The organism is Paraburkholderia xenovorans (genome assembly GCF_046030735.1).
GTDB lineage: Bacteria > Pseudomonadota > Gammaproteobacteria > Burkholderiales > Burkholderiaceae > Paraburkholderia > Paraburkholderia xenovorans_A.
The window spans coordinates 1-57,671 of the sequence record NZ_JAQQBV010000040.1; the positions used below are offsets into that span (position 1 = coordinate 1).

General features: G+C 63.0%; 49 protein-coding genes and 1 pseudogene. 19 read left to right on the plus strand and 31 right to left on the minus strand.

Annotated elements, in window-relative coordinates; all coding sequences use genetic code 11:
- The first annotated feature begins 196 nt into the window (after positions 1-196).
- The 5 genes from PQQ51_RS29010 to PQQ51_RS29030 all read left to right on the plus strand — a co-directional run bounded on the left by PQQ51_RS29010 (position 197) and on the right by PQQ51_RS29030 (position 3,969).
- Entirely contained in the window at positions 197-1,156 is a 960-nt protein-coding gene (locus PQQ51_RS29010) for a hydrogen peroxide-inducible genes activator (protein WP_408500634.1), read from the plus strand.
- A gap of 217 nt (positions 1,157-1,373) precedes the next feature.
- Positions 1,374-1,514: a hypothetical protein gene (locus PQQ51_RS29015; RefSeq protein WP_408500635.1), complete on the plus strand. Its 141-nt coding sequence runs from the start codon at positions 1,374-1,376 to the stop codon at positions 1,512-1,514.
- A 103-nt stretch (positions 1,515-1,617) separates the two neighbouring features.
- Complete coding sequence (locus tag PQQ51_RS29020; protein ID WP_408500636.1) at positions 1,618-3,072, plus strand: catalase; 1,455 nt, start codon at positions 1,618-1,620, stop codon at positions 3,070-3,072.
- 90 nt (positions 3,073-3,162) lie between these two features.
- The gene (locus PQQ51_RS29025) at positions 3,163-3,324 is read left to right on the plus strand and encodes a hypothetical protein (RefSeq protein ID WP_408500637.1); all 162 of its coding nucleotides are present in this window, start codon (positions 3,163-3,165) and stop codon (positions 3,322-3,324) included.
- A gap of 156 nt (positions 3,325-3,480) precedes the next feature.
- Positions 3,481-3,969 carry a Dps family protein gene (locus PQQ51_RS29030; protein WP_408500638.1) on the plus strand — a complete coding sequence of 163 codons (489 nt, stop codon included), beginning with the start codon at positions 3,481-3,483 and terminating at the stop codon, positions 3,967-3,969.
- Positions 3,970-4,120: 151 nt separating this feature from the next.
- On the opposite strand, the gene PQQ51_RS29035 is transcribed toward PQQ51_RS29030, so the two are convergent.
- From PQQ51_RS29035 to PQQ51_RS29045, 3 genes are read right to left on the minus strand one after another with little or no spacing between them, the layout of a single operon-like run.
- Complete coding sequence (locus PQQ51_RS29035; RefSeq protein ID WP_408500639.1) at positions 4,121-4,411, minus strand: hypothetical protein; 291 nt, start codon at positions 4,409-4,411, stop codon at positions 4,121-4,123.
- 10 nt (positions 4,412-4,421) lie between these two features.
- Entirely contained in the window at positions 4,422-4,904 is a 483-nt protein-coding gene (locus PQQ51_RS29040) for a DUF2778 domain-containing protein (protein ID WP_408500640.1), read from the minus strand.
- 13 nt (positions 4,905-4,917) lie between these two features.
- Positions 4,918-5,391 (minus strand): Hcp family type VI secretion system effector, encoded by a 474-nt coding sequence (locus tag PQQ51_RS29045; RefSeq protein WP_408500641.1) that lies wholly within the window; start codon positions 5,389-5,391, stop codon positions 4,918-4,920.
- 247 nt (positions 5,392-5,638) lie between these two features.
- On the opposite strand from PQQ51_RS29045, the gene ubiA reads away from it, so the two are divergent.
- Positions 5,639-6,502, plus strand: a complete 864-nt coding sequence (gene ubiA, locus PQQ51_RS29050) for a 4-hydroxybenzoate octaprenyltransferase (protein WP_408500642.1) — start codon at positions 5,639-5,641, stop codon at positions 6,500-6,502.
- 39 nt (positions 6,503-6,541) lie between these two features.
- Here ubiA and proC read toward each other — a convergent pair whose 3' ends face one another.
- The 6 genes from proC to PQQ51_RS29080 all read right to left on the minus strand — a co-directional run bounded on the left by proC (position 6,542) and on the right by PQQ51_RS29080 (position 13,606).
- Positions 6,542-7,357, minus strand: coding sequence for a pyrroline-5-carboxylate reductase (proC, locus tag PQQ51_RS29055; RefSeq protein ID WP_408500643.1), 816 nt, complete (start codon positions 7,355-7,357; stop codon positions 6,542-6,544).
- A 48-nt stretch (positions 7,358-7,405) separates the two neighbouring features.
- A complete protein-coding gene (locus PQQ51_RS29060) occupies positions 7,406-8,104 on the minus strand; it encodes a YggS family pyridoxal phosphate-dependent enzyme (protein ID WP_408500644.1) in 699 nt (232 codons plus the stop codon).
- 39 nt (positions 8,105-8,143) lie between these two features.
- A complete protein-coding gene (gene glcF, locus PQQ51_RS29065; protein ID WP_408500645.1) occupies positions 8,144-9,370 on the minus strand; it encodes a glycolate oxidase subunit GlcF in 1,227 nt (408 codons plus the stop codon).
- A gap of 7 nt (positions 9,371-9,377) precedes the next feature.
- Entirely contained in the window at positions 9,378-10,466 is a 1,089-nt protein-coding gene (gene glcE, locus PQQ51_RS29070; protein ID WP_408500646.1) for a glycolate oxidase subunit GlcE, read from the minus strand.
- A 183-nt stretch (positions 10,467-10,649) separates the two neighbouring features.
- Complete coding sequence (locus PQQ51_RS29075; RefSeq protein WP_408500647.1) at positions 10,650-12,143, minus strand: FAD-linked oxidase C-terminal domain-containing protein; 1,494 nt, start codon at positions 12,141-12,143, stop codon at positions 10,650-10,652.
- Positions 12,144-12,190: 47 nt separating this feature from the next.
- Entirely contained in the window at positions 12,191-13,606 is a 1,416-nt protein-coding gene (locus PQQ51_RS29080) for an FAD-linked oxidase C-terminal domain-containing protein (protein WP_408500648.1), read from the minus strand.
- A gap of 234 nt (positions 13,607-13,840) precedes the next feature.
- Between PQQ51_RS29080 and PQQ51_RS29085 the strand changes: the two genes are divergently transcribed.
- Together PQQ51_RS29085 and hmpA are read left to right on the plus strand one after the other, a co-directional pair.
- Complete coding sequence (locus PQQ51_RS29085; protein WP_408500649.1) at positions 13,841-14,395, plus strand: cob(I)yrinic acid a,c-diamide adenosyltransferase; 555 nt, start codon at positions 13,841-13,843, stop codon at positions 14,393-14,395.
- Between the two features lie 109 nt (positions 14,396-14,504).
- Positions 14,505-15,710, plus strand: coding sequence for an NO-inducible flavohemoprotein (gene hmpA, locus PQQ51_RS29090; RefSeq protein WP_408500650.1), 1,206 nt, complete (start codon positions 14,505-14,507; stop codon positions 15,708-15,710).
- Between the two features lie 77 nt (positions 15,711-15,787).
- Here hmpA and PQQ51_RS29095 read toward each other — a convergent pair whose 3' ends face one another.
- The 7 genes from PQQ51_RS29095 to PQQ51_RS29125 form a co-directional block, all read right to left on the minus strand.
- Positions 15,788-16,120, minus strand: coding sequence for a helix-turn-helix domain-containing protein (locus PQQ51_RS29095; protein WP_408500651.1), 333 nt, complete (start codon positions 16,118-16,120; stop codon positions 15,788-15,790).
- Positions 16,121-16,123: 3 nt separating this feature from the next.
- The gene (locus tag PQQ51_RS29100; RefSeq protein WP_408500652.1) at positions 16,124-16,462 is read right to left on the minus strand and encodes a type II toxin-antitoxin system RelE/ParE family toxin; all 339 of its coding nucleotides are present in this window, start codon (positions 16,460-16,462) and stop codon (positions 16,124-16,126) included.
- Positions 16,463-16,663: 201 nt separating this feature from the next.
- A complete protein-coding gene (gene aroG, locus PQQ51_RS29105) occupies positions 16,664-17,737 on the minus strand; it encodes a 3-deoxy-7-phosphoheptulonate synthase AroG (RefSeq protein WP_408500653.1) in 1,074 nt (357 codons plus the stop codon).
- 56 nt (positions 17,738-17,793) lie between these two features.
- A complete protein-coding gene (locus PQQ51_RS29110; protein ID WP_408500654.1) occupies positions 17,794-18,102 on the minus strand; it encodes a hypothetical protein in 309 nt (102 codons plus the stop codon).
- Between the two features lie 43 nt (positions 18,103-18,145).
- Positions 18,146-19,612, minus strand: coding sequence for a metalloprotease TldD (tldD, locus tag PQQ51_RS29115; protein ID WP_408500655.1), 1,467 nt, complete (start codon positions 19,610-19,612; stop codon positions 18,146-18,148).
- Between the two features lie 97 nt (positions 19,613-19,709).
- Positions 19,710-20,573: a carbon-nitrogen hydrolase family protein gene (locus PQQ51_RS29120; protein WP_408500656.1), complete on the minus strand. Its 864-nt coding sequence runs from the start codon at positions 20,571-20,573 to the stop codon at positions 19,710-19,712.
- Between the two features lie 71 nt (positions 20,574-20,644).
- Entirely contained in the window at positions 20,645-24,838 is a 4,194-nt protein-coding gene (locus PQQ51_RS29125; RefSeq protein WP_459252352.1) for a YhdP family phospholipid transporter, read from the minus strand.
- 156 nt (positions 24,839-24,994) lie between these two features.
- Here PQQ51_RS29125 and glnE point away from each other — a divergent pair, with 156 nt between their 5' ends.
- Entirely contained in the window at positions 24,995-27,832 is a 2,838-nt protein-coding gene (gene glnE, locus PQQ51_RS29135; protein WP_408500693.1) for a bifunctional [glutamate--ammonia ligase]-adenylyl-L-tyrosine phosphorylase/[glutamate--ammonia-ligase] adenylyltransferase, read from the plus strand.
- Between the two features lie 197 nt (positions 27,833-28,029).
- On the opposite strand, the gene recN is transcribed toward glnE, so the two are convergent.
- Both recN and PQQ51_RS29145 read right to left on the minus strand, forming a co-directional pair.
- Positions 28,030-29,700: a DNA repair protein RecN gene (gene recN / locus PQQ51_RS29140; protein WP_408500657.1), complete on the minus strand. Its 1,671-nt coding sequence runs from the start codon at positions 29,698-29,700 to the stop codon at positions 28,030-28,032.
- A gap of 82 nt (positions 29,701-29,782) precedes the next feature.
- Positions 29,783-30,685: an NAD kinase gene (locus tag PQQ51_RS29145; protein WP_408500658.1), complete on the minus strand. Its 903-nt coding sequence runs from the start codon at positions 30,683-30,685 to the stop codon at positions 29,783-29,785.
- Between the two features lie 204 nt (positions 30,686-30,889).
- On the opposite strand from PQQ51_RS29145, the gene hrcA reads away from it, so the two are divergent.
- The 8 genes and pseudogenes from hrcA (at position 30,890) to pabB (ending at position 40,591) form a co-directional block, all read left to right on the plus strand.
- Positions 30,890-31,909 carry a heat-inducible transcriptional repressor HrcA gene (hrcA, locus tag PQQ51_RS29150; RefSeq protein WP_408500659.1) on the plus strand — a complete coding sequence of 340 codons (1,020 nt, stop codon included), beginning with the start codon at positions 30,890-30,892 and terminating at the stop codon, positions 31,907-31,909.
- 150 nt (positions 31,910-32,059) lie between these two features.
- Positions 32,060-33,130 carry a ferrochelatase gene (hemH, locus tag PQQ51_RS29155; protein ID WP_408500660.1) on the plus strand — a complete coding sequence of 357 codons (1,071 nt, stop codon included), beginning with the start codon at positions 32,060-32,062 and terminating at the stop codon, positions 33,128-33,130.
- 8 nt (positions 33,131-33,138) lie between these two features.
- Positions 33,139-33,546, plus strand: a complete 408-nt coding sequence (gene hslR / locus PQQ51_RS29160; protein WP_408500661.1) for an Hsp15 family ribosome-associated heat shock protein — start codon at positions 33,139-33,141, stop codon at positions 33,544-33,546.
- 516 nt (positions 33,547-34,062) lie between these two features.
- Positions 34,063-34,659 carry a nucleotide exchange factor GrpE gene (gene grpE, locus PQQ51_RS29165; RefSeq protein ID WP_408500662.1) on the plus strand — a complete coding sequence of 199 codons (597 nt, stop codon included), beginning with the start codon at positions 34,063-34,065 and terminating at the stop codon, positions 34,657-34,659.
- Positions 34,660-34,749: 90 nt separating this feature from the next.
- A pseudogene (locus PQQ51_RS29170) lies at positions 34,750-35,138 on the plus strand (thioredoxin family protein).
- 152 nt (positions 35,139-35,290) lie between these two features.
- Positions 35,291-37,243 (plus strand): molecular chaperone DnaK, encoded by a 1,953-nt coding sequence (gene dnaK, locus PQQ51_RS29175; protein WP_408500663.1) that lies wholly within the window; start codon positions 35,291-35,293, stop codon positions 37,241-37,243.
- A 268-nt stretch (positions 37,244-37,511) separates the two neighbouring features.
- Positions 37,512-38,657 carry a molecular chaperone DnaJ gene (gene dnaJ, locus PQQ51_RS29180; protein ID WP_408500664.1) on the plus strand — a complete coding sequence of 382 codons (1,146 nt, stop codon included), beginning with the start codon at positions 37,512-37,514 and terminating at the stop codon, positions 38,655-38,657.
- A 26-nt stretch (positions 38,658-38,683) separates the two neighbouring features.
- Positions 38,684-40,591, plus strand: coding sequence for an aminodeoxychorismate synthase component I (gene pabB, locus PQQ51_RS29185; protein ID WP_408500665.1), 1,908 nt, complete (start codon positions 38,684-38,686; stop codon positions 40,589-40,591).
- Positions 40,592-40,660: 69 nt separating this feature from the next.
- Here the strand turns inward: pabB and panB are convergent, their stop codons facing one another.
- Genes panB through PQQ51_RS29220 form a run of 7 tightly spaced genes read right to left on the minus strand, consistent with a single transcriptional unit; the run spans position 40,661 to position 46,945 of the window.
- Positions 40,661-41,476 (minus strand): 3-methyl-2-oxobutanoate hydroxymethyltransferase, encoded by an 816-nt coding sequence (panB, locus tag PQQ51_RS29190; protein ID WP_408500666.1) that lies wholly within the window; start codon positions 41,474-41,476, stop codon positions 40,661-40,663.
- Between the two features lie 37 nt (positions 41,477-41,513).
- The gene (locus PQQ51_RS29195) at positions 41,514-42,194 is read right to left on the minus strand and encodes a deoxynucleoside kinase (RefSeq protein WP_408500667.1); all 681 of its coding nucleotides are present in this window, start codon (positions 42,192-42,194) and stop codon (positions 41,514-41,516) included.
- Positions 42,191-42,739, minus strand: a complete 549-nt coding sequence (folK, locus tag PQQ51_RS29200; protein WP_408500668.1) for a 2-amino-4-hydroxy-6-hydroxymethyldihydropteridine diphosphokinase — start codon at positions 42,737-42,739, stop codon at positions 42,191-42,193. The genes PQQ51_RS29195 and folK overlap by 4 nt, the downstream gene beginning before the upstream one ends.
- Positions 42,740-42,785: 46 nt before the next feature.
- Complete coding sequence (gene pcnB, locus PQQ51_RS29205; protein WP_408500669.1) at positions 42,786-44,375, minus strand: polynucleotide adenylyltransferase PcnB; 1,590 nt, start codon at positions 44,373-44,375, stop codon at positions 42,786-42,788.
- Positions 44,372-45,058 carry a histidinol-phosphatase gene (locus PQQ51_RS29210; protein WP_408500670.1) on the minus strand — a complete coding sequence of 229 codons (687 nt, stop codon included), beginning with the start codon at positions 45,056-45,058 and terminating at the stop codon, positions 44,372-44,374. The genes pcnB and PQQ51_RS29210 overlap by 4 nt, the downstream gene beginning before the upstream one ends.
- Entirely contained in the window at positions 45,051-45,824 is a 774-nt protein-coding gene (gene hda, locus PQQ51_RS29215) for a DnaA regulatory inactivator Hda (protein WP_408500671.1), read from the minus strand. Before hda ends, PQQ51_RS29210 begins: the two co-directional genes overlap by 8 nt.
- 44 nt (positions 45,825-45,868) lie before the next feature.
- On the minus strand, positions 45,869-46,945 hold the full coding sequence (locus PQQ51_RS29220; RefSeq protein WP_408500672.1) for an AI-2E family transporter: 1,077 nt from the start codon (positions 46,943-46,945) through the stop codon (positions 45,869-45,871).
- A gap of 206 nt (positions 46,946-47,151) precedes the next feature.
- Between PQQ51_RS29220 and purM the strand changes: the two genes are divergently transcribed.
- Positions 47,152-48,219 (plus strand): phosphoribosylformylglycinamidine cyclo-ligase, encoded by a 1,068-nt coding sequence (purM, locus tag PQQ51_RS29225; protein WP_408500673.1) that lies wholly within the window; start codon positions 47,152-47,154, stop codon positions 48,217-48,219.
- Between the two features lie 70 nt (positions 48,220-48,289).
- On the opposite strand, the gene miaA is transcribed toward purM, so the two are convergent.
- Positions 48,290-49,237 (minus strand): tRNA (adenosine(37)-N6)-dimethylallyltransferase MiaA, encoded by a 948-nt coding sequence (miaA, locus tag PQQ51_RS29230; RefSeq protein ID WP_408500674.1) that lies wholly within the window; start codon positions 49,235-49,237, stop codon positions 48,290-48,292.
- Between the two features lie 43 nt (positions 49,238-49,280).
- A complete protein-coding gene (mutL, locus tag PQQ51_RS29235) occupies positions 49,281-51,356 on the minus strand; it encodes a DNA mismatch repair endonuclease MutL (RefSeq protein WP_408500675.1) in 2,076 nt (691 codons plus the stop codon).
- A gap of 194 nt (positions 51,357-51,550) precedes the next feature.
- Between mutL and PQQ51_RS29240 the strand changes: the two genes are divergently transcribed.
- Positions 51,551-52,225, plus strand: coding sequence for a DedA family protein (locus tag PQQ51_RS29240; RefSeq protein ID WP_408500676.1), 675 nt, complete (start codon positions 51,551-51,553; stop codon positions 52,223-52,225).
- Positions 52,226-52,354: 129 nt separating this feature from the next.
- Here the strand turns inward: PQQ51_RS29240 and PQQ51_RS29245 are convergent, their stop codons facing one another.
- The 4 genes from PQQ51_RS29245 to PQQ51_RS29260 form a co-directional block, all read right to left on the minus strand.
- A complete protein-coding gene (locus PQQ51_RS29245; protein WP_408500677.1) occupies positions 52,355-53,167 on the minus strand; it encodes a mechanosensitive ion channel family protein in 813 nt (270 codons plus the stop codon).
- Between the two features lie 255 nt (positions 53,168-53,422).
- Positions 53,423-54,109: a Fe2+-dependent dioxygenase gene (locus PQQ51_RS29250; RefSeq protein WP_408500678.1), complete on the minus strand. Its 687-nt coding sequence runs from the start codon at positions 54,107-54,109 to the stop codon at positions 53,423-53,425.
- 137 nt (positions 54,110-54,246) lie between these two features.
- Entirely contained in the window at positions 54,247-56,568 is a 2,322-nt protein-coding gene (locus PQQ51_RS29255; protein ID WP_408500679.1) for a catecholate siderophore receptor Fiu, read from the minus strand.
- A 485-nt stretch (positions 56,569-57,053) separates the two neighbouring features.
- Positions 57,054-57,437, minus strand: a complete 384-nt coding sequence (locus PQQ51_RS29260) for a hypothetical protein (protein ID WP_408500680.1) — start codon at positions 57,435-57,437, stop codon at positions 57,054-57,056.
- Between the last annotated feature and the right edge of the window lie 234 nt (positions 57,438-57,671).

Consider the following 57,671-nt stretch of genomic DNA (forward strand, 5'->3'; position numbering starts at 1 on the left):
GCCGCGGCAAAGAAAGTAAGTGCCGCCCCGCACAGGGGCAACCCTGGCGAACCAAAAAGAAATGAAAACGACCGGCGCCGCAGGCAAACCAAAAAAACCAAAAACCAGCCCCCGGCAAGGCCCAACAGGTTGGCGAACCGACCCTATAGGTGTATAACTAGAACCTATCGAATTCACCGCACTGATTGGTCCCCCAATGACGCTCACCGAATTGAAATACATCGTCGCCGTCGCCCGCGAGCGGCATTTCGGCCGGGCAGCCGAGGCTTGTTTCGTCAGCCAGCCGACACTATCGGTGGCCATCAAGAAGCTCGAAGACGAACTCAACGTGCAGATCTTCGAACGCGGCACCAGCGAAGTCAGCGTCACCCCGATCGGCGAACAGATCGTCACGCAAGCCCAGCGCGTGCTCGAACAAACACTCGCCATCAAGGAAATTGCCAAACAGGGCAAAGACCCGCTAGTCGGACCGCTGCGCCTCGGCGTCATCTACACGATCGGGCCGTATCTATTGCCCACTCTCGTCAAGCAGATGATCAAGCGCGTCCCCCAGATGCCGCTGATGCTGCAGGAAAATTACACGATCAAGCTGATCGAACTGCTCAAACAAGGCGAAATCGACGTCGCCATCATGGCGCTGCCGTTCCCGGAAACCGGTCTGATGCAGCGACCCCTCTACGACGAGCCGTTCGTCGTCGCGCTGCCGTCAGGTCACGCGTGGGAAAACCGCCCGAAAATCGACGCCGAAGATCTCAAGCAGGAAACCATGCTGCTGCTCGGCAGCGGCCACTGCTTCCGCGATCACGTGCTCGGTGTATGCCCGGAACTGATGCGCTTCTCGCAAAACGCGGACGGCATCCAGAAAACCTTCGAAGGGTCGTCGCTCGAAACGATTCGCCATATGGTGGCAAGCGGCGTCGGAATCACCGTGATGCCGCGCATGTCGGTGCATGAAGTCAAACCGCATGCGGGCGGCATCGATTCAGGTCTGCTCAGCTATGTCGCTTTCGACGAACCCGTGCCGGACCGCCGCGTCGTACTCGCATGGCGCAAAAGCTTCACGCGGATGCCCGCGATCGAAGCAGTCAGCGACGCCATCAATGCCTGCGATCTGCCCGGCGTGAAGAAGCTCGATCTGCCCGTCGCGGTCAACTGAGCGACACGCAGATTAAAACCGCTCCGCCGCTTCCCCACGCGGCGGACGGCGACCCTGTCGCGGCATTGCGTCGATCAAGACGCCCACGCGGGCCGCCAGATGAAACGATAGCCGTTGCCCCTATTGAATAGATATAATTAATCAAACACGATTTATCGATAGCATTGTTATAGTTCCTCCATGGATCGCCCGATCCCATCAAGACCCGGAGGAAATCATGACGCAACCCAAGTCTCAGCCCGCCCGCGCCACAGCCGCTGAATCTGCCCGCGTTGTAACCGGAAATGTCAGTGCGTCGATCCGGAGCATGCGCACGGTGGCGATGTCACTGCTGGTCGATCGGGCCTTGTCGGCGTAAATCGCGCATAGGCCGCACGTCAATCGCAATTCGCCCGCTTCAAAAGCGCGCTGCGCCTCTCCCCACAATTCGTTTCCTATAACAGCCATCCAGGAGCTACGCAATGTCCGAACAGAAACTCACCAATGCGGCCGGCGCGCCCGTCGCCGACAATCAGAATTCAATGACCGCCGGCGCACGCGGTCCGGTCGTTCTGCAAGACGTCTGGCTGCTCGAAAAACTCGCTCACTTCGATCGTGAAGTGATTCCCGAGCGCCGCGTTCACGCGAAGGGTTCGGGCGCATTCGGCAAGCTGAAGGTCACGCACGACATCTCGCGCTACACGAAGGCGAAAGTGTTCGCCCAGGTCGGCAAGGAAACGCCGCTGTTCATGCGCTTTTCGACGGTGGCGGGCGAACGCGGCGCCGCCGATGCGGAACGCGACGTGCGCGGCTTCTCGATCAAGTTCTACACGGAAGAGGGCAACTGGGACGTGGTCGGCAACAACACGCCGGTGTTCTTCATCCGCGATCCGTTGAAGTTCCCCGACTTCATCCACACGCAAAAGCGCGATCCGTACACCAACATGCGCAGCAATGTCGCCGCGTGGGATTTCTGGGCGCGTCATCCGGAGTCGCTGCATCAGGTCACGATTCTGATGAGCGATCGCGGCATTCCGCAGAACTACCGTCAGATGCACGGCTTCGGCTCGCACACGTATTCGTTCATCAACGCGAACAACGAGCGTTTCTGGGTGAAGTTCCATTTCAAGTCGCTGCAAGGCATCGAGAACTTCACGGATGCGCAGGCCGCGCAAGTCGTCGCGCAAAATCGTGAGAGCGCGCAACACGATCTGCTGACGAACATCGACACAGGCAATTTCCCGAAATGGCGCTTCGCGATTCAGGTGATGCCGGAAGCCGAAGCAGCGCACTACCGCTTCAATCCGTTCGACATCACGAAGGTGTGGTCGCAGAAGGATTACCCGCTGATCGACGTCGGCACGATCGAGTTGAATCGCAACGCGCAGAATTATTTCGCGGACGTGGAGCAGGCGGCGTTCACGCCGGCTAACGTCGTGCCGGGTATCGGTTTTTCGCCGGACCGGCTGTTGCAAGGACGCCTGTTCTCGTACGGCGACACGCAGCGTTATCGCCTCGGCATCAATCACCATCAGATTCCGGTGAATGCGCCGCGTGTGCCGAGCCCGCACGCGTTCCATCGCGACGGCGCAATGCGTACGGACGGCAATCTCGGCGGCAACGTGAACTACGAGCCGAACCGTTTCGGCGACTTCGCGCAGGACGCCAACGCGTCCGAGCCGCCGCTCGCGGCGGGCGTGGTCGATCGTTACGATCATCGCGCGGACGACGATTACTACACGCAGCCGGGCATGCTGTTCTCGCTGTTCGACGACGCGCAGAAGAAGCGTCTGTTCGGCAACATCGCGCGTCACATCAATGGCGTGCCGCAGGACATCGTCGCGCGTCAGATCGAGCATTTCCGTCGCGCGGATCCGGCTTACGCGGAAGGTGTGATCGCCGCGATCGCCGAGCTTGCGGAAGGCAACGGCAAGTAAGCAATCGGCAAGCAAGCAGTCGAAGTGATGCGGCAAAGCGGGGCGCAACGGCGCCCCGCCGGTTTTGATACGAATCAGGGAAGCACGACCATGATCCAGATGATGATGTCCACCCTCGGCGGCTCGGCTGCCGCACGCGCCAGCCAACAGCAGCATGCATTGATGTTGCGCAAGATCGTCGGCCTTGCGATCGTCACGAGCGGATTCGCGGTGATCGTCGCACAGGTGCTGCAACACGCGTTCAGCGGCTGATTTCATGCGCGCTTCGGCGTGCGTCGCTTGGCCGCGCGCCGCACGAATGCGGCAGCGTTCTAAGATAAACTGTCGGGCGTTCTCATGGTTCAGGTTTGCCCGCGTGCAAGCCGTGAATCTGCCGACCGGTTCGTATCACTCTTCAAAGGAGTCATCATGGCCAAGAAAGAAGCCGTCCAGCACGTCAACATCGGAATCAACGACAAGGACCGCAAGAAGATTGCCGAAGGTCTGTCGCGTCTACTCGCCGACACCTACACGCTGTACCTGAAGACCCACAACTTCCACTGGAACGTCACGGGTCCGATGTTCAACACGCTGCATCTGATGTTCGAGACGCAGTACAACGAGCTGGCGCTCGCGGTCGATTCGATCGCCGAACGTATCCGCGCGCTGGGTGTGCATGCGCCGGGTAGCTATAAGGATTTCGCGAAGCTGTCGTCGATTCCGGAAGCGGACGGCGTGCCGGCCGCGGAAGAAATGATCCGCCAACTGGTGGAAGGTCAGGAAGCCGTAGTGCGCACCGCGCGCGCGATTTTCCCGTCGACGGAAGCCGCCAACGACGAGCCGACCGCCGACCTGCTGACGCAACGCATGCAAACGCATGAAAAAACTGCGTGGATGTTGAGGTCGATGCTGGCTTGAGTATTGAGTAGCGCGTTTAGCGACTCTTCTGTCGTGATGAACCGCACCCCGGAAGTTGGACATATGTTCAACTTCCGGGGTGTTTTTTATTGCGCGTAATGATCTTGCTGCCGCGCATGGAAGTCCGGGATTAGGCCGTTGTCCATTGTTCTCACTTGCTACTGATTTTCTTCGCCCTATAGCGGTGTAGGACGAGGTAGCAGAGGAAAAGAACTAAGCCCACAAATAGCGTAGCGACTAGCCAATAAAGCACCAGCGCAAGCGTTCCTATGTCTTCTGGGTTGTCCAGATATTCTGTCCCGGTTACGACCAGGCAGAGTCGAATAAATACCTCCACAAAAATCGGCATATTGAATGGCAGTGCATCGATGACATATGTCAGTTGCCATCCTCCGATTGCCGACGCCACGCACCAGCTAATGTAGAGCAGTGCGCGTTTCATGAATGACACTTCATTTGACCTCAACGGTTCCATAAGCTCTCAACGTAGAGCCCGGGACGGGCAGCATCTGTCCTCGAGAGCGGATGAATTTTTGAAGACGATCGAATTCATAAGGGGCGACGACCGTAATACAACCGTGGCTTAATCCCAAAGGGCCTTTGGGATGCAACCTGAAATTACCGCGCTTGATGCCGTTGATATTGGTTGTATCGCCTGTGGCCGGATTCCAGAGCATGAACCATGTATGTCTGTCGGTCGAGCCGTAGCCATGCGCATCCCACCAGTCGTACAGGAAACCCAAATAACCGCCCGATCGCCGATCTACGAGGTAATACGTCCCTTGTGGAAGCGGTCCAATGTTTTTTATGGCCGTATCGTCGGGATTGTCGCGGCCATGATCGGTTCCAGAAAATGCCTCTACTGGCACGGTTCCTTCGCATGTGAGAGTAGAGGTGGTCTGCCTATTGAGAACAAAAGTGCATTTGACGGGCATTCGATTTGCCCCGTCAATTTGTCGTGTTGTTCTTGATGTACAGCGTAGCGGTGATCGCGCCGCCACTTCCTCCGAGCCGGTTCTGTACGAAGTATTCGTGCTTCATTGTTGCAAACGAAAGGTGTACCTCTTCGTGACAAGTCTTGCCGCCGCCGACAGGCTCAACCTGAGTAACGACTACGTCGTACATCGTAATCTTCAGATACTCGAACGGCAATCCACCCGCCTTTCGCGCGGTCAATTTCACCTGGTCGATATGCTTGCCCATGAAGCAGTATTTGGCGAGATTCGGGCTGGCGCGGTCTAGCTCGTGAGTGAATTGCAAATCGGAAACCGTTGCCTTACCCGCGCCGCCGCCGGAACCCGACATCATGGTTGATTGCTGAGACACTTTCCAACGCCATCCGATCACATCAATGTCGTTCAGGTGAGCAGCATCTTGGGATTCACCGTCGATACCGTTGATTCTGATGAAAACATCGGCCATTCCAACTCCTGCTTATTGGTTTTCCACCGTCCCAAAACGGACAGAGAGAGAGCGTCACCGCCCGACACATACCTTGCGCAATAGAGTCAGATACGAGTATCAGAGTCGTCCGAAAATCTGAGTGGCGCGGAGAGGACACACGCATGTCCCATCGCCACTTCCCCCCAGCCCCTGCCACCGCGAAAGCTCCCCTCCCACCGCTTCCCGTAAAATAACGGCACTGCCTGCACTCGACCCCTTGCCGCCCATGTTCGCCCGCCTTCCCCTGTATCTGCGCCTCGTGCGCATGGACAAGCCGATCGGCAGCCTGCTGCTGCTATGGCCGACGCTCAACGCGCTGTGGATCGCCTCCGACGGGCACCCGTCGTGGCCGCTGCTGGTGATCTTCACGGTGGGTACGGTGCTGATGCGCTCGGCGGGCTGCGCGATCAACGATTACGCGGATCGCGATTTCGACCGCTACGTGAAGCGCACGGAGAACCGTCCGATCACGTCGGGCAAGATCAAGGCATGGGAAGCGGTGGCGCTCGCGGCGGGTCTCGCGTTGCTGGCGTTTCTTCTGATCTGGCCGCTGAATACGCTGACCAAGGAGTTGTCCGTGGCGGCGTTGTTCGTCGCCGGTTCATATCCGTTCACCAAGCGCTTCTTCGCGATTCCGCAGGCGTATCTGGGCATCGCGTTCGGCTTCGGCATTCCAATGGCGTTCGCCGCGATTCAGGACCACGTGCCGATGCTCGCGTGGGTCATGCTGCTCGCGAACGTGTTCTGGTCGGTTGCGTACGACACCGAATACGCGATGGTCGATCGCGACGACGACATCAAGATCGGCATCCGCACGTCGGCGCTGACCTTCGGCCGCTTCGACGTGCTCGCGATCATGCTGTGCTATGCGGCGACGCTCGGGATTTACGCCGGCATCGGCGTGATGCTCGGCTTCGGCGTGCTGTACTGGCTGGGTTGGGCCGCGGCGGTGGGCTGCGCGATCTATCACTACACGCTGATTCGCCATCGCGAGCGGAGGGCGTGCTTCGCCGCGTTCCGTCATAACAACTGGCTGGGCGGCGCGTTGTTCGTCGGCATTGCCGCACATTATGCGGCGGCTTCGTTTTAATGCTTCGCGTTGCTTCGAGGCCGCGTCCGCCAACGGCACTTACAGCTTGCCGAACTCGTCGCCCATTTCTCTTGCGCGCGCATCGGCGGCAAGCGCGCCGCGCACGATCGCATCCTTGATCCCGCTCGAGTCGAACGAAGCCAGAGCCGCCGCCGTCGTGCCGCCCTTCGACGTCACGCGTTCGCGCAACACGCTCGGCGGCTCGTCCGAATTCGCGGCCAGTTGTGCCGCGCCGGTGAAGGTCGCGACAGCCAATGCACGGCCTTGCGCTTCGTCCATCCCGAGTTGACGCGCGGCTTCCTGCAACGCTTCGATGAAATAGAACACGTAGGCCGGCCCGCTGCCTGAGATCGCGGTGACGGCGTCGATCTTCGCTTCGTCGTCGAACCAGACGGTTTCGCCGACCGCGCCCAGCACTTGCGACGCGAGCGCGCGACCCGCTTCGTCGACGCTGCCGGTGGCCACCAGACCCGTCACGCCCATGCCGATCAGCGCCGGCGTATTCGGCATCACGCGCACGATCCGTGCGTGGCCGTCGAGCCAGCGCGACAGGTCGTCCATGCGAATCCCCGCGACGATACTGACCGCCAGTTGCGACGCGCCCAGATGCGGCGCAAGCGTCTCGGCGACGCTCTTCAGGATCTGCGGCTTGACCGCCAGCACGACGGCGTCGTACGACGCGAGCGCGGCGTCGGCGGCGGCGCCCGTCCTGATGCCGAATTGCTGTTCATTGCGCTGGCGCGCGTCTTCGTTCGGATCGATCGCGTACAGATCCGCCGGCGCGACGCCGCGTTTGATGAGACCGCCGATCAGTGCGGCGGCCATGTTGCCACCGCCGATAAAAGCAATTTTCATGATGTTCCGGGAGAGGTTGCGTGGCAGGCCCGAAGCGGGCCGAGCCGGTCAGTTGGAGTAATCTCGCGCGCCGAAAATAGCCGTGCCGACACGTACGATCGTCGCGCCTTCCAGCACCGCGGCTTCGAGATCGCTCGACATGCCCATCGACAGCGTATCGAGTTCGAGCCCGTCGTCGATCAGGCGCTCGAACAGTTCGCGCAGTTGCCGGTGCGGCACGCGCTGTTCGTCGATGCCGCCGGCCGGTTCGGGAATCGCCATCAGGCCGCGCAGATTCAGTTTCGGCAGCGCGGCGATCTGCTGGGCGACCTCGACGGCTTCGGCAACGCTCACGCCGCTTTTCGACGCCTCGCCGCTGATGTTCACCTGCAGACATACGTTCAGCGGCGGCAGATCGTCAGGACGCTGTTCGGACAGACGCTGCGCGATCTTCAGGCGGTCGACCGAATGCACCCAGTCGAAACGCTCGGCGACCGGGCGCGTCTTGTTCGATTGCAAAGGTCCGATGAAATGCCATTCGATCGACGCGCGCAGATCGGCCAGCGCGTCGACTTTGGTGATCGCTTCCTGCACGTAGTTTTCACCGAACGCACGTTGTCCGACGGCGTATGCGGCGCGCACGTCTTCGGCGGGGAAGGTCTTGGAGACCGCGAGCAGATGGATCGAGCGCGTGTCGCGTCCGGCGACGTGCGCGGCGAGGGCGATGCGCTGCTGCACCGCTTCGAGGTTGTGAATCAGATCGGGCATGGCACGGAACCGGTAGTCCAGTGAGGGCGATGGACTGGATTATACGGACAGCATGTGCTCGACCAGTTCGATCCAGTGCGCGACCGGCGTGGACGTGCCGCTTTGCAGATGCGCAATGCAACCGACGTTCGCCGACACGATCACCTGCGGCTCCTGCTCCTGCAAGCGGCTCAACTTCTGATCCCGCAGCGCGTACGAGAGTTTCGGCTGCGTGAGCGAGTAGGTGCCGGCCGAACCGCAGCACAAATGATTGTCCGCGGGCAGACGCACTTCGATGCCGAGCGCGGCCAACAGATGTTCGACCTTGCCGCGCACCTGCTGCCCATGCTGCAGCGTGCACGGCGGATGAAACGCCACGGTGTGGATCGAGCGGCGCCGCGTGCGGGCCGCCAGCGCTTCTTCGAATTCCGGCAGGATCTCGGAGATGTCGCGCGTCAATTCGACGACTCTGCTTGCTTTCTCCGCATACGCGGGATCGTGGCGCAACAGGTGCGCATATTCCTTCACCGTCGCGCCGCAACCGGACGCGTTCATCACGATCGCCTCGACGCCCTGTTCGATGTACGGCCACCATGCGTCGATGTTGGTGCGCAGGTCGTCGAGCGCGTCGTCGTTGTAGCCGAGATGCAGGCGGATCGCGCCGCAGCAGCCGGCCTCGGGCGCGATCAGCGTTTCGACGCCGAGCGCGTCGAGCACGCGAGCGGTCGCGATATTCACGTTCGGCATCATCGACGGTTGCACGCATCCCGCGAGCATCAGCATCTTGCGCGGATGTTTCGCGACCGGCCATTCGAGCGGACGCTGCCGCGCGGGCACCTTGTCGCGCAGCTTCTTCGGCAGCAGCGCGCGGACGTGCTGGCCGAGCCGCATGGTCGGCGTGAAGAGCGCGCTGTTCGGCACGAAGCTCGCGAGCAGCCGGCGCACCAGCCGTTGACCGAGCGGCCGCGTGACTTTTTCCTCGGTGATCTTGCGGCCGATCTCGACCAGCCGCCCATATTGGACGCCGGACGGGCACGTGCTTTCGCAGTTGCGGCACGTCAGGCAGCGGTCCAGATGCACTTGCGTGCTGCGCGTGACGGTGGCGCCTTCCACCATCTGCTTGATCAGATAGATGCGGCCGCGCGGCCCGTCGAGTTCGTCGCCGAGAATCTGGTAGGTCGGGCAGGTGGCCGTGCAGAAACCGCAGTGCACGCAATTGCGCAGGATGGCGTCGGCTTCGTCGCCGTCCGGCGTGTTGCGAATGAAGTCCGCGAGGTTGGTTTGCATCGCGCGCTCAGAAGTCGGGGTAGAGACGGCCGCGATTGAAAATGCGGGCTGGATCGAAGGCGGTTTTCAGGCCGCGATGGATTTTCATCAACGGCGTGGGCAGCGGCGTGAAGACACCGGCGCTGCGGTCATAGCCGTGGCCTGCACGAAAGATCGTCGCGTGGCCGCCGGCCTGCTTCGCGCTGATGCGCACGGTTTGCGCGTCGGTGTCGGTGATCCACCAGCGCTGGCCGCCGCCCCATTCCATCAATTGCGCGCCCGGCAGTTGCAGCGGTTCAGTGATCGACGGCAACGCGAGGCGCCAGAGCGCGGCCTTCGGTTCGATCGCCGCAAAAAATGGATCGGTCTGCTCGCGCAAGCCGGCCCAGAAGCGCTCCGCTTCCACCGCGTCGACCACTTCGCCGCCGAGTCCGATGCGCGCCGATTTGACCGCGGCTTCCGCGCCGGCGAGCCGCACCGCGAGCGTGCCGTGCCGCCATGCGCTTGCTGTGATCGGCAGCGGCCGGCCGCCCCATTCATTGAGCTTGCGGACCGCGTCGGTGCCGTTCATGTCGAATTTGAGCGTGGCTTCGGCTTGCGGAAGCGGCAAGACCTTGACGGACAGTTCGAGGATCAGCCCGAGCGTGCCGAGCGAGCCGGCCAGCAGACGCGATACGTCATAACCGGCGACGTTCTTCACCACCTGGCCGCCAAAATGCAGCTTCTGGCCGTGGCCGTTCATGATCGCCGCGCCGAGTACGAAGTCGCGCGCGGCGCCGGCGGCAGGGCGTCGCGGACCGGCAATGCCGGCGGCGATGCAGCCGCCAAAGGTGGCCTGCGGGCCGAAATGCGGGGGCTCGAATGCGAGCATCTGATGATGGTCGGCGAGCACGGCCTCGATCTCCAGCAAGGGCGTGCCCGCGCGCGCGGTGATCACGAGCTCGGCCGGATCGTAAGCGATGATGCCGCGATAAGCGCGCGTGTCGAGGATTTCACCTTCCAGTGTCTGACCGTACCAGTCTTTGGTGCCGCCGCCACGGACGCGCAACGTGCGCCCTTCGGCGCTGGCCGAACGTACGCGTTCGGACCAAACCGCGACGATGTCGTCCTCTTCCATGGTGTCCTGCGTCGTTATGTTTCGTTGTGTCGCGGTTGATTGTACCGGGCGGCGGCGCGCTGACAACCCGGAGCGGACCCGCATCGTGAGGGCGAGAGACGCCGCGCGGGCACGCTATGCGCGGCATATCGATGCGCGCCGGATCGAAGCCGGCCGCACATGAAGCACGGCCGCACGCCTGTGCTAGAAGCGCGGCAGATCCGGGTGCGGCAACAAGCCGCCGCGCACGTGCATCTTGCCGTACTCGGCGCAGCGCGCTCGCGTGGGGATGCCTTTGTCGGGGTTCAGCAGCCCCGGAGGATCGAACGCGCGCTTGACCGCGTGAAACGCGTCGCGCTCTTCCGGCGAAAACTGCACGCACATCGAGTTGATCTTCTCGATGCCGACACCGTGTTCGCCCGTCACCGTGCCGCCCAGTTCGACGCACGTCTCGAGGATGTCGCTACCGAACGCCTCGGCGCGGTGCCACTCGTCCAGATCGTTGCCGTTGAACAGGATCAGCGGATGCATGTTGCCGTCGCCGGCGTGGAATACGTTGATGCAGCGCAGTCCGTATTTCTTCTCCATGGTTTCGATGCGCGCGAGAAGCGGTCCGATGCTGCGGCGCGGTACGGTGCCGTCCATGCAGTAGTAGTCGGGCGAAATGCGGCCGGCGGCCGGAAACGCGTTCTTGCGTCCCGACCAGAAGCGCAGGCGCTCGCTTTCCGAACGCGAAATCTGGATGCGCGTGGCGCCCTGTTCGCGCAATACCGCGGTCATGCGGACGATTTCGTCGGCGACTTCTTCCGGCGTGCCGTCCGACTCGCATAGCAGGATCGCCGCGGCGTCGAGGTCGTAGCCGGCGTTGACGAATTCCTCGACGGCGCGCGTGGCGGGCTTGTCCATCATCTCCAGACCGGCCGGAATGATGCCCGCCGCGATGATGCCGGCGACCGCGTCGCCGCCTTTCACGACGTCGTCGAAACTGGCCATGATGACCTGCGCCATTTGCGGCTTCGGAATCAGCTTGACGGTGACCTCGGTGACGATCGCGAACATTCCTTCGCTGCCGATCAGCACCGCGAGCAGGTCGAGGCCGGGCGCGTCCGGCGCGAGCGAACCGAACTCGACGATTTCGCCTTCCATGGTGACCGCACGCACGCGTAATACGTTGTGCACAGTGAGGCCGTATTTGAGGCAGTGCACGCCGCCCGAATTCTCCGACACGTTGCCGCCGATCGTGCAGGCAATCTGCGACGAAGGATCGGGCGCGTAGTACAGCCCGTACGGCGCGGCCGCTTCGGAAATCGACAGATTGCGCACGCCGGGCTGTACGGTCGCGGTGCGCGCGTAGGAATCGACTTCGACGATCTTCCTGAAGCGCGCGAGCGACACCACCACGCCATGGCGAATCGGCATCGCGCCGCCCGACAGACCGGTGCCCGCGCCGCGCGGCACGATCGGCACGTCGAGCCGATGGCAGATCTGCACGATCCGCTGCACCTGCGATTCCGTCTCCGGCAGCGCGACCGCGAGCGGCAGACGCCGATAGGCGGCAAGGCCGTCGCACTCGTACGCGACCGTGTCTTCTTCGCGATACAGCAGGCAGTGCGTGGGCAGCACCGCCATCAGCGCCTGCACGACTTCGCGCTGGCGCTGGGCGAGTACTTCGGCCGTCAGTTCAGCGGGGGCGTTCATGTGACTTGTCTCCTCGTACCTCATACGCTGCGCGCTGTGGGCGACCTTCACGCCGCCCAGGAAAAGATCTTCCCGGGGTTCATCAGATTGTGCGGATCGAGCGAGTGTTTGATCGCGCGCATCGTGTCGATCGCGACGTCGCCATGCTCTTCCAGCAGGAACGCCATCTTGTGCAGCCCCACGCCGTGCTCGCCGGTGCAGGTGCCGTCCATGCGCAGTGCGCGTTGCACGATGCGATGATTCAGCCGCTCGGCTTCGACGAGTTCTTCAGGCTTGTTCGGGTCGATCAGGATTGCGACGTGGAAATTGCCGTCGCCCACATGGCCGACGATCGGGCAGGGCAGCGGCGACGCGTTCAGGTCCTGCTCGGTTTCCTCGACGCATTCCGCGAGACGCGAGATCGGCACGCAGACGTCGGTCGTGACCGCGCGGCAACCGGGCTTGAGCTGCAGCATCGCGAAATAGGCGTTGTGACGCGCGTTCCACAGGCGGCTGCGGTCTTCCGGACGGGTTGCCCACTCGAAGCCTTCGCCCGCGTTCTGCGCGGCGATGTCTTGCACCAGTTCCGCCTGCTCCTTGACACCGGCTTCGGTGCCGTGAAATTCGAAGAACAGCGTGGGCGCCTCGCGCAGGCTCAGATTCGAATGACGGTTGATCGAGCGGATCGCCAGCGAGTCGACGAATTCCACGCGCGCGATCGGCACGCCGATCTGGATCGTTTCGATGACCGCGCGCACCGCGTCGCCCATCGACGGAAACGTGCAGACGGCCGCGGACACCGCTTCGGGCTGCGGATAGAGCCGCACCGTGATTTCGGTAATCACGCCGAGCGTGCCTTCCGAACCGACGAACAGGCGCGTGAGGTCGTAACCCGCCGACGATTTGCGTGCCCGCGTGCCGGTTTTGATCACGCGACCGTCGGCGAGCACGACCGTCAGCCCGAGCACGTTTTCGCGCATCGTGCCGTAGCGCACGGCGTTGGTGCCCGACGCACGCGTTGCCGACATGCCGCCGATGCTCGCGTCCGCGCCCGGGTCGATCGGGAAAAACAGCCCGGTGTCGCGCAGCGCTTCGTTCAATTGTTTGCGCGAGATGCCGGGCTCGACGGTGACGGTCAGGTCTTCCGGATTGATCGACAGCACGCGGTTCATTTCCGACAGATCGATCGACACACCGCCTTGTACGGCCAGCAAATGTCCTTCCAGCGACGAACCGTTGCCGTACGGAATGATCGGCACGTTGTACCGGCCGCACAGCCGGACGACGGTTTGCACGTCTTCGGTGGTGCGGGCGAACACGACGGCGTCGGGCAGTTGCGGATCGAACGGGGATTCATCGCGGCCATGATGGGCGCGGACTGCCTCGGCGGTGGACACGCGCTCGGCAAACGCGGCTTTGAGCTCGGCCAGCAGCTCGGCGGGAAACGGCCGGCGCAGCGGGGCCGGCGGCACGGGATGGTTCACGCATGTCTCCTGATATCGGGGGGCGGCTGGGTTTGCAGCAGGTGTTTCATTTTACGCCGATCCCCCGTGGGCCAGCGTGGGCGCTGGCAGCGCTCCTATAATGGCGGCGACCTCGCGATGCGCGCAATATGGATAAACGCGATGGCCCGGACGCCGTCCCGCGCTGCCGCCTCGCTTCCGGCATTGCTTCTTGCATCGCTTCTTGCATCGCTACTGAATTGCATCGGAGACATCATGGGCAACCGCTTGAGCAAGATCGCCACCCGCACCGGCGACGACGGCACCACGGGGCTCGGCGACGGCCGCCGTGTGCGCAAGGACAGCGCGCGCATCGCCGCCATCGGCGAAGTCGACGAACTCAACTCGAACCTCGGCGTGTTGCTCTGCGAGACGCTGCCGGACAACGTGCGTGCGGCGCTGGTCGCAATCCAGCACGACCTGTTCGACCTGGGCGGCGAACTCTGCATTCCCGGTCACACGATGATCACCGACCGTCATCTGGCTCAACTCGACGACTGGCTCGCCGACTACAACGCGAGCCTGTCGCCACTGAAGGAGTTCATCCTGCCCGGCGGCTCGCGTTCGGCCGCGTTGGCGCATGTGTGCCGAACGGTGTGCCGCCGCGCGGAACGCGCGATCGTCTCGTTGGGCGAGGACGAGAGGATCAATGCCGCGCCGCGTCAATATGTGAACCGGCTGTCCGACCTGCTGTTCGTCCTCGCGCGCGTGCTCAACCGCGCGGATGGGGGCACCGACGTGCTCTGGAAACACGAGCGCAGCGCCGGCTAGCAGCGTTTTCACACCTTAAGCGACTCACCATTCGACCTGCGACAATCTGTCTTCGCGAAAGTACGTCCTTAAAGATGTATCGTAAATGCATCTTTAAGGAGAAGTACGGATGACCGCCCTCACAACCGACCAGATGGCCCGCGTCAAGGCCACAGTGCCTGTCCTCGCCGAGCACGGCACGACCATCACGAAGCACTTCTACAAGCGGATGTTCGCGCAGCATCCCGAGTTGAAGAACGTGTTCAACCAGACCCACCAGCAGAGCGGCAATCAGCCGGAAACGCTGGCGAGAGCGGTGTACGCATATGCCGCCAACATCGACAATCTCGGCGCGCTCGGCCCGACGGTTACCCGCATTGCGCACAAGCACGCCAGCCTGAACATCCGGCCGGAACACTATCCGATCGTCGGGCGCCATCTGTTGGGCGCGATGGTCGACGTGCTGGGCGACGCGGTAGATCAGGAAACGCTTGGCGCATGGAAGGCGGCCTACGGGCAACTCGCGGAAATCTTCATCGGCACCGAGGCGAAGCTGTACGAAGGTGCTGCGTGGAGCGGATTCCGGCCTTTCAAGGTCGCTCGCAAGGAAGTGGAGAGCGACGAGATCACGTCGTTTTATCTGACGCCCGCGGACGGCGCGCCGGCTTGCGGCTTCGAGCCCGGCCAGTACGTGAGCGTTACGCGTTTCGTCGACAAACTGGGCGTGGATCAACCGCGCCAATACAGTTTGTCCGACGCACCGAACGGAAAATGGCTGCGTATCTCGGTGAAGCGTGAAGCTGGGCGCGAAGATGCCGCGCCGGGCCACGTGTCGAACCTGATGCACGACGGCGTGGCCGCGGGTGAGGTGGTGCGCGTGAGCGCGCCGATGGGCGACTTCACGCTGGATCTTAAGCAGACCACGCCTGTGGTGCTGATCAGCGGCGGTGTGGGCGTGACGCCGATGACTTCCATGCTGGCCTCGTTGCTCGCGGAGCCCGGCGAGCGCCGGGTGAGCTTCGTGCATGCGTGCCGCAATGGCCGTGTGCATGCTTTCCGGCAATGGCTGAACGATCAGGTTGCCGGGCATCCGAACGTGACTCGCGCCGTGTTCTACGAAGCGCTCGAAGAAACCGACCGCGCCGGCATCGACCACGATTTCGAAGGCCGCCTCGATCTGACGAAAATCGCCGACCAGGTGATCGTGCCGGACGCCGACTATTACGTCTGCGGGCCCGTGCCGTTCATGCGCGCGCAGTGTGAAGTGCTCGAAGCGTTGGGCGTGGAGCCCATGCGGATTCACACCGAAGTGTTCGGCTCAGGCACGGTGCAGTAACACGGTGCAGTAATACTGCGCCGCCTCGCGAGCCGGCCAGCGACATGGATAAGGCGAAGCGGCGAGAGCCGCGCGCCTTATCCGATTGCCAGCGTGACGGGTTTGCCAATGCGGCTCATCATTTCGACCAGCGTATCGATAGTGAACTTGGTGGTCTTCTTGTTGACCACGTCGGACACGCGCGGCCGGGACACCATCAGAATTTCCGCTGCCTCGGCCTGCTTCAAATGATGTTGATCGATCCAGCTCGACAACTCGGTCATCAATTGTTCCTTGAGCAAGCGCGTGTCGTTGATCTGCTTTTGCGATGCAGCGTAAAGGCGTGCGGCCTCAGCGGCGGAAAAGCCAAGTTCGAGAAACAGGTTTGCGCCGGGCTGAGTTACGTGACGGATTTTGGTGTCGATCGTCATTTGCTAAGTTTTCCTATCATTCAAGATTGCGCGATACCGTGTCTCGGCGATCTTTCTGTCGTGTGGTCCAAGCTTCTGCGTTTTCTTCCTGAAGCAGTGCAATACGTACAGCGCTTCGACGAACTTCGTGACGTACATGACGCGGTAAATGCCGTCCGTTTCCTTGATTCGAATCTCGCGCGTGCCGGCTCCAATTGAATCGAACGGCTTCCAGTCGTCAGGATCGAGACCTGCCTGAATCTTGCTCAACTGAAACCCTGCGAGACGGCGCGGCTCTTCAGGAAATTCCAATAAATCGCGATAACTGGAGCCCATCCAGCGAATTTCTTTTTCCTTCCCCATAGCCGCCCTTCATGTACAAAATCTTATACGCAACGCTCACCTGGGTCAAGCCTCGTTCGGCCCTTGTTCGACCCGGCACTGAGTTGTTACGGTACAGAGGCGGCCGACGGAGCACCATTCGTCCGTTCGGCTAATACGGCCATAAAAAAACCCGGCTCGACGAACCGGGTTTCGATGTACTGCCTGAGCGATCGCGCGGTTCTAGTTACCGCTGCCGCGTGCCACGCGCCGTTGCTTGACGGCTTCGGCGAGACCTTCCAGCACCGCCACGCTTTCGTCCCAGCCGATACAGGCGTCGGTGATGCTCTGGCCGTACGTTAGCGCGCAGCCTTCCTGCAAATCCTGGCGCCCCGCCACCAGATGCGATTCCACCATTACGCCGACAATCCGTTCGTCCCCCGAAGCAATCTGGCGGCCGATGTCCGCGCACACCGGAATCTGGTTCTCGTGCTTTTTCGAGCTGTTCGCGTGGCTCGCGTCGATCATCAGACGCGCGGCGAGGCCCGCTTTGCCGATGTCGGCGCAGGCCGCGTTGACGCTGTCCGCGTCGTAGTTCGGCGTCTTGCCGCCGCGCAGGATGATGTGGCAATCCTCATTGCCGGCGGTCGAGACGATCGCCGAATGGCCGCCCTTGGTGACCGACAGGAAATGGTGCGGCTGCGACGCGGCCTTGATCGCGTCGACCGCGATCTTCACATTGCCGTCGGTGCCGTTCTTGAAACCGACCGGGCACGACAGCCCCGAAGCCAGTTCGCGGTGCACTTGCGACTCGGTCGTGCGCGCGCCGATCGCGCCCCACGAGATCAGATCGGCGATGTATTGCGGGCTGATCATGTCGAGGTATTCGGTGCCGGCCGGCAGCCCGAGTTCGTTGATGCGCAACAGCAACTCGCGCGCGGTGCGCAGGCCGTCGTTGATCTTGAAGCTGTTGTCCATGTGCGGGTCGTTGATGAGACCCTTCCAGCCCACTGTCGTGCGCGGCTTTTCGAAATACACGCGCATCACGATCTCGAGCTCGCCGGCGAAGCGCTTGCGCTGTTCGATCAGGCGGCCGGCGTATTCCAGCGCCGCTTTGGTGTCGTGAATCGAGCACGGGCCGATGATCACGATCAGCCGGTCTTCCATGCCGTGCAGGATGCGATGCATCGCAGTGCGCGAGTGGTAGATCACGTTGGACACCGTTTCGTCGCAGGCGAATTCGCGGATCAGGTGAGCGGGCGGCGTGAGTTCTTTCAATTCGCGGATGCGGACATCGTCGGTGTTGTGGGGGGGCATGGTTATTCTCCTGAAGCGGTTCGTAGCGTGTTCGCGCTGGACAACGAAGGCTGCGATCAGGAAGCGATCAACGCAGCGATGCCAGGGCGGACAACAATCAAAAAATAGTCAACGACAAAAGTTTCAAAGGCATGAGGCGAAAAAAAAACCGCCAGGCTAGCTGGCGGTTTTTCGGGAATTCCTGGTGTCCTGCGTGCACTAACACCCCTCTCGATCCGCCAGCGGTCTGAGATACCAAAAAAAGTAAAAGTAAAACTTGGCGGACATGGCGAAATAGGTCGCTGGTCAAAAAGGGTGAGTGACTTTATAACCCGCTCAAGCTCGGCTGACAAGCTGAAGCGGGTGAAAATGCGGAAAATCCGCATACTTCATGCATTTTGCGCACGAAGTATGCGTGCAGATCAAAAATCAGGCGGTGCCGCCCACTGTCATGCGGTCGATGCGCAGCGTCGGCTGGCCGACGCCGACCGGCACGCTCTGGCCTTCCTTCCCGCATACGCCGACGCCCGAATCGAGCTTCATGTCGTTGCCGATCATGCTGACGAACTTCAGCGATTCCGGGCCGCTGCCGATCAACGTCGCGCCCTTGACCGGATACGTGATCTTGCCGTTTTCGATCATGTACGCCTCGGACGCCGAGAACACGAACTTGCCGTTGGTGATGTCGACCTGGCCGCCGCCGAAGTTCACCGCGTACAAACCGTTCTTCACGGACTGGATGATTTCCTGCGGGTCCTTGTCGCCATTGAGCATGTACGTGTTGGTCATGCGCGGCATCGGCAGCGCGGCGTACGATTCGCGGCGCGCGTTACCCGTGACGGGCATCTTCATCAGACGCGCGTTCAGCGTGTCCTGGATGTAGCCCTTCAGGATGCCGTCTTCGATCAGCGTCGTGCACTGCGTCGGATTGCCTTCGTCGTCGATGTTCAGCGACCCGCGACGGTTCGGCAGCGTGCCGTCGTCGACCACGGTGACGCCCTTCGCCGCGACCTGCTCGCCGATACGCCCCGCGAACGCCGACGAACCCTTGCGGTTGAAGTCGCCTTCCAGGCCGTGGCCGATCGCTTCGTGCAACAGCACGCCGGGCCAGCCCGGCCCGAGCACGACGGTCATCGCGCCGGCCGGAGCCGGGCGCGCGTCGAGGTTCACGAGCGCCGCATGCACCGCGTCGTCGACATACTTCGACAGTACTTCGTCGGTGAAATAGCCGTAGTCGAAGCGGCCGCCGCCGCCGCCGCTGCCGATTTCGCGGCGGCCGTTCTGCTCGGCGATCACGGTGACCGAGACGCGCACCAGCGGCCGGATGTCGGCCGCGAAGCCGCCGTCGCTGCGAGCGACCAGCACCACGTCGTATTCGCCGGCGAGGCCCGCCATCACCTGCTGGATGCGCGGATCGCGGCCGCGCGCCATCTTTTCGATGCGCTCGAGCAGCTTGACTTTGGCGGTTGCGTCGAGGGAGTGCAGCGGATCGGCCGGCAGATACAGATCGCGCCCGGCAATGCCGGTCAGCGACGTGGCCGCCTTGATCTTCTGCTTGCCGCCGCCCGCCTTGGCGATCGAACGGGTCGCGAGTGCGGCCTGCCGGATCGCTTCGGGCGACAGGTCGTCCGAATACGCGAAGGCCGTGCGGTCGCCCGACACGGCACGCACGCCGACGCCCTGGTCGATGCTGAAGCTGCCCGACTTGACGATGCCTTCTTCGAGACTCCACGCTTCGCTGCGCGTGTACTGGAAGTACAGATCGGCGTAGTCGATCTTGTGCGTGAAGATTTCGGCGAGCGTGCGGGTGAGCAGGGCTTCGTCGAGACCGTAGGGCGTCAGGAGAATGTCCTTGGCGGTGACGAGATTACGGATACCGGGTTCGATGATGTTCATGCGAAGTATGTTCTGCTCGATACGAAGGATTCGGTTAGCGCCGCAGTCGCTCATGTGAGTGCGCGGCGCCGCAGTTTCAATCTCGGCTCAACTCGATTCAGCTCAGCACGCGATGACGCCAGGCCGGCAGACTTTGCCGCACTTCGTCGATACGCGCCCGCTCGAGATTGCCGGCGACCACGCCGGCGCCTTCGTCGCGTACCGCGACGATTTCGCCCCACGGGTCGATCAGCATGCTGTGGCCCCAGGTGCGGCGGCCGTTTTCATGTTTGCCGCCTTGCGCGGCGGCCAGCACGTAACACTGGTTTTCGACCGCCCGCGCGCGCAGCAGCATTTCCCAATGCGCGCGGCCGGTGGTGTAGGTGAACGCCGACGGCACCACGATCAGCGCGCAGTCGCCCATGCGACGGTACAGCTCCGGAAAGCGCAGATCGTAGCAGACCGATAACCCGACCTGACCGAACGGCGCCGCGAAGGTGCGGACCTCGCCGCCGGGGCAAATGGTGCGTGCCTCGTCGAACGATTCCTCGCCCTTTTCGAAATTGAACAGGTGAATCTTGTCGTAACGCGCGGCCTCGTTGCCTTCTGGGTCGAACACCAGCGTGGTGTTCAGCACGCGCGACGCTTCCGTCGACATCAACGGCAACGTGCCGCCGATCACCCACACCTTGTGGCGGCGCGCGGCATCGGCGAGAAAACGCTGGATCGGGCCGTCCTGATACGGCTCGCGCACGGCGAGCTTGTCAGTGTCCTTGAAACCCATGAAGCAGAAGTATTCGGGCAGCAGCACGAGTTGCGCGCCGTCGGCCGCGGCGTCGGCGATCAGCTGCTCCGCTTCGGCCAGATTGCGCTCGCGATCTGGCGCGCTGACCATTTGCAGCGCGGCGACCCGGAACGTATTTTCGAAGGACCCGCTGGATTCCGCGGCGGAAGGGGAGGACAAGACGTGTGTTTCGCTCATGAGTATTATGAAAACTCCCGGCAAGGCGGCGGTGCGAATCGCGCGCGCCGCTTACGTCGTTCAAGGCTGGCTCAATGCGCTTCCACGGTCGAAGCGGGAGCGTCCATCTTACCGCGATCGTCTTTGACCCGCTCGATGTGCGGTTTCGACCACGAACCGGTGATCGCGTACTCGCGCGCGAACGCGGTGGAGACCGACTTGCTGAACGCCAGATCGGCCACCAGCGCGCCGAGGCCGAGCAGCGGATTGATCACGGTCGCCGCGATCACGGCCGCGCCGGCGCTGACGGTCGGCACGATGTAGACATGCAGGTTCTGGGTTTCCTGCGCGAGATCCACCGAACCCTTCATGTCGGCGCGCGCGGGCGCCGTGACCATCTCGAAGTTTTCCGTGCGGCCGATGCCGTTGCGGATCTGCCCGGTGCCCGTTACATGCTCGAACGGCAAGCCTTCGCCGATCACGTCGCGGAAATTGAGCGTGGCAAAGCGCGCAAGGCTTTGCAGACTCAGTACGCCCAATAGCTTGGCGACGCCCGGGTCGACCTTGAGAATCTGCCCGTGACGCAGATCGACGGCCAGATTGCCGTTGAGCGTCGGATAGTCGATTGTGGTCGGGCCGCCGCGCCACACCATCTTGCCCGACAGCGTGCCGGCGCCGTACTTCAGCGTGCGCGGCTGGCCGAAGCGTTCCAGCAGCGCGCCGGCGTCCTTGATGTCGAGCTTGAAGTCGAACACGGTGCGGCGTGGCGTGGTTTCGTCGGCGCTATTGCCGAGCTCGGTCGACGTGCGCCAGTTCGCCGTGGCGCTCAGCGTCGCGGCGGGATTGCTGATGTCGAGCTTGTCGAGTTGCCAGACCGGCACACCGTCTTCGACGAAATTGTGCGCGTCCACTTCCAGGCGGCCGATGTTGCGGTCGCGGAAAATCAGCTCGTTCACGATCAGATCGATCGACGGCATGTTCTGCGCCGGCGCGGAGATCGCCTGACCGAGCAGGTCCTTGTCGGTCGCCGACGGAATCACCACGCGGGCGAAGCGCGCCTGCAGCGTGCCCGGCGATTCCTTGTCGGCGCCCGGCAGCCACGACACGTGGCCCGATACCTGGTTCGACGCGATATTCGCCTGCCATTTGCCGTCCGCGTGCGACGCGCCGACGATCACGCTGTCCCAGTGGCGCTTGAGCAGTGTCAGCGTGCCGATGTGCAGCGCGAAGCGGTTCGGCAGGAACTGGGTGAGCGTGGGATTCGACGCGGCAGCCGGCGCGGCGGGTGAGACAGACGGCGCCGGCGCTTCCTTATTGCGCATCTGCGTGACGAGCGCGCGCCACGCGTCGGCGTCGAAGGCCTCGACGTCGACCGCGGCGATCACGCCGTCGCTCGGCAAGTCGGCCGGCTTGTTCACGCCGATCGCGCCGCGCACGACGACCGGCGGCTCCTTCGGCTCATAGCGCAGCAAATAGGCGGCGGCAACCGGACCGAAGGTCAGATCGGCGCGTTGCAAGCCGGCTTCGTTCGCCGCCCTGGACGGGCTCACCGCGAAGTGCAACGGCATCGGCGCGCCGATCGGCTTGTTGAACGGCGCGGGGAAATCGAGCGCGAGGCCGGTCAGATCGGAGTTCGCGGTGACTTCCGGCAGACGCCCTTTGATGCCGCGTACGTTCAGCGCATACGGCGCACTGCCGCTCATTCTCGTCAGCACTTCGGCGGCCGGCCCGTGCAGATTGAGGCCGCGCGCGGCATCGACGGCAATATGGCCGCCCAGATCGAGCGCGTAGCTGCCGTTCTGCTTCAGGCCGCCGCTCGCATGCACGTCGCCGCCGAGGAATTGCCCGGAGAGCCGGTCCATCTGCGCGGTGTGTTCGGTGAACCGCACCTTGCCGTTCAGTTGCGACAAAGGCGGCACGTTGTCGACGCTCAGGCGATTGTTCTGGAAGCCGAGCGCGCCTTCCACGCCGATATGTGGCTGCGGCGTGCGCGGCACGGTCAGCTTCAGCGCGAGCGAGGCCGGCCCTTCGGCGCGCACCTTGTCGGTTTCGTGTTTGGCCATGATGCCGAGCGAGCTCGCGTTCACGTAGTCGAGCATGTCCGCGAGCGGCCCGCGCCCATTGCCGGCGATCACGAGGCTCGACGCTTTGGTGCCGAGATCGTCGATCTTGCCGTTCACTTCGGTCAGCGCGACGCGCTTGTATTTCGCCCGGTCGATGTCGAAGCGCAGCAGGTTGTTCTTCAACTGGAATACGCCGTCGATGCCGTCGAGCGGCGGCCACACGTTCGGCGTGCCGTTGCGCATCTTGCGAGGCGGGAACGGCGACGGATCGAACTTGCCGTCTTTGAACGGCGCGACGATATGGAAGATCCCGGCTTCCGGCGCGCGGGAGTACGGGAATTTGGTCAGGTCGCCGTGAATCTCGATCGACGCGCCGTGCGACATGCCGGCCTGCAAACCGTGGCCCAGATAGATGCGCAGTTTTTCGCTGATGCTGGTCGGCAGGTAGCGGACGATGCGCGTGACCTGCGCGCGTTCGAAGTCCGCTTTCAGGTCGAGCGAGCCGCGGCCGTGCCCCGGATTGCTGTAATCCGCGGTGGCGGTGGCCGCGACGTCCGCGTTCGACACGCCGAAGTCGGCCAGCTTCACGGCAAACGACGGGTGCGTCTCGCCCGGCGCTTTCGGCTTGATGGTCCAGTCGGCGCGGCCATGCAAACGGTCGAACGTGAGACGTGGATCGTCGAACACGCCCGGCAGCGTGAGCGCGACGTTCGACGTATCGAGCAGCGCGGTGCCGTGGTTTTCGTCGGCGTCGACGCTGCCCCACAGATTTTCGATGCCGGGAATGCCGGCGCGCGGGTGATTGAGCGGCGTGAGCCCCGGCGGCGGTTCCTGCGCCGCGACGCTGATGCCTTGCAAGTCGCCCTTGAAACGGTAGCGCTCGATCGGCTCCGAGCCGCTCGCATGATGATCGACTTCGCCGGCTTCCGGTTTGGCGCGCTCGACCTGAATCAGATAGTTCGCCACCATGCCGCGCGGATTGAAGCGGACCAGATTGTTCAGCAGCGGCCGGGGCAGCGGCAACGCGCGGCTGAATTCGGCGAGGATGCCCAGGTCGACCCGATCGCCGGCGACGCTGAGCAGTTGTCCATGTTGCTGCGACGCGCTTCGGAAGCGGCCGTTCAGCGTGTCGAACGACAGGGTGCGGGTGAGCGGCGTGCCGTCGTCGAGCGGCGGCTGGCCGAGTTCGGCGCGCAGATTGTTCAGTTGCAGTGTGTAGTCGCCTTGCTCGGCTTCCACATGCCAATCGAACTGGGCGACCGGCATCAGCAGCTTCGGCTGCGTCGGACGCACCCGCAGCGCGACGTCCGAGCCGGCCAGCTGTCCGCTCGCTGACTTGATCCGGCCGTCGGTGAAGTCGCCCCAGATGGCGTTGTCGATGCGGCCGGCGAAGGTCTCGATCGGTAAGTTGATGTAACGCGCGAGCGTCGGCAAATCGACCGGGCCGGTGGACATATAGGCCTGGCCGGTCCAGTTGGTCGGCTTGCCGATCGCGGAGAGCGCCGCGTGCTTGAAATGCGTGCGGAAATCGATCGGACCATGCAGCACGTGCCCGTCGGGTGGTGCTTGCAGCGCGAGCCGGTGATCGTAGCCGTCGTTCAGAATCGCGATGCGGATGTCGCGTAGCGCGAGTTCCGGTGCGTCGTGTTCCGCGTCGCGCCAACGCAGCACGCCGCCGCGCACCACGATCGCCTGTTGACGCAGCAGCCAGGTCGACAGCGTGTCGTTGCCGCTGTGGCGGGTCGGCACGGGTACGCCCGCGACCGAAATCACGCCGTCGCCGGTGCGTGACACGAGTACATCCGGTTGGTCGACGATCAGGCTGGAGAGCGCGGGATGAAATTGCCAGAGCGACTTCCACGACAGCGTGGCGGTTGCGTGCGGAATGGTCAGCGCGGCTTTGCCATCGGAGTCGCGGATCACGAGATCGGTGACGTCGACACCCGGCTGGAAGCCGCTCCAATAAGGCGCGAGCTTGCCGATCGTGAACTGCGCGTGGAGTTTGTCCGAGACGGTGGCTTCGATACGCGGACGGAACGCGTCGACCCGCGGCAGCAACACATAACGCAAGCCGAGAAACAACCCCGTCGCGATGAAGTAGAGCACCAGCGCGACGGCCAGCACCACGTGGAAAGTCCGACGCAGCACAATGTGGTCGCTTCCGCTCACAGGCCGGACCTGCCCGGTTTCTTGCGGGTCGGCGGATTCATTTCGCTCGGACATGCTGCGGCGGGAGGGCGTATGGTAGTTTTGCGAATTAACGACGAAATGTAACACACGGGAAAGCGCCGGCGGATTTCCTGCAAACCCTGTCTGCATGCCGTCTCGCGACCTGGGCGAGGGCGGCTTCCACTAGTATTACGACGAACTGAACTACGCATCTCAAGCAACGTACGAGCCAGACCCTTGATGACTGACGCCACTCTCCTGAGTTCCAACTATTCACACTATGCAGCGCGCGCCGCGGCGGCCCGTCCGCAACTTGCGGCGCAGGTGGCGGCGCTTGCGTCCGCGCCGCTCAGCCGCGAACGCATCGACGCGCGTTTCGATGCGCTGTGCGTCGAAGCGGCCGGCGGCCGCGCTGCGCCGTTGAGCGAAGATGCGCTCAAACGGGCGCTGCGCCAACTGCGCACCGAGGTTTTTTGCGCGGTGATGGAGCGCGATCTCGCCGGTGAGGCGGATGTCGCCGAAGTCACCGGCGCGATGACCGATCTGGCCGAGACGACCATCCAGCGGGCTTTGGCTGTGCTGTCCGCCGACCTGGAAACGCTCTACGGCGAGCCGCGCGGACCGGAGGGCGAGCGCCTCGCGCTCGGCGTGGTCGGGATGGGCAAGCTGGGCGGGCGCGAGTTGAACGTGTCGTCGGATATCGATCTGATTTTCATCTATGAAGAGGACGGCGAGACCGCCGGCGGCCAGCGTTCGCCGATCGCCACCCAGGAATTTTTCACGCGGCTCGGCAAGCGGCTGATCGGCGCGCTGGCCGAAGTGACCGCCGACGGTTATGTGTTCCGCGTCGACATGCGCTTGCGGCCGAACGGCGATTCCGGGCCGCTGGTGTGCAGTCTTGGGATGCTCGAGGAATATTTTTACGTGCAAGGCCGCGAGTGGGAACGCTACGCGTGGATCAAAGGGCGGCTCGTTTCGGAAGGCGCGAGCGACGCTGCGCAGCGTTTGCAAAAACAGCTCGATGCGATCGTCACGCCGTTCGTCTACCGCCGTTATCTCGACTTCGGCGTGATCAGCGCGATTCGCGCGCTGCATCTGCAGATTCGCCAGGAGGCGCAGCGGCGCGCGTCGATGCGGCCCGACAAGGCCGACGACATCAAGCTGGGCCGCGGCGGCATCCGCGAAATCGAATTCAGCGCGCAGGTGTTTCAACTGATCCGCGGCGGCCAGGACGCGGGCTTTCGCGTGCGGCCGACGCTCGCCGTTCTGCGGCACGCGGCGACTCATGGACTGATCGACTCGTCGGTGTGCGTGAAACTCTCGCAGGCGTACCGCTTCCTGCGCGAACTCGAACACCGTCTGCAATACCGCAACGACGCGCAAACCCACGCAATGCCAGTCGATCCAGAAGAGCGCGCGGCGCTCGCGCGTGCGATGGGTTGCGACGACTACGCGGCGCTGATGACGAAGCTCGACGCGCATCGTGAATTCGTCGAGCAGCAATTCGACCAGATTTTCGCCGACAAGGTGAGCGGCCGCGACGGCTGCGGCGCGCCGGAAGACGGCGCGGCGGCGTGGGTGTGGAGCAGCGCGCTCGCCGACGACAGCGCCGACGAAGCGTTGCAGGCGCGCCTCGTCGAACTGGGCGTGCCCGAACCCGGCGATCTGCTGGCGCGGCTGCGCGCGGTGTGGCAGTCGTCGCGCTATGCGGGACTGGCCGAGCGCAGCCGGCAGCGTTTCGACATCGTCGCGCAACGTGCGCTCGAAGCGGCGCGCACGCTGGAGCCGCCCGAGCGGCGTGCCGATACGGTGGCGCGCCTGTTCGATCTGCTCGAGGCGGTGAGCCGGCGCGGCGCGTATCTCGCGTTGCTGACCGAGTATCCGCAGGCGTTGCATCGGGTGTTGTCGGTACTGGGCGGTTCGCGCTGGGCCGCAGGCTATCTGATCCGCCATCCGCAATTGCTCGACGAACTGCTCGACGACGAAGCGATGGACAGTCCGTTCGACTGGCCGGAGTTCAAGCGCACGTTGCGCTTGCGCCTTGCCGCCGCCGACGGCGTCGAGCAGCAGATGGACCTGCTGCGCCACGCGCATCAGGCCGAAGTGTTCCGCATTCTGCTGATCGATCTGGCGGGGCGGTTGAGCGTCGAGCACGTGAGCGACCGCCTGTCCGAACTCGCGGACGCCGTGCTCGACGTCACGCTCGAAGCGGTCTGGAAACAACTGCCCAAGCGCCATCGCGAGATGCCGCAGTTCGCCGTCATCGCGTACGGCAAGCTGGGCGGCAAGGAGCTGGGCTACGCGTCGGACCTCGACGTGATCTTCCTGTACGAGGACGACGACGATGCCGCCGCGGACATCTACTCCACTTACACGCGCCGTCTGATTACCTGGCTCACGACGGCCACCGGCGCGGGCACGTTGTTCGACGTCGATCTGAGGTTGCGGCCGAACGGCGAGTCGGGCCTGCTCGTCACCGATCTCGACGCGTTCCGCCGCTATCAATTGCGTGAGGGCGACGCGGCGAACACCGCGTGGGTCTGGGAACACCAGGCGCTGACCCGCGCGCGCTACTGCGCCGGCGACGCCGCGATCGGCGCGAAGTTCGAAGCGATCCGCGAACAGGTGTTGACCACGCCGCGCGAGGCCGCGCCGCTCGCGAAGGAAATCGTCGAGATGCGCGAGCGTGTCGAGGCCGGGCATCCGAATCACACCGCGCTGTTCGATCTGAAGCACGACCGCGGCGGGATGGTGGATATCGAGTTCACCGTGCAGTACTGGGTGCTGCTGCATGCGGCCAGCGATCCGGAACTGATCCGCAATACCGGCAATATCGCGTTGCTGCGGGAAGTGTCGCGCTTCGGGTTGATGAGTGAGGGGGAAGCGGAGACGGTCGGCGCGGCGTATCGCACTTATCGGAAGCTGCAACACAAACTGCGGCTGGACGGGATGGAGAAAGCGCGTGTCGCTCCGGTTTTGGTGGAGACGGAGCGGGAGGCGGTGCTGGGGTTGTGGAGGCGGGTGTTTGGGGAAGGTGGTGACGTGTGAACGGGTGTTAGTGCGTGTGAATGCGTGTGAATGCGTGTTTGTGCGCCGGGTAGCCGATGCGGGTGGCCGGCGCGCGATTGTGTCGTGATCGAGCCGCGATAGTGTCGAGATGCGAGATGCGAGATGCAATGCGTTACGCGCGGCCGACCTCGGCCCTCGCCACCCCCCGATACCTCGATACCCCGATACGACGCCGCTTACGCTGCCAGCATTTCCTTCGCGTGCTTGCGCGTGGTGGCGGTGATCGCGAGACCGCCGAGCATGCGCGCGACTTCCTCGACGCGGCTCGATTTGTCGAGCGCGGTCACGCTACTGACCGTGCCGCCGTTGCCGTTGCCCGTCTTGGCGACCTGGAAATGGTGATCGCCGCGCGCGGCCACTTGCGGCAAGTGCGTCACGCACAGTACCTGGCGCGCCTCGCCGAGTTGATGCAGCAGACGCCCGACGACTTCGGCGACGCCGCCGCCGATCCCCGTGTCCACTTCGTCGAAAATCAGTGTCGGCGTCGGACTCGCGGCGCTGGCGATCACGGCGAGCGCGAGGCTGATACGCGCGAGTTCGCCGCCTGAGGCCACCTTCGCGAGCGGCCGCAACGGCACACCGGCATGGCCCGCGACACGGAATTCGACCTGTTCGAGCCCATGCGCGCCGCCTTCGGGCAGCGGCACGAGGGCCACTTCGAAACTGCCGCCTTTCATCGACAATTCCTGCATGCCCGTGGTGACCGCGGCGCCCAGCGCTTTGCCTGCCTTGGTACGCGCCTTCGAGAGTTTTTTCGCTTCGGCGAGAAATGCTTCTTTCGCTTTGGCTTCGGCCGCGTGCAGGCTGTCCAGGTCGGCGGCGGCATCCAGCGCGGCGAGTTGTGCGCGCCGCGCTTCGTGTTCTTCCGGCAGCGTTTCCGGTTGCAAGCGGAACTTGCGCGCGGCCGAATGCAGCGCGTCAAGCCGCTTTTCGACTTGTGCGAGCCGGTCCGGATCGAGTTCGAGCTTCTGCGCGTAGTGGCTGAGCGAATAGGCCGCTTCCTGCAACTGGATCTCGGCCGGTTCGAGCGCCGCCAGCACATCGTTCAGTGCAGGATCGATCTCCGCCAGATCGCGCACCTTCGACACGATCGATGCGAGATGCGTGATCATCGCCTCGTCCGATTCGGACAACGCGCCGAGCGCGCCTTGCACGCCGTCGATCAGATTCGCCGAATGCGACAGACGACGGTGTTCGCTATTGACCTCTTCCCACTCGCCCGGCTGCGGCGCGAGCTTGTCCAGTTCGGTGAGCTGCCACGCGAGACGTTCGCGTTCGAGTTGCAATTCGCGGTCGCGACTTTGCGCATGCTCGACGGCCTGGACTTTCTCGCGCCAGTTGCGCCATGCACGCGTGACGGTTGCGGCGGTTTCGGTCAGTCCCGAGTGCGTATCGAACAGTTCGCGCTGTGCGTCCGGGCGCATCAGCAACTGGTGCGCGTGCTGCCCATGAATATCCACCAGCATTTCGCCGACTTCACGCAACTGCGCGAGCGTGGCCGCGGTGCCGTTGATGAACGCGCGCGAGCGGCCGTTCGCATCCACCACTCGCCGCAGCATGACGGTGTTGCCGTGCTGGCCGTCGTCCGCTGCCGTGCTGAGCGCCTGCGCGTCGAGCCATTGCTCGGCCTGCGGGTGCGTCTCGAATTCGGCGGTGATATCCGCGCGGCTCTCGCCGGTGCGCACTACGCTCGCGTCGGCCCGGGCGCCGAGCGCGAGGGCCAGCGCGTCGATCAGGATCGACTTGCCGGCGCCGGTTTCGCCGGAGAACACGGTAAAGCCGCTGTCGAATTCGAGATCGAGCGCGGCGACGATGACGAAGTCGCGTATCGAGAGGTGGCGCAGCATGGAGGTGGTCTGATCGGCGTGAGGTTCGGGATTCGGAGTTTCGGGCAGCGGCGGCGTTCGCGTTCTGGCGGATCGGCTTCGCTCAGGGTTTGGGGTCTTCTTCGTGCGACGGGTACTCATTCCAGTGCAGCTTCTTGCGCAGCGTCGCGTAATAGCTGTAGCCGACCGGATGCAGCATCGGCACCGTATGACGCGAGCGGCGCACTTCGATCGTGTCGCTGAGTTCGAGCGACGTGAACGACTGCATGTCGAAATTGACGTTGACTTCGCGGCCCGACACGATCTGGATGCTGACCTTGGAGTCGTCCGGCAGCACGATCGGGCGGTTCGACAGCGCATGCGGCGCGATCGGCACCAGCACGATGCCTTGCAGTTGCGGATGCAGGATCGGCCCCTGCGACGACAGCGCGTAGGCGGTCGAGCCGGTGGGCGTGGCGACGATCAGGCCGTCCGAACGCTGGTTGTACATGAAGCGGCCGTCCACCGACACATGCAGCTCCGCCATCCCGGAGAAGCCGCTGCGGTTGACCACCACGTCGTTGAAGGCCAATGCGTGATAGATCGGCGTGCCGCCGCGCATGATCCGAGCCTCGAGCAGCACGCGCTCTTCACGTTCGAAATTGCCGGCGAGCATTTGCGGCACGATCTCGCTCATATCCGAGATCGGGATGTCCGTGATGAAGCCGAGCCGCCCGTGGTTGATGCCGATCAGCGGCGTGCGGTAAGGCGCAAGCTGACGGCCGATGCCGAGCATCGTGCCGTCGCCACCGAGCACCACCGCGACGTCGGCGCGCGCGCCGATCTCGGCGGGGCGCAGCGCCGGGTAGTCGGTAATGCCGATTTCAGCGGCGGTATCGGCTTCGAACACGACGTCGAAACCGCGCTTTGCGATGCACGAGGCGAGCGCGGTCAGCGGCTCGCCGATGCCCGGCGTATTGTTGCGCCCGACGAGCGCGACGGTCTTGAACTGGCTGGTCACTTGCATGCCGGCATTACACCATAGGTAGGGCCTGAAAAGAATCGCCGACAAAACCGGTCGCGTGCCGGCCCACGCGGGCTGCCGGCGCCTTGCGCGATTATCGTTAGAATGGTGAAGCCTTGATGACAGGCGGCAAGCCGGTGAATCGGGGCAATGATGGGCGCCGTTAGCGCTCGCGGTAGTCGCGTCATTGAGCTAAAATTTTCCGTCATGCTAGATCCTCGCGCACAAACCCTCCTCAAAACGCTGATCGAGCGCTACATCGCCGAAGGTCAGCCGGTCGGCTCGCGCACGCTGTCACGTTACTCCGGCCTCGAACTGAGCCCGGCTACCATTCGCAACGTGATGTCCGACCTCGAGGATCTGGGGCTCGTGATCAGTCCGCATACGTCCGCGGGTCGCATTCCTACGCCACGCGGCTACCGGCTGTTCGTCGACACCATGCTGACGGTCGAATCCGCCGCTGACGAAGAAGCGGTGACGCGTACCGTCAAGACTACGCTGCAGGCAGGCGAGCCGCAGAAAATCGTCGCCGCGGCGGCGAGCGTGCTGTCCAACCTGTCGCAATTCGCCGGCGTGGTGCTCACGCCGCGGCGCAGCCACGTGTTCAAGCAGATCGAGTTCATGCGCCTGTCCGACAAGCGCATTCTGCTGATCATCGTGACGCCCGAGGGCGACGTGCAGAACCGCATCATGGCGACCCAGCGCGACTTTTCGCCGTCGCAACTGGTCGAGGCATCCAATTACATCAACGCGCATTTCGCGGGCCTGTCGTTCGACGACGTGCGCCGCCGCCTGCGCGAAGAAATCGACGAATTGCGCGGCGACATGACCACGCTGATGCACGCGGCGGTCACCGCCAGCACGGACGAGGCGGATACCGGCGAGACCGTGCTGATTTCCGGCGAGCGCAATCTGCTCGAAGTCGCCGACCTGTCGTCGGACATGGCGCGTTTGCGCAAGCTGTTCGATGTGTTCGACCAAAAGACCAGCCTCCTTCAGTTGTTGGACGTGTCGAGCCACGCGGCGGGCGTGCAGATTTTCATCGGCGGCGAATCGAATCTCGTGCCGATCGAGGAAATGAGCGTCGTGACCGCGCCGTACGAGGTGAACGGCAAGATCGTCGGCACGCTCGGCGTGATCGGGCCGACCCGCATGGCCTACAACCGCGTGATTCCGATTGTCGACATCACCGCGCGGCTGCTCTCGCTGACCCTCAGCCAGCAGTAACCGGCCGCGCCGGTTCGTATGGCAAATGATGCGTGACGGCGAACGGCTTGCCAATTGGCCGAATGGCCAGGTATCGCTGCAGAACCGCGCCGCTATAATGAAATCCACCTGAACCGACTCTCCGCCTAAAAGCGGTTACCCCTGTTGCCTATGCGCTTCGACCTCGAGCGGCCCTCGCAGAACGCCACGTCACATCGAGTGGCGGTGCTGCTGATCAATCTCGGCACGCCCGACGCGCCGACGCCGCGCGCGGTGCGCCGCTATCTCGCGCAGTTTTTGTCCGACCCTCGCGTGGTCGAGATTCCCGCGCTCATCTGGCAGGTGATTCTTCGCTTGTTGATCTTGCCGTTCCGCAGCCGCGCGTCCGCGCGGAAATATGCAACGGTATGGATGCCCGAAGGCTCGCCGTTGCGGGTCTACACGGAAAAGCAGGTGGAAGGCTTGCGCCATCTGCTGCAGTTGAACGACTACACGGTGCTGGTCGACTACGCGATGCGCTACGGCACGCCGGGTATTCCGGCCATGCTGAACCAGTTGAAGCTGGCGGGCGCCGAGCGCGTGCTGCTTGTGCCCATGTACCCGCAGTATTCGTCGTCGACCACGGCCACCGCTTTCGACGACGCGTTTTCCGCGCTCAAGCGTATGCGCAATCAGCCGGAAATCCGCACGGTGCGTCAGTACGCGGATCATCCGGCCTATATCGCCGCGCTCGCTGCTCAGGTGCATCAATACTGGCATCAGCACGGCCGCCCCGATTTCGCGGCGGGCGACAAACTGGTGCTGAGCTTTCACGGCGTACCCAAGCGCACGATGAATCTCGGTGACCCGTACCACGAGCAGTGTCAGCAGACGGGCGCGCTGTTGATGCAAGCGCTGGAACTCACTTCCGTGGAATGCCGGATCACGTTCCAGTCGCGTTTCGGCAAGGCCGAGTGGCTGCAACCGTACACCGCGCCGACGCTGAAGGAACTGGGCTCGGCAGGCGTACGTCGCGCCGACGTGTTCTGCCCGGGCTTTACCGCCGATTGCCTTGAAACGATTGAAGAGATCGGCATGGAAGTGCGCGACGAATTCCTGCACGCGGGCGGCAAGGAGTTTCACCGGATTCCGTGTGTGAACGCTTCGCAGGCGTGGATCGCAGCGCTCGGCGAGATCGTCGCGCAGAACCTTCAAGGCTGGCCGGTGCAGGCAATGCCCGTGCCGCATACGACAGGGGTTTGACGAGGCCGATGAATCACAGGATTTCCACCGAACCGGGCGCAAAGCTGCGCATCGACAAATGGCTGTGGGCGGCGCGCTTTTTCAAAACGCGTTCGCTCGCCGCGGATGCCGTCGAAAAAGGGCATGTGCGGATCGGCGGCGCCAGCGTCAAGCCGGCCAAAGACGTGCGGGTGGGCGACCTCGTCGAAGTCGAGATCGAACGAATCGTGTGGCAGGTGGAAGTGCTGGGTATCTGCGACGTGCGTGGACCCGCGAGCGTCGCGCAAACGCTTTATGCGGAAACCGAAGACAGCAAGGTCAAGCGGCAGGTCGAACAGGAGCGGCGCAAGACGTATCGCGAGCCGGCCGCCGCGTTACACGGCAGACCGACCAAGCGGGACCGGCGCACTATCGACAAACTTTCAGGTGGGGATTGAACAGTTGTTCCATCGTCGCATGCACACCGCCGTACTCGGTAGTGTGATCGTTGACGGCCCCGGACATGCAGATGGTCGTGGTGCCCGCGATCAGTACCAATGCGACCACCGATATTGCAAAGGTCAGTTTCACGGTGCTCCCCTTGGGAAGATGCTGCAGGACGGAAACGGGCTAATCGGTTGGGAATTGCAAAATGTCGGAAAGGCTTATGTCAGATTAGGGTTAACCTGTCTTTTCCGACGTTTTAATGGAGCATAGGCCACTTGTTGATCGCACTCAATCTCAATCTGATTGCGACTCGATAATGGTTGTAACCGGGCATTTCTGCCGCACGCCGACGGTGCGAAAAGTTCCGCGAGATGCGCTTGAAACGGCGCTATCCGGCCCCATCTGCCGTTCTGATTTGCGGTAAGGCGCCAGCTTCGTTGTCGTCATTTTGCAACGCACAAACTGCGCCTGCTTTTTCGAGCACCACCGCCACCGTTGGCTTTTACTTTTTAACGACTTTCAGCGACATGGAAAACACGCAAGAGAACCCGACGAGCCAGAATCCCACGCCCTCGGACGAAGCCGCGCACCAGGCCGCCGAGGCCGCAGCCGCTCAGCAGGACGCAACGGCAAACGCAGCCGCCAGCGCCGCCACCGATTCTCCGGCAGCCGGCGTCGAAGCTGCACTGGCCGAAGCTCAGGCCAAAATCGCCGACTTGCAGGAAAGCTTCCTGCGAGCCAAGGCTGAAACTGAAAACGTGCGCCGTCGCGCGCAGGAAGACGTCACCAAGGCGCACAAGTTCGCGATCGAAAGCTTCGCCGAACATCTGCTGCCGGTGATCGACAGCCTGGAAGCAGCGGTTGCGCACTCGTCCGACGATCTGCAGAAGGTTCGCGAAGGCGTCGAACTCACGCTGCGTCAATTGACCGGTGCGTTGGAAAAGGGCCGGGTCGTCGCGCTGAATCCGGTCGGCGAAAAGTTCGACCCGCATCGTCATCAGGCTATTTCCATGGTGCCGGCCGACCAGGAGCCGAATACCGTCGTCGCCGTGCTGCAAAAGGGCTTCGTGATCGCCGATCGCGTGCTGCGTCCGGCGCTCGTGACCGTCGCGGCGCCGAAGTAAGCAGTAAGGAAGTTTCGAGGCCGTCGCGGGCGGCAGCGCTCATTCGTGGCCAATCTTCCCGTCGACGCCACCGCGTTCGCCGTGGTCAATATGCGGGAGATCGGCGCCGAGCCGTTCGACGCCAGGCTCGCGGGCCACGGAGGCAACGGGGCCGTGGTGCTTTGCCAGGGTCTCGACGGCTTCCTTCAACGGCGAGGTTGCGAGGAAAGCCATGCCGGCGCAGCCGGACGCGATTCGCGCGCCCGGTCTCAAATGGTTTCGCAGCAACGTCCAGGAACACCGCGAGTTGGGCCGGTGCGCGATGCTTCACCGCGCGCCCACGTGGTTTTCCTTTCACCGTGGCAACCGGGAGGCTCGGGAGGCTCGGGCAATTCCACGCGGCGCTCGCCGCCGCGCGGAACCAGATTCGGACCGCTACTGCTACTACCAGCAGCAAAGCCGCAACTGGCGCTAATCCGGGTAAAAGTTCGCCCGATTGAAAAAAATTAATGACCGCATCGCTAAAGAGGTCTTGAAAACGATGCGGATGCACTTATGTTGAGTGCAGGCAGGAATTGAGAGCGGATCGCCGTCCCGTCAAACGGGCAAAACGGCGCTTCCCGCAGCGATCGAAGACAGGAGAACAGTAAAAATGGGCAAAATCATCGGCATCGACCTCGGCACGACCAACTCGTGCGTGGCGATCATGGAAGGTAATTCGGTCAAGGTGATCGAGAACTCGGAAGGCGCGCGCACCACGCCGTCGATCATCGCTTACATGGAAGACGGCGAGATTCTCGTCGGCGCGCCGGCGAAGCGTCAGTCGGTCACGAACCCGAAGAACACGCTGTACGCGGTCAAGCGCCTGATCGGCCGCCGCTTCGAAGAAAAAGAAGTGCAGAAAGACATCGCGCTGATGCCGTACAAGATCATGAAAGCCGATAACGGCGACGCATGGATCGAAGTGCGCGACCAGAAGCTCGCACCGCCGCAAATCTCCGCGGAAACGCTGCGCAAGATGAAGAAGACCGCTGAAGACTACCTCGGCGAGCCGGTCACGGAAGCCGTGATCACGGTTCCCGCGTACTTCAACGACAGCCAGCGTCAGGCTACCAAAGACGCAGGCCGCATCGCCGGTCTGGAAGTCAAGCGCATCATCAACGAACCGACCGCAGCCGCTTTGGCATTCGGTCTGGACAAGGCCGAAAAGGGCGACCGCAAGATCGCGGTGTATGACCTGGGCGGCGGTACGTTCGACGTGTCGATCATCGAAATCGCGGATGTCGACGGTGAAATGCAATTCGAAGTGCTGTCCACGAACGGCGACACGTTCCTCGGCGGTGAAGACTTCGACCAGCGCATCATCGATTACATCATCGGCGAGTTCAAGAAGGAACAGGGCGTCGATCTGTCGAAAGACGTCCTCGCGCTGCAACGCCTGAAGGAATCGGCCGAAAAGGCCAAGATCGAGCTGTCGTCGAGCCAGCAAACCGAAATCAACCTGCCGTACATCACGGCCGACGCATCGGGTCCGAAGCACTTGAACCTGAAGATCACGCGCGCCAAGCTGGAAGCGCTGGTTGAAGAGCTGATCGAACGCACGATCGAACCGTGCCGCACGGCGATCAAGGACGCGGGCGTGAAGGTCGGCGAAATCGACGACGTGATTCTGGTCGGCGGTATGACCCGCATGCCGAAGGTGCAGGACAAGGTCAAGGAATTCTTCGGCAAGGAACCGCGCCGTGACGTGAACCCGGACGAAGCCGTGGCCGTGGGCGCCGCGATTCAAGGTCAGGTTCTGTCGGGTGACCGCAAGGACGTTCTGCTGCTCGACGTGACCCCGCTGTCGCTCGGCATCGAAACGCTCGGCGGCGTGATGACGAAGATGATCAACAAGAACACCACGATCCCGACCAAGCACGCACAGGTCTACTCGACGGCTGACGACAATCAGGGTGCCGTGACGATCAAGGTGTTCCAGGGCGAACGCGAAATGGCAGCGGGCAACAAGCTGCTGGGCGAGTTCAACCTCGAAGGCATTCCGCCGGCACCGCGCGGCACGCCGCAGATCGAAGTGAGCTTCGACATCGACGCGAACGGCATTCTGCACGTCGGTGCGAAAGACAAGGCGACCGGCAAGGAAAACCGCATCACGATCAAGGCGAACTCGGGTCTGTCCGAAGCCGAAATCGAAAAGATGGTGAAGGACGCCGAAGCGAACGCGGAAGAAGATCACAAGCTGCGTGAGCTGGCCGATGCCCGCAACCAGGGCGACGCGCTGGTCCACAGCACGAAGAAAGCGCTGACCGAATACGGCGACAAGCTGGAAGCCGCCGAGAAGGAAGCGATCGAAACCGCGCTGAAGGACCTCGAAGAAACGCTGAAGAGCGGTTCGAGCGACAAAGCCGCGATCGAAGCCAAGATCGAAGTGGTGGCGACGGCCTCGCAGAAGATGGGCGAAAAGATGTACGCCGACATGCAGGCTGCGCAAGGTGCGGAAGCCGCGGCAGCGGGTGCGGCAGGTGCGGGTGCATCGGCGGGTGGCGCGAGCCAGCAGCACGACGACGTGGTCGACGCCGAGTTCAAGGAAGTGAAGAAGGACTAAAGCCGGGTCGCAATTTGACCGTAAAGCCGCACACAGCACTGTGTGCGGCCCGGCTGCAAAATGGTTTGCTCCCGTCCGGGTGCATGAACCTGCAAAGCGGTTATCGCGCCTGGTGAGCCTGTTTGGGCTCTCCGGGCACATTTGTTTTATGGAGGGCGTTGTTTCGAGCCGTTTGTAAGCGGCGGAAAACAGCGGCCGGACGAGTCGCAAGACTCCAGCATTCAAGAGGAGCTACCGCGCCCCATTGCGCGAGTGGCGTTGAACCGATATGGCGAAACGGGATTACTACGAGGTTCTGGGCGTCGCAAAGAACGCGAGCGACGACGAAATCAAGAAGGCTTATCGCAAGCTCGCGATGAAGCACCACCCTGACCGCAATCCGGGCAACAAGGATGCGGAAGAGCATTTCAAAGAGGTGAAGGAAGCCTATGAAATGCTGTCGGACTCGCAAAAGCGCGGTGCGTACGATCAATACGGCCACGCGGGCGTCGATCCGAATATGGGCGGCGCAGGCGCACAAGGCTTCGGCGGTTTCGCCGATGCATTCGGCGATATTTTCGGCGACATCTTCGGCCAGGCGGCCGGCGGTGCGGCACGCGGTGGCGGTGGCGGCCGTGCCGGCCCGCAGGTGTATCGCGGCGCCGATCTGCGCTACAGCATGGAAATCACGCTGGAACAGGCCGCACATGGCTACGACACGCAGATTCGCGTGCCGAGCTGGGTGTCGTGCGAAATCTGTCACGGTTCGGGCGCGAAGCCCGGCACCAAGCCCGAAACCTGCCCGACCTGTAGCGGTTCGGGTTCGGTGCGCATGTCGCAGGGCTTTTTCAGCATCCAGCAGACTTGCCCGAAATGCCACGGCACCGGCACCTATATCCCTGAACCTTGCGGTCATTGCCACGGCGCGGGCAAGGTGAAGGAAACCAAGACGCTGGAAGTGAAGATCCCCGCGGGTATCGACGACGGCATGCGCATCCGCTCGGCCGGCAACGGCGAGCCGGGCATCAATGGCGGTCCGTCAGGCGATCTGTACGTCGAGATTCACATCAAGCAGCACTCGGTGTTCGAGCGCGACGGCGACGACCTGCATTGCCAGATGCCGATTCCGTTCACCACGGCCGCGCTCGGCGGCGAAATCGAAGTGCCGACGCTGGCTGGCCGCGCGAGCTTCACGGTGCCGGAAGGCACGCAATCGGGTAAGACATTCCGTCTGCGTGGCAAAGGGATCAAGGGTTTGCGTGCGAGCATTGCCGGCGATCTGTACGTGCACGTGCAAGTCGAAACGCCGGTCAAGCTCACCGATCCGCAGCGCGATCTGCTCAAGCAATTCGAGAAGGCGCTGGTCGAGGGCGGCTCGCGGCATAGCCCGCAAAGCAAGAGCTGGTTCGATCGGGTGAAGAGCTTCTTCGATTAATCGCAGTTTGAAGTTTGGCGGCAAGCATGACGGCAGATGAGCGCGGCGCGGTATTCGCGCTGCTCGACGATTGCGACGCGACGGCGGCGCGCCGTTCGAGTCGTCTGTACACGGGTTTTGTGCGCGAGGCGATGTGTGCCGATGCCGCGCAGCTCGACGCAGTGTGTGAAGCGGTTGCCGGGGAAACGCGGCGCGGCGGTTTGCATGCGGTCGTGCTTGCCGATTATGAGTTCGGCTGCAAGCTGCTCTTCGGTGAAGAGCTGCAGCGGTCCCTGAAAACGCAGCGTGGCGATGCCACGCTGCGTTTTTTATTGTTCGAACGCTGTGCGAAGCTGTCGCGCGATGAGGTCGATGCGTGGCTCATCGCGCGTGACGGCGGCGAGATAGAAGCGTCGGTGGCGGGCACGGCGAACGTGAGCGCGAGCGTCGATCGGGCGCAGTTCGACGACGCGATCGATGCAGTCCATGCCGCGCTGCGTGAGGGCGACTCCTATCAGGTCAACTACACGTACCGGCTCGGCTTCGATGTGTTCGGCTCGCCGATCGGTCTTTATCGGCGGCTGCGCGCGCGTCAGCCGGTTCCGTACGGTGCGCTGATCGCGTTGCCTGCGGGTAAGTGGGTGCTGTCGTGCTCGCCGGAGCTTTTCATCGAGAAGCAAGGCGACACGCTGCATGCCCGCCCGATGAAAGGCACCGCGCCGCGCTCGCCGGATCCCGTCGAGGATCGCCGTGCGGCCGATTTCCTCGCGAACGACCCGAAGAACCGTGCCGAAAACGTGATGATCGTGGATCTGTTGCGCAACGATTTGTCGCGTGTCGCGCGAACGGGGTCGGTGAAGGTGCCGGCGCTGTTTTCGGTGGAACCGTATGCGTCGGTGTGGCAGATGACGTCGACTGTGCACTCGACGTTGCGCGAACGAACCTCGTTTGCGCAGATCGTGCGCGCGCTCTTTCCGTGCGGCTCGATCACCGGCGCGCCGAAGCATCGCACGATGCAGTTGATCGACTCGCTGGAGAGCACGCCGCGCGGTCTTTATACCGGTGCGATTGGCTGGCTCGATGTCGATGCGGACGGCGCTGATACCGGTACAAACGAACCCGCCTGCGGCGACTTCTGCCTGTCGGTCGCCATTCGCACGTTGACGCTGACTCCGGTCGCGCAGTCAGACGGGCTGTATGGCGAGATGGGTGTCGGAGCGGGCATCGTACTCGACAGCGTCGCGGCCGACGAATATGCGGAGTGCCTGTTGAAAGCCAGTTTTCTGACCGACGCTGATCCGGGTTTCGAACTCTTCGAAACGATGTACGCGACGAAAGAAGAGGGCGTACGACATCTGTCGCGCCATCTCGCGAGACTCTCGGCAAGCGCCGCCGTACTGGGTTTCAAACTCGACGAGAAAGAAAACGGAATCCGTGCGCAACTCAAAGCAAAATGTGAATCGCTGCCTGCGCACATTCCGTACCGCATACGCGTCGCGCTGAGTAAAAACGGAGCGACGCAACTCACCGCGGTTGCGCTGAAACCGCTCGAAGAACCGACGGTCGGCGTGCTGCTCGGACCGGACCACGATTTCGCGGCAACCGAAGCCGACGATCCGCTGCTGCGTCACAAGACCACCCGACGCGCCGAATACGATCGCGGCTGGCGCGAAGCGGAAGCGAAGGGCGCATTCGACACGTTGTTTTTCAACGAGCGCGGCGAGTTGACCGAAGGTGGTCGTTCGAATGTCTTCGTGAAGCTGGATGGACGGTGGTGGACTCCGCCGCTGGAATCGGGCGTGCTGCCCGGCGTGATGCGAAGCGTGATGCTCGAAGAAGATCGCGAGCTACAGGCGGCCGAGCGAGTGCTCACCCGAGCCGATTTGTCGAACGCCGAAGCGCTGTTAATTTGCAATGCATTACGCGGCGCGATACCGGCATATATCGTCCGCTAACAAGCGACAACCGCTCCAAGTCATGCCTCGGCGACCCAACCACGACCAAGCTACCGAGGTACGCCTGAATCAGAACGTATGCTCAGGCCCAGGAAACGTCCCGTCCTTCACCGCGCGAACATAAGCTTCCACCGCAGCAAGAATACTGGGCTGCCCCTGCATGAAGTCCTTCACGAAGCGCGGCCGCTTGCCGGGAAAAATCCCCAGCATGTCGTGCAGCACCAGCACCTGGCCCGAACAATCGAGACCTGCGCCGATACCGATCGTCGGAATCCGCAACTGCTTGGTGACGTCGCTCGCGAGCAGCATCGGGATCGCTTCCATCACGATCAATTGCGCGCCTGCATCCTGCACCGCGAGCGAGTCGCGCATCAGTTGGCTCGCGCCGGCTTCCGTCTTGCCTTGCACCTTGAAGCCGCCGAACGCATGCACCGACTGCGGCGTGAGACCGACATGCGCGCACACCGGAATCGCGCGCTCGACCAGAAAACGCACGGTCTCCGCGAGCCATTCGCCGCCTTCGAGTTTCACCATCTGCGCCCCGGCGCGCATCAATTCGACCGAACTCCGGAACGCGTCTTCGGGCGTGCCGTACGTGCCGAACGGCAAATCGGCGACGACCAGCGCCGAAGGCCGTGCGCGCGCGACGCTCGCCGTGTGATACGCGATATCGGCGAGCGAGACCGGCAGGGTGGTCGTTTGACCTTGCAGCACGTTGCCGAGCGAATCGCCGATCAGCAACACGTCGACGCCCGCGCGATCCAGCAGCGCGGCGAAGCTTGCGTCGTAGCAGGTGAGCATCGCGATCTTCTCACCGGCGTCGCGCATCGCCTGCAGTTTCGGCACGGTGATCGCGTTGCGGCTCGTTTCCTGCAAATAGGTCATGGGGCAATCCGTTGGGGAAAAGAGGTGGCCGCGCCGCTTAAAGCGACGTGCCTTTGACAAAGAATTCCTTGCGGCCGCGCATGGTTTCGATGCGTTCGGCGAGTAGCGCAAGGTCCGCGTCGGAGTCGAGCGGATTCAGATGTTCGGCGTTGACCGTCAGCACCGGCGTGCGGTCGTAGTGATAGAAAAATTCGTTGTACGCGTCGCACAGCGCGTGCAGGTACGCGTCGGAAATCTGCAGTTCCATCGGCACCGCGCGTTTCTGGATGCGCGCGAACAGCACCTCCGGACTCGCTTGCAGATACACGACGAAGTCCGGCGCGGGCGCGCTCGCGTCGAGCCGCGCGTAAAGCGCGCGGTACAACTGCCACTCGTCGTCCTGCAAGGTCAGACGCGCGAAGATATCGTTCTTCTCGGTCATGAAATCGGCGATCAGCGGTGTGCCCGCCGTATGCGCGGCCGCGACTTCCTGCGCCTGCTGCGCGCGTTGCAGCGCGAAGTGCAATTGCACCGGCAGCGCATAACGCGCGGTGTCGCGATAAAAGCGTTCGAGAAAGGGATTGTCCTGCGGCCGTTCGAACAGTTCCTGCATCGACCAGCGTTGCGCGAGCCTCCGCGCGAGCGATGTTTTGCCGACACCGATCGGCCCTTCGATCGCGAGGTAGCCGAACGGCGGCCGCAGTTGCGGCGCGGTGACGGTGAGCGGAGGCGAATTCATTCGCAGGAGCCCTTGGGCGGACTACCCGCGCCGGCGGTCAATGCGTTGAGCATCAGACATTGGCACGGCCCCTTCACCTTTTCGATGCGCTGATCGCTGACAGCGGCGAGCAGCGTGTCGGCGCGGCCATGTTGCGGGATGATCAGCGCCGCGTCGATCTCGACGAGCGGCACCAGCGCAAACGCACGTTCGACCAGACGCGGATGCGGGACGATCAGATCGGCTTCGTCGATCGATTGATCGCCGAACAGCAGAATGTCCAGATCGAGCGTGCGCGGTGCGTTGCGAAACGGCCGCTCCCGGCCGAACTGATGTTCGATCTTGTGGCACAGCGCGAGCAGATGCCGCACGGGGAGCGTCGTGTCGACCTTCACGACACAGTTGAAATAGTCGTCACCGCCCGCGTCGATCGGGGCAGTGCGATACAGGCTCGACTTGGCGAGCACGGTGATGGTGTGCTGTTGTGCGAGGCACACCACCGCGTCTTTCAGGGTCTGGCGCGCGTCCCCGAGATTCGCGCCGAGGCCGAGATAAGCAACCGTCATGGCATAACTTCCTGCAACTATCGTTCGACGACTTCAGCCGACGCGCTCACTCTTCGTGCGTGCCGTTGTGGCTCGCTTCGTTTGTGCTGCGTTCGGCTGGCGTGCCGCCCTCCAATCCGTCGCCCGGGGTGCGGTTCCTGGCGCCACTGCTGCGCCTCCGTCGTTTTCTGGGGCTTCGGTCCTTCCCGCCTTGCGTCAGCAATGCTTCGCGCGCGGCAATGTCTCCTTCGATGAACTCCGTCCACCACGTACCGACCGACTCATCGAGTTCGCCCGATTCGCAGCGCAACAGGAGGAAATCATACCCCGCTCTAAATCTTTGGTGTTCCAGCAGCTTGAGCGCGCCTCTTCCGGAGCGTTTCTCGAGGCGCAACTGCAGGCCCCAGATCTCGCGCATATCCGACGAAAAACGTTTGTGGATAGCGAGTTTCTCGGTTTGCATGTCGAGGACTTCGTCCATCGCGCGATGCAGCGCCGGCACCGGATATTCACCGTTCGCTTCGAACTGCTGCCAGCGGGTCTGCACGTCGTGCCACAGCAGCGTGGCGAACAGGAAGCCCGGCGACACCGGCTTGCCGGCACGCACGCGAGCGTCCGTGTTGTTGAGCGCGAGCGTGATGAATTTTTCGCCGGTGGGCTGTTCCAGCACCACGTCGAGCAGCGGCAACAGGCCGTGATGCAGGCCTTCCTTGCGCAAGCGCTTCAGGCACGCGAGCGCGTGGCCCGACAGCATCAGCTTGAGCATCTCGTCGAACAGACGTGCGGCGGGCACGTTGTTGATCAGATCGGACATCTCGACGATCGGCGCGCGCGTGGCGTCTTCGATCTCGAAGTCGAGCTTCGCGGCAAAGCGCACCACGCGCAGCATCCGCACCGGATCTTCGCGGTAGCGCGTAGCCGGATCGCCGATCATGCGCAACAGACGCGCGCGCATGTCGGCCATCCCGTTGTGATAGTCCAGCACGGTTTGCGTGGCCGGATCGTAGTACATCGCGTTGATCGTGAAGTCGCGGCGCGTCGCGTCTTCGTGCTGTTCGCCCCACACGTTGTCGCGCAGCACGCGGCCGCTTGCGTCCACCGCGTGGGTGCGCCGGTCGAGCTCGTCGCGCTTCAGACGGCGCGGCGGCGCGGCGTCGGCCGCGGGCGGATCGACCAGCGCGCGGAACGTCGAGGTTTCGATGATTTCCTGGCCGAACTGCACGTGCACGATCTGAAACCGGCGGCCGATGATGCGCGCGCGGCGGAACAGTTTCTGCACCTGTTCGGGCGTCGCGTCGGTCGCGACGTCGAAGTCTTTCGGCTTGATGCCGAGCAGCAGATCGCGCACCGCGCCGCCGACGATGAACGCCCGGTGGCCCGCCTGTTGCAGGCCTTCGGTGACGCGAATCGCGTTGCGCGAGATCAGCGACGGGTCGATGCCATGCACGTCGTGCGGAATGATGACCGGCACGTCCGGATCGCGGGCCGCGGGTTTCGTGGAAGCGGCGCCGCGCGCCGGCTTGCGGCGCGCGCGGGTCGTGGAGGCGCTGCGTGCCGACGCATCATTCGTTGCGTCGGTTTCTGCTTCGGCGGGCGCGATGTCGTCAGCGGGCGCTGGGTCCTGGCCGAAGAGCTTGCGGATAAGTTTTTTGATCACGAGGGTTGAAAGAGTTCGAGGATGCGCCAGCCTTTGGCCTGCGCATGGGCGCGCAATGTGTCGTCGGGATTGGTCGCGATCGGATCGGTGACCTTTTCCAGCAGCGGGATGTCGTTGTGCGAGTCGCTATAGAAATAGCTGCGCTCGAAATCGGTCCAGGTTTTGCCGAGCGAAGCGAGCCACATCTCGGTACGGACGATCTTGCCTTCCTTATAGCTCGGCGTGCCGGTGGGGCGGCCGGTGTACGGCGAATGCGGTTCGCCGTCGACGGTTTCCGCTTCGCAGGCGATCAGCGTATTCACGCCGAATGCCTGCGCGATCGGGCGGGTGATGAATTCGTTGGTGGCGGTGACCACGCAGCACAGGTCGCCCGCTTCCTGATGCTGCTTGACCAGTTCGAGCGCGACCGGCTGAATCGTTGGCGTGATCACTTCATGCATGTACTGCGCGTGGAAGTCGGCGAGCTGCGCGCGCGTGTATTTCGCGAGCGGCGTGAGCATGGCGACCAGGTACGCGTGAATGTCGAGCTTGCCGGCTTTGTAGTCGGCGAAAAAGCGGTCGTTTTCACGGGCGAAATTTTCAGCGTCGACCATGCCGTGTTTCACCATGAAGCGGCCCCATTCGTGGTCGCTGTCGGTGGGGAGGAGGGTGTGGTCGAGGTCGAAGAGTGCGAGGTTAGCCATGGGGGCCTATTTTACTTGAAGCAGCGGCGGGGGACGCGGATGAGGCGGATGAAGGGGGCGCGCTGCGCCGTTCGTCGGCGTCGGGCGAGGCCAGCATGGTGCGCAGAAGCGGCAGCGTGACCGCGCGTTTCTGTTCGAGCGAGAAGCGGTCGAGCGCGTCGAGCAGCGCCATCAGGCTCGGCATGTCGCGGCGGAAATGGGTGAGCAGATAGGCCGGGACGTCGTCGGCGAGCATCAGGCCGCGCTCGCGCGCCGCATGTTTCAGCACGGCGGCCTTGCCTTCGTCGGGCAGCGGCGCGAGATGGAACACCAGCCCCCAGCCGAGGCGCGTGCGCAGATCTTCGCGCACCGTCATGCCGATCGGCGGCGCGTTGCCGGCGGCGACCAGCGCGCTGGTCGGGTGCGCGCGCACTTCGTTGAACAGGTTGAACACGGCGATCTGCTGCGCGGCCGACAACGCGTCGCAATCGTCGATCGCGTACAGCGCGACGCGCGGGTCGAACGAGAAAGCGGCCAGACTGCTTTGCGGACCGGCAAAGCGGGCGTGGCCCGGCGGCGCTTCGTGCACCAGCGCCTGCAACAGATGCGTGCGGCCGCTGCCGGATTCGCCCCACACGTAGAACGTGCGATCGGCGACCGGCCCGGCCGACAGCGCGTTGTCGAGCTCACGCAGACGCGTGACCAGCTCGGCGTTGGCGCCGGCGAAGAAATTGTCGAATGTCGATGGCGGCGGGGTGCCGAGATCGAGCGTCAGTTGACGAAGCACGGTAGGTGAATGCCGAAAATGGGGCTGGGTCGCAAATGGCCGAGTCAGTTGTTATAGAGCGTGCTCGCCAGATAGCTTTGGCGCAACTCGCGCATCGCTACCGACAGAATCGCGCTGACCGGCAGCGCGAGCAGCACGCCGAAGAAGCCGAACAATTGGCCGAACGCGAGCAGCGCGAAGATGACCGCGAGCGGATGCAGCCCGATCCGTTCGCCGACCAGCCGCGGCGTCAGATAAAAGCTTTCGACGATCTGACCGACGCCGTAAATCACCGCGACCGCGCCGAAGCCGTACCAGTCGCCGAATTGCAGCAGCGCGGCGAGCAGCGCCAGCGCGAGGCCCGTGGCGAAACCGATGTACGGAATGAACACCGCGAGGCCCGTGAAGATGCCGACCGGCAGCGCGATCTCGAAACCGGCGATCGTGAGCGCGACCGCGTAGAAGACCGCGAGCACCGCCATCACGAGCAACTGGCCGCGCAGGTATTGCGACAGCATCTGGTCCATGTCGCGCGCGAGTTGCTGCGTCTTGTCGAGCCAGCGGCGCGGCACCACGCTCTGCGCGCGCGTCAGCATGCGGTTCCAGTCGTACAGCAGATAGAACAGCACGAGCGGCACGAGCACGGCGTTGCCGACCACCGTCATCATCACGTTGCCGCTGGTGCGGATGTAGGTCCACGCGTACAGCGCGACGGTTTGCGCGCTGCCTTCGAGCTGCCCCATTACGAGATCGCGGATGCTGGCGAAATCGAGCGAGTCGGCAAGGCCCAGCAATGCGAGCTTGGGTTGCAGCCAGCCGCTGAAGTGCGTGAAAAACACCGGCACCTGGTGTCTGAGCTGCGGCCCTTCTTTCTGGATGACCGCCAGCACCAGCAGGACGAGCAGCGTCATCAGCAGCGTGAAGAACAGCATCATCAGCAACGCGGCGAGCGCGCGCGGCACGCGCCGGCGCACCATCCACGCGACGCCCGGTTGCAGAATGTACGCGAGAATCGCGCCGAGCAGAAAGGGCGTGAGTACCGGGCTCAGGAGCCACAGCAGAATGCCGACGCCCAGCGCGATCGCCAGCCAGATAAAGGCGCGACGCTGAACGGGTGTCAGGATCGAGGGGTTTTGTTGCAAAGTCGTTTCCCAGGTGTCGGCGCGAACGGATTTCAGGATGATTCAAATTCCAGCCAGCCGGCCGGCAACTGTGTATGGGACCAGAGTAAGCGCTGAAGCGCCAACTCTGGTCGGCAACTGTGTATGGGACCCGAGTAGGCGCTGAAGCGCCAACTCGGGTCGGCATCGGGTAAAATCGCATTTTACCGACCTTCGAGCGCTTCCCAATGAATCAACCGAAATCCGCCCCGAATTCAACTGATTCGGCCCAAGGTCTGTCGTATCGCGACGCTGGCGTGGACATCGACGCGGGCGACGCGCTGGTCGATGCAATCAAGCCCTTTGCCAAAAAGACCATGCGCGACGGCGTGCTGGGCGGCATCGGCGGGTTCGGCGCGCTGTTCGAAGTACCGAAGAAATACAAGGAACCCGTGCTGGTGTCCGGTACGGACGGCGTCGGCACCAAGCTGCGCCTCGCTTTCCAACTGAATAAACACGACACCGTCGGCCAGGATCTGGTGGCGATGAGCGTCAACGACATTCTCGTGCAAGGCGCCGAGCCGCTGTTCTTCCTCGACTATTTCGCTTGCGGCAAGCTGGACGTCGCTACCGCGGCAACGGTCGTGAAAGGCATCGCGCAAGGTTGCGAACTGGCAGGTTGCGCGCTGATCGGCGGTGAAACGGCCGAAATGCCGGGCATGTACCCGGACGGCGAATACGATCTGGCCGGTTTCGCGGTCGGCGCGGTCGAAAAGAGCAAGATTATCGACGGCAGCACGATCGCTCCGGGCGACGTGGTGCTGGGTCTCGCGTCGAGCGGCATTCATTCGAACGGTTTTTCGCTGGTGCGCAAGATCATCGAGCGCGCGCAGCCCGACCTGAATGCGGATTTCGACGGCCGCTCGCTCGCCGATGCTTTGATGGCGCCTACGCACATTTATGTGAAGCCGTTGCTCTCGCTGATGCAGCAACTCACGGTGAAGGGCATGGCGCACATCACCGGCGGCGGCCTCGTCGAAAACATTCCGCGCGTGCTGCGCGAAGGTCTGACGGCCGAACTGGATCACCGCGGCTGGCCGCTGCCGCCGCTGTTCTCGTGGCTGCAAAAGCACGGTGGCGTGGCGGATGCGGAAATGCATCGCGTGTTTAATTGCGGGATCGGGATGGCCGTGATCGTGTCGGCGGCAGATGCCGATGCGGCAATCGGGCTGTTGTCGGCTGCCGGCGAGCAGGTGTGGAAGATCGGCGTGGTGCGCGAAAGCGCAGCCGGTGAAGCGCAAACCGTCGTGGTGTAAACACCCGGCATGACGGGTTTGCCTGCGCGGTGTCCGGATCAAAGCACCGCGCGGGCAACAACCTGAATTTTCAAAGCAATTCTTCAATCAGACTCACGACCCGCGCGGTAGCGTGCGGGTCGCAGCAGTCCACCACCGTCCGCTCCTTCATGCTCCGCAGCCAGGTGAGCTGCCGCTTGCATAATTGCCGGGTCGCAAATACGCCTTTGTCGCGCATGGTCAGATAATCGACCGCTCCGTCGAGATATTCCCAGACCTGGCGGTAGCCCACGCAGCGCATCGACGGCATGTCGGGCAGCAAATCACCGCGTTCCCGCAGCTTCACGACTTCATCGACAAAACCGCTGGCCAGCATCGCGTCGAAGCGCTGCTCGATCCGCGCGTGCAGCACGCCGCGCTCGGACGGCTCCAGCGCGATCGGCACGAAGCGCCATCCGGCAGCGGATTCATCCACTCGAGCGGGCGCGGCCAGCAGCGCGGCCATCGGTTGGCCGGTCAGCATGAAGACCTCGAGCGCGCGCTGAATGCGCTGCGCGTCGTTGGGCGCGAGGCGCGCGGCCGTGACCGGATCGACCGCCGCAAGCCGCGCGTGCAACGCCGGCCAGCCATCGCGTGCGGCATCGGCGTCGAGCGTGGCGCGCACGTCGGCGTCTGCTGCGGGCAAGTCGTTCAGACCTTGCGTCAGCGCCTTGTAGTACAGCATCGTCCCGCCGACCAGCAACGGCAACCGCCCGCGTGCGCTGATCTCGCCGACCAGCCGCAACGCGTCCGCACGAAACTGCGCCGCTGAATAAACGTCGGCCGGATCGACGATATCGATCAGATGATGCGGCGCGAGCGCACGCTCGGCCGCGGTCGGCTTCGCCGTGCCGATATCCATCTGGCGATAGACGAGCGCCGAATCCACGCTGATGATTTCGACCGGGCGCTGCGCGGCCAGCGCCAGCGCGGCGGCAGTTTTGCCGGATGCGGTCGGCCCGAGCAGGCAAGGGACCGGAGTTGAAACCGATGACGTCATGAGCAAACCGGCGCGCGCCGACAAAGCGTAAGCGGGCGCACCGTCATTGTCCGCGCATGAAGAGCCGATCGAGATCGGACAGCGTCAACTGATACCACGTCGGACGCCCATGGTTGCACTGGTCGGCGCGCTCGGTCGCTTCCATCTGGCGCAGCAGCGCGTTCATTTCGTCGAGCGTGAGACGACGGTTTGCGCGTACCGCGTGGTGGCAGGCGAGCGTGCCGAGCAGTTCGTGCTGACGCTCGGTCAATACCCGCGAGCCGCCGAACGCGTGCAGATCGGACAGCACCGCGCGCGCCAGCACCTGCAGATCGGCGTCTTTCAGCAACGCGGGCACCGCGCGGATCGCCAGCGTGGTCGGCGAGAGCACGGCGAGGTCGAAGCCGAGCGCGTCGAGTGTGTCGCGCTCTTCCTCGACCGTGCCGATTTCGATCGGATCGGCCTGCATCGTCTGCGGGATCAATAGCGGCTGTACGGCGATCGTGCGGTCGGCCAGCGCGTTCTTGAACTGCTCATACAGAATGCGCTCATGCGCCGCGTGCATGTCGACGATCACGAGGCCGTGCGCGTTCTGCGCCAGCACGTAGATGCCGTGAATCTGGCCGAGCGCGAAGCCGAGCGGCTGCTCGTCGGGGGCATTGAACCCGGGCGACGCATACGGCGTGGACGTGTTGTACGGCGTCGACGCTTCAGCCGCGGAATCGCGCATTTCGAAGAGGGTCGCGCCTTCGGTGGTGCCGACGCTCGTGTCCTTGCGGCCGAACAGTGCGTCGTAGAACGCGAGCGGCTGTGCGACCGGCAAGGTGCCTTGCGTCATGCGCGCCTGGCGCATCCACGTGTTGCCCGGTTGTGATGAGCCGAAGGCGCCTTGCGCACCACTGCCCACGCCACCGGCCCCTCCGCCGGCGCCCGAAATAACTGCACCGAAGCCTGCACCGAAGCCCGCACCGCCGAGCGGCGTCGCGCCGAACGAAGCGGGGCGGCCGCCTGCGGCCGGCTCCAGATGCGCCGCATGGCCGCCCGCGGTGGTTTCCGGCGACGCACCCGCGTGCCGTGCCAACGCGCGCTGCACTGCGTGGAACACGAACTGGTGAATGGAGCGCGAATCGCGAAACCGCACTTCGATCTTCGACGGATGCACGTTCACGTCGACGCCCTCAGGCGGCAGATCGAGAAACAGTACGTAGGACGGATAGCGATCGCCATGCAGCACGTCTTCATAAGCGGCGCGCACCGCGTGCGTGAGCAGCTTGTCGCGCACAAAGCGGCCATTGACGAAGAAATACTGCTGGTCCGCGCGCCCGCGGCTCGCGGTCGGCAGGCCGGCGCAGCCGTAGACCGCGAGCGGGCCGGCCGATTCGTCGAGCGGAAGATGAGCGGTGGCAAATGTCTCGCCGAGAATTTTCGCGACGCGCACTGGCGGCTCGCTCGCGTTCCAGTGCTCGACCGCCTTGCCGTTGTGCAGCACCGAAATTGCCACGTCCGGCCGCGCCAATGCTGCGCGGCGAATCTGTTCGAGGCAATGGCCGAGTTCGGTCTGCTCGCTTTTCAGGAATTTGCGGCGCGCGGGCGTGTTGAAGTACAGCTCGCGAACCTCGATCGTCGTGCCCTGCGTGCCTGCGGCGGGGCTCAGCACGCCGGTTTGTGCGTCCACACGCACTGCGTGCGGCGCATCGGCGACGCGGCTCGTAATCGTCATCTCCGCGACCGACGCAATCGACGCCAGCGCTTCGCCGCGAAACCCGAGCGTCGCGACAGCTTCCAGTTCGGCCAGCGAGCGGATCTTGCTGGTTGCGTGGCGCATCAGCGCGAGCACGAGTTCGTTTTCGGGGATGCCGCAGCCGTCGTCGGTGATCGAGATGCGTTTGACGCCGCCCTCGTCGAGCATGATGCGCAGCGTTTTCGCGCCGGCGTCGAGCGCGTTTTCCAGCAGTTCTTTCACCACCGAAGCCGGCCGTTCGACCACTTCGCCCGCGGCGATCTGGCTGATCAGTTGATCCGGAAGGGGCTGGATCGCCCGCAGCGGGCGTGGGCCGGCCGTGGCGGCGTCCGCGGCTGAAGGCGCTGAAGCGGAGGCGGCCGCGGCGAGGTCGGCAGGCGTATCGGAGAATTCTGACATGGCGAAATTATAGCGATTCGGCGTCCGCAGATTTTTAATCGTGTGCGGGCACTTTCGGTATCATGGCGCGGTCAATCCGCAGCGGTAACGCGGTCATATCTGCGGCGGTGAGTTCGTGTTCACCGCTCGTCGCCCGCCGGCCCGCTGATGCGGCCCTTCCCACTCGCTCACATTCGCTCAGAAAAGGACGCTTCTTGGACACGTTGCTACATTTCGTCAACCTCGTCTTGCACATCGACAAGTTTCTCGGAGACTTCATCCACGTGTACGGCGCCTGGGTCTACGCGGTGCTGTTTCTGATCGTGTTTTGCGAAACCGGGCTTGTCGTGCTGCCGTTTCTGCCGGGCGATTCGTTGCTGTTCATCGGCGGCGCGTTCTGCGCGACCGGGGAAATGAACGTCGGTTTGCTGATCGTGCTGCTGCTTATCGCGGCGGTGGCCGGCAATACGGTCAACTACACGATCGGGCGGGCCATCGGGCCGCGAGTGTTCAATTCGCATATTCCGGTTCTGGAGCGCTTCCTCGATCGGGCCGCGTTGCAGAAGACGCATAACTTCTACGAGAAGCATGGCGGCAAGACCATCGTGCTGGCGCGCTTCATTCCGGTAGTGCGCACGTTTGCGCCGTTCGTGGCCGGTGCTTCGGAGATGACGGTCAGCCGGTTCCAGCTTTTCAACGTGCTCGGCGCGTTGCTGTGGGTGTTGCTGCTGGTGTTGCTCGGCTACTTCTTCGGCAACATTCCGTTTATCCGTCAGTACCTGAATGTGATCGTGCTGGTGGGGATCGGTGCGGCCGTGGTGCCGGTTCTGCTCGGCGCATTGTGGAAGATGACGCGCAAGAACACGTCGTCGCGAGCGGGAAACCGTTGACGCATCGCGTAGCGTGAAGTTCTGGCGGGATTGAAAAACGGCGTCGCGTTCAGATTCGCGACGCCGTTTTTCCTTTGCGGCGTGCAACATCGGGTGCTGCGCAAGCGCTTAATCGACCTCAAGTCGACCTCAAGTCACCGCACGCGGCGCCAGCGGCGTTTCCGGTGTCGGATAGCCGGCTTCCTTGAAGGTTTGAATGATCGCGCGATTGGTGTCGAAATAGACCTGCCAGTAATTCTCGTTGTGCGTATAAGGCCGCACGCAGAGCAACGGGCCTTCGGGTGTGAAGCTCAGCACTTCGATATCCGGCGCAGGACTCTCGGCGACGTTCGGAATCTGCGTGACGGCGGCTTTGAGCCGGTTCATCGCGTCGGTCGGATCGACGCCATTGGCGATCTTCGCGGTGAGTTCCACGCGCCGTACCGGCAACACGCTGTAGTTCGAGATCGTGTCGGAGAAGATCTTGTTGTTGCCGACGATGGTCGTCACGTTATCCGGCGTCACGATCGTCGTGCCGAACAGACCCAGTTCGGAGACCGTGCCGGTCACGCCGCCCGCTGTGACGAAGTCGCCCACCTTGAACGGGCGCAGCACCTGCATGAAGATGCCGGCCGCGAAATGCGCGAGCAGGCCGCCCCATGCGGTGCCGATCGCAAGACCGAGGCCGGCGAGCAAGGCCGCGAACGAAGTAGTCTGCACACCGAACACTTGCAGGATCGCGAGGATCAGCAGCAGATTCAGCAACGCGCCGAGGATCGAGCCGAGGTAGTGAGCGAGAGTGGGATCGACGCGGCCGTTTTTCGACAGTAGCTTGCGCAACAAACCGGTGATCAGCCCGATGACCCAGCGGCCGACGATCCACAATACGATCGCGCCGAGTACTTTAGTGCCGAGGTCGATGCCTCGGGTCATGATGAATACGCGTACGGTTTCGAGATCCAAGATTTGCCTCGTTGGTAAGTTGCCTTCGACTGATTGAACGACGGTGGCGCAATGCAGCGGTAATTGCCCGGCGACGGGCACGACCGGTCACTCTCGATCTTCGGAAGTTATAGGTGACGGCACGCGCATAGGCAAGGAGCGTTCCTGCCGCGCGAAAAGCCGGTCTGGCGGGAGAGTGCGACGTTATGGCGGCTCTTCTTGCGGGCGGCGTTACGAGCGCGGGCCGGGATGAATTTTCGCAGTCCGTTCCATGCGTCAGATCTCCGACCAGTCGCGCAAGAGATTGTGATAGTGATTGGACAGCGAGAGAGTTGCGTCGCTGTCGCCGTGCGCGTCGCGCAGCGTCTGAATCGTCTGATCCAGTTCGAACAGCATGCTGCGCCGCTGGTCGTGGCGAATCATGCTTTGAATCCAGAAGAACGAACAGATGCGCGTGCCGCGCGTCACCGCCGTCACGCTATGAACGCTGGCCGCCGGGTATAGCACCATGTCGCCGGCGGGCAGGCGGACCTCGTGTTCGCCGTATGTGTCGCGCACGGTCAGATCGCCGCCTTCGTATTCGTCGGGATTACAGAGAAACAGCGTGGCCGACAGGTCCGTGCGCATCCAGCCCGAATGCCCGGGAAACGATCGCACCGCGCCGTCCACATGGAATCCGTAGTGTTCCTGCTGCGCGGCGTCGTACCGGTTGAATAGCGGTGGAGAGACGCGCAACGGCAATGCCGCGGAGAAATACAACGCATGTCGCTTCAAGGCCTGTTCGACGATCTGCCGAAGTTCCGCCATGTGCGGCGCACTCTCCGGCAATTGCTGGTTGCGCTTGACCTGGGCGCCTTGCGAACCCACGGTCGCCCGGCCGTCTATCCAGTGCGTGGAGGCCAGAAGGGTCCGCAAGTGTGCGACTTCGTCTGGGAGAAGGATGTGGGGGATGTGTAGCATCATGATGCGAGGCGTCGATTGAGCGGCTTGTTGAGAATGTCGCCACTGAACGGGCAAGCGATTCGGGTCATGAAAGCGGTTGCCGCCGCAAGGCCGACGGTATCGTCGTGCATTGCGACGGCGGTTATGTACGGCGCTCCTCAGAAGTTGATATTGGCCGTCAGCAAAACGGTGCGTGGCGCTCCAGGGAAGTAGCGGTAGCCGCTCTTGTTGATGGAAGAGACGTAGCTCTTGTTGGTCAGGTTATAGAGGTTCAACTGGAAATTCAGGTGGCGCGATACCTCGTAGGCCGCCATGGCGTTGAAGACGCAGTAGCCATCCGTCTGGGTCGGTGTTCCGACCGCGCCGTCCGTGCCGCGTTCCAGGCCGCTCACGTAGTTGGCGCCGCCACCGATCGTAAAGCCGTACGGAAGTTTATAGGTCGTCCAGAGCGACAGGGCGTTCCGGGGCGTGTAACTCAGCAGCGTCGAGCCGTCCGCCGCGACGGCGCTTCCCGTTGCGACTCGCGCATCCTGCAGCGTATAGCCGGCCATGACCGACCATAGCGGCGTGATCTGGCCCGAGGCGCTCAATTCGAGACCCTGAACGCGCTTTCTGCCGATTTGCCCATACGTGCCGCCGTCGAGCAACTGGACTTCGTTGGTGATGTCCGTGCGGAACAGCGCGGCCGTTGCGAGCAGACGTTTGCCGAACAGTTCCCATTTCGTGCCGATCTCCATGGTCGCGGCGCGTTGAGGATCGAAGTCGGTGCGACCGGCGCTATTTCCGCTACCGCTGGCCGCCAGCGCAAAATTGGAACCGCCCGGCGGCTGTTGTGAGATCGCATAGTTGAAGTAGATGTTGCCGTTCGACGTCAAACGATAAAGCGCACCGATTTTCCAGTCCACCAGGTTGCCCACTTTGGTGGCGTCGACGGCCGAAACGGCGGATCCCACCGGCATTCCCTTCGGGCACGGTATCGGCGTGCGGCCGGTGGAACCGCAGGCGGCGGTGCTCGAGTACTGGGTGTGGTAGTAGTCCCAGCGCAGGCCACCGTTGAACTGCAGTCGGTCTCCCAAAGAAATCGTATCGAACGCATAGGCGGCGACGGTGTCGGTCGAGCCGGTCGAATCGAGTCCGTTGCGCGCGTCGTTGCCGACAAAGATGTCGCTGTTCGGGTAATAGAGGCTCACGTCGGGCATGGTCGGAGAGTTATGTCCGTACGTGGTCTGATCTTCACGCGTCAATTCGAAACCTGCACTCACGTCGTGTTGCAGCGACCCGGTTGAAAACTTGCTCGTGACGTTCGTCTGATTCGTCAGAATGCGATTGTTGCTGTCGCGCAAGGTCGGCAGACGAGTCGTCGTCCACGTTGAAAGGTCCGCTGGGTTCGGTATCTTGATGTTCGTTGCGCTGCCCAAAAACGACGTGAGCAGGTAGTCGTCTTTGGTCTGCGCCCATCGTGTGACGTTGCGCAGCGTCGTCGTGTCGCTCAGCTTATGTTCGACGCGAACCGTGGCCATGTCGGTCGTCGAATCGTCGTGATCGGACGCGGTTCCGTAGAAATTGTGCGAGTTGACCATCGGCGCGCGGTTCAACGCGGAAAGCGCCGGACTGGGGGCGGTATATCCGGGCAACCCGATGGTCGGCACTCCGCCGTCCGGCGTGTTGTCCTGCTTGACGTGCATGAAATCCAGATACACCGTGGTCGGCGTGTTCAGTCCGAAAGCGAGCGATGGCGCGACGCCCCAACGCTCGTTGTCCACCGTGTCGCGGCCTGCCACGTCGGCTTTGTGGCCCATCAGGTTGACGCGGAAAGCGGACGTGTCGTTGAGCGTGTGATTCCAGTCGATCGTCGAACGGACGTAATTCGGCGTGCCGACGCCAAGGCTCGCATCGAAGCTGTTATCGAGTCCAGGCTGTTTAGTGACAAGATTGATCGAGCCGCTCGGTGCGCTGCGGCCGAAGTCCGATCCTGAAGGTCCCTTGATCACTTCCACCTGCTCAGTATTGAACAGATCGCGGTGAGTGGGGTTGACGTCGCGAATGCCGTCGATATAGATGCTGTTCGATGTGTCGACGCCGCGCATATAGACGGCGTCGCCGGTGGCGGTGCTGCCGTTCTCGCCCGAAAAAAAAGTACCCACGCCCGGCACGTTGCGCAATGCATCGGTCAGGGTGGTGGCCTGCTGATCCTTGATCAGGTCCTTGTTGATGACCGTCACCGTCCGCGTCATATCTTTCACCGGTTGGGTGAATTTCGGCGAAGCCAGCGTCTCCGTTTTGTAGTTGCTATCCGCCGACGTGTTGACCTGGATCGCCGGCAACACTGTGCTGTCCGGCGTCGGGGTCTGCGCCAATGCAGGCAACGAGCAACTCAAGGCGATGCCGGTGAGGAGTGTCGCGCGGGCTGCGCCGGAGCGTGACGGATGCTCGCTTGCCCCGTGGCATGGCGCGAGTTTTTTACTACGGATATAGGTCATTTTTTAAAAAGTAGTGATCCTGATTGATCAGGATGATTGACCGGAGTAGCCATCCGGTAACGAGTGGCTGGCTTCGGCGCATGACCGCTATGGCGGTCGGTGCTCAACGGCTGGCGGAATTCGGGAGCAGTGGATCGGCAGGGCAATGCGTGCCGGGCACGCAATCGCGTGCGTGCGGATCGGACGATCGGTGCCTGCGATGCAAGGGGGGCGCGTGCCGATGGAAACCCGGCGCGGCGTTCTGATGACGGTGACGTTTTGTGAGATCCCGGCAGCGCGGCCCGATTGTGTCGAACCACGCTGCCGCGTTCACTTACAAATGGTTACTTCTGTAAGCCTGCTGGGAAATGTAAGTGATCTGCATAAGCAAGTCAATCCGTATGCGCTTGATTTTAAAAAGGTTAATGAAAAAACAGCCCGGCGGTTGGGGTGCCGAAGGAATGGATTGCCGGCAATACAAATGCCTGGGTATGGCGACGGGGCAATCACATCGGCAATTGCGATTCGGAGTACGGAGAAGTGTGGATGATCACGACGTCGTGTTTGCCGTGCACGCCGCGTTTGAGCGGACGCCGCCGACGCGCTGCATAGCGCCATAACAGTGCGGCGACACTTGCCGACGCGTAGGCGCCGGCGCGTTCGAAGAACGCAACCGGCGCGCTGAAGGCGCCATAGCGGTTCTGCGCGTCGGCGAAGACGAGAAATGTCAGTGCGGCGTCCAGCAGTAAAGCCGTCGCCGCGAGCCCGATGAAAATACGCGCGCCGTTGAACGTTGCGCCAGGTATCAACCGGTTGCACAGATGACTCAGGATCAGCACCAGAATCAGCAACGCGAGATTCGAGAGAAGATCGAACAGAAAATTGGTCATGTCGACGGAATGAAAGCGCGGGTTTCCGCGGCGTTGCCGGGGCGTCTGCTCACGCAGAGCGGTTGCGTGTTTCGTTGAATCGCCGGCGATCATTGCACGTCTCTATGTCTCAATAAATGCCAATATTCGGAGTCCGTTGTATCTGTCAGTGGTTCATGACGCGAGCTGCGGTCGCGGTTGTACCGATGCGTCGGCAACCGCGATTCGAGTTGTAGGAGTTTTTCGTCGGCGAGT

Bases quoted from the DNA above. Each gene is read 5' to 3' on its own strand.
- PQQ51_RS29010 (WP_408500634.1), top strand. From the start codon at position 197: ATGACGCTCACCGAATTGAAATACATCGTCGCCGTCGCCCGCGAGCGG.
- PQQ51_RS29015 (WP_408500635.1), top strand. From the start codon at position 1,374: ATGACGCAACCCAAGTCTCAGCCCGCCCGCGCCACAGCCGCTGAATCT.
- PQQ51_RS29020 (WP_408500636.1), top strand. From the start codon at position 1,618: ATGTCCGAACAGAAACTCACCAATGCGGCCGGCGCGCCCGTCGCCGAC.
- PQQ51_RS29025 (WP_408500637.1), top strand. From the start codon at position 3,163: ATGATCCAGATGATGATGTCCACCCTCGGCGGCTCGGCTGCCGCACGC.
- PQQ51_RS29030 (WP_408500638.1), top strand. From the start codon at position 3,481: ATGGCCAAGAAAGAAGCCGTCCAGCACGTCAACATCGGAATCAACGAC.
- PQQ51_RS29035 (WP_408500639.1), bottom strand. From the start codon at position 4,411: ATGAAACGCGCACTGCTCTACATTAGCTGGTGCGTGGCGTCGGCAATC.
- PQQ51_RS29040 (WP_408500640.1), bottom strand. From the start codon at position 4,904: ATGCCCGTCAAATGCACTTTTGTTCTCAATAGGCAGACCACCTCTACT.
- PQQ51_RS29045 (WP_408500641.1), bottom strand. From the start codon at position 5,391: ATGGCCGATGTTTTCATCAGAATCAACGGTATCGACGGTGAATCCCAA.
- ubiA (WP_408500642.1), top strand. From the start codon at position 5,639: ATGTTCGCCCGCCTTCCCCTGTATCTGCGCCTCGTGCGCATGGACAAG.
- proC (WP_408500643.1), bottom strand. From the start codon at position 7,357: ATGAAAATTGCTTTTATCGGCGGTGGCAACATGGCCGCCGCACTGATC.
- PQQ51_RS29060 (WP_408500644.1), bottom strand. From the start codon at position 8,104: ATGCCCGATCTGATTCACAACCTCGAAGCGGTGCAGCAGCGCATCGCC.
- glcF (WP_408500645.1), bottom strand. From the start codon at position 9,370: ATGCAAACCAACCTCGCGGACTTCATTCGCAACACGCCGGACGGCGAC.
- glcE (WP_408500646.1), bottom strand. From the start codon at position 10,466: ATGGAAGAGGACGACATCGTCGCGGTTTGGTCCGAACGCGTACGTTCG.
- PQQ51_RS29075 (WP_408500647.1), bottom strand. From the start codon at position 12,143: ATGAACGCCCCCGCTGAACTGACGGCCGAAGTACTCGCCCAGCGCCAG.
- PQQ51_RS29085 (WP_408500649.1), top strand. From the start codon at position 13,841: ATGGGCAACCGCTTGAGCAAGATCGCCACCCGCACCGGCGACGACGGC.
- hmpA (WP_408500650.1), top strand. From the start codon at position 14,505: ATGACCGCCCTCACAACCGACCAGATGGCCCGCGTCAAGGCCACAGTG.
- PQQ51_RS29095 (WP_408500651.1), bottom strand. From the start codon at position 16,120: ATGACGATCGACACCAAAATCCGTCACGTAACTCAGCCCGGCGCAAAC.
- PQQ51_RS29100 (WP_408500652.1), bottom strand. From the start codon at position 16,462: ATGGGGAAGGAAAAAGAAATTCGCTGGATGGGCTCCAGTTATCGCGAT.
- aroG (WP_408500653.1), bottom strand. From the start codon at position 17,737: ATGCCCCCCCACAACACCGACGATGTCCGCATCCGCGAATTGAAAGAA.
- PQQ51_RS29110 (WP_408500654.1), bottom strand. From the start codon at position 18,102: ATGCGGATTTTCCGCATTTTCACCCGCTTCAGCTTGTCAGCCGAGCTT.
- tldD (WP_408500655.1), bottom strand. From the start codon at position 19,612: ATGAACATCATCGAACCCGGTATCCGTAATCTCGTCACCGCCAAGGAC.
- PQQ51_RS29120 (WP_408500656.1), bottom strand. From the start codon at position 20,573: ATGAGCGAAACACACGTCTTGTCCTCCCCTTCCGCCGCGGAATCCAGC.
- PQQ51_RS29125 (WP_459252352.1), bottom strand. From the start codon at position 24,838: ATGTCCGAGCGAAATGAATCCGCCGACCCGCAAGAAACCGGGCAGGTC.
- recN (WP_408500657.1), bottom strand. From the start codon at position 29,700: ATGCTGCGCCACCTCTCGATACGCGACTTCGTCATCGTCGCCGCGCTC.
- PQQ51_RS29145 (WP_408500658.1), bottom strand. From the start codon at position 30,685: ATGCAAGTGACCAGCCAGTTCAAGACCGTCGCGCTCGTCGGGCGCAAC.
- hrcA (WP_408500659.1), top strand. From the start codon at position 30,890: ATGCTAGATCCTCGCGCACAAACCCTCCTCAAAACGCTGATCGAGCGC.
- hemH (WP_408500660.1), top strand. From the start codon at position 32,060: ATGCGCTTCGACCTCGAGCGGCCCTCGCAGAACGCCACGTCACATCGA.
- hslR (WP_408500661.1), top strand. From the start codon at position 33,139: ATGAATCACAGGATTTCCACCGAACCGGGCGCAAAGCTGCGCATCGAC.
- grpE (WP_408500662.1), top strand. From the start codon at position 34,063: ATGGAAAACACGCAAGAGAACCCGACGAGCCAGAATCCCACGCCCTCG.
- dnaK (WP_408500663.1), top strand. From the start codon at position 35,291: ATGGGCAAAATCATCGGCATCGACCTCGGCACGACCAACTCGTGCGTG.
- dnaJ (WP_408500664.1), top strand. From the start codon at position 37,512: ATGGCGAAACGGGATTACTACGAGGTTCTGGGCGTCGCAAAGAACGCG.
- pabB (WP_408500665.1), top strand. From the start codon at position 38,684: ATGACGGCAGATGAGCGCGGCGCGGTATTCGCGCTGCTCGACGATTGC.
- panB (WP_408500666.1), bottom strand. From the start codon at position 41,476: ATGACCTATTTGCAGGAAACGAGCCGCAACGCGATCACCGTGCCGAAA.
- PQQ51_RS29195 (WP_408500667.1), bottom strand. From the start codon at position 42,194: ATGAATTCGCCTCCGCTCACCGTCACCGCGCCGCAACTGCGGCCGCCG.
- folK (WP_408500668.1), bottom strand. From the start codon at position 42,739: ATGACGGTTGCTTATCTCGGCCTCGGCGCGAATCTCGGGGACGCGCGC.
- PQQ51_RS29210 (WP_408500670.1), bottom strand. From the start codon at position 45,058: ATGGCTAACCTCGCACTCTTCGACCTCGACCACACCCTCCTCCCCACC.
- purM (WP_408500673.1), top strand. From the start codon at position 47,152: ATGAATCAACCGAAATCCGCCCCGAATTCAACTGATTCGGCCCAAGGT.
- miaA (WP_408500674.1), bottom strand. From the start codon at position 49,237: ATGACGTCATCGGTTTCAACTCCGGTCCCTTGCCTGCTCGGGCCGACC.
- mutL (WP_408500675.1), bottom strand. From the start codon at position 51,356: ATGTCAGAATTCTCCGATACGCCTGCCGACCTCGCCGCGGCCGCCTCC.
- PQQ51_RS29250 (WP_408500678.1), bottom strand. From the start codon at position 54,109: ATGATGCTACACATCCCCCACATCCTTCTCCCAGACGAAGTCGCACAC.
- PQQ51_RS29255 (WP_408500679.1), bottom strand. From the start codon at position 56,568: ATGACCTATATCCGTAGTAAAAAACTCGCGCCATGCCACGGGGCAAGC.
- PQQ51_RS29260 (WP_408500680.1), bottom strand. From the start codon at position 57,437: ATGACCAATTTTCTGTTCGATCTTCTCTCGAATCTCGCGTTGCTGATT.